At 61.4% G+C, this 57,671-nt stretch carries 49 protein-coding genes and 1 pseudogene (1 of these 50 cut by a window edge); 18 read left to right on the plus strand and 32 right to left on the minus strand.

Features of this window, described 5'->3' with window-relative positions:
* Positions 1-251 precede the first annotated feature (251 nt).
* Positions 252-623: a hypothetical protein gene (locus ADJ70_RS14585; protein ID WP_157051443.1), complete on the minus strand. Its 372-nt coding sequence runs from the start codon at positions 621-623 to the stop codon at positions 252-254.
* A gap of 835 nt (positions 624-1,458) precedes the next feature.
* Between ADJ70_RS14585 and ADJ70_RS07555 the strand changes: the two genes are divergently transcribed.
* The 9 genes and pseudogenes from ADJ70_RS07555 (at position 1,459) to ADJ70_RS07590 (ending at position 9,227) form a co-directional block, all read left to right on the plus strand.
* Positions 1,459-2,892 (plus strand): RNA-binding domain-containing protein, encoded by a 1,434-nt coding sequence (locus ADJ70_RS07555; RefSeq protein WP_050340572.1) that lies wholly within the window; start codon positions 1,459-1,461, stop codon positions 2,890-2,892.
* Between the two features lie 391 nt (positions 2,893-3,283).
* Positions 3,284-3,523, plus strand: coding sequence for a hypothetical protein (locus ADJ70_RS07560; RefSeq protein ID WP_050340573.1), 240 nt, complete (start codon positions 3,284-3,286; stop codon positions 3,521-3,523).
* Positions 3,524-3,927: 404 nt separating this feature from the next.
* Entirely contained in the window at positions 3,928-4,260 is a 333-nt protein-coding gene (locus ADJ70_RS15670; RefSeq protein ID WP_371256200.1) for a hypothetical protein, read from the plus strand.
* Positions 4,170-4,391 (plus strand): annotated as a pseudogene (locus ADJ70_RS15675) (ISAzo13 family transposase); the annotation flags it as partial. The gene ADJ70_RS15670 and the pseudogene ADJ70_RS15675, both read left to right, overlap by 91 nt.
* A gap of 268 nt (positions 4,392-4,659) precedes the next feature.
* The gene (locus ADJ70_RS07570; RefSeq protein ID WP_253273136.1) at positions 4,660-5,793 is read left to right on the plus strand and encodes a YhcG family protein; all 1,134 of its coding nucleotides are present in this window, start codon (positions 4,660-4,662) and stop codon (positions 5,791-5,793) included.
* The gene (locus tag ADJ70_RS14590) at positions 5,771-6,439 is read left to right on the plus strand and encodes a hypothetical protein (protein WP_157051444.1); all 669 of its coding nucleotides are present in this window, start codon (positions 5,771-5,773) and stop codon (positions 6,437-6,439) included. Before ADJ70_RS07570 ends, ADJ70_RS14590 begins: the two co-directional genes overlap by 23 nt.
* 42 nt (positions 6,440-6,481) lie before the next feature.
* Positions 6,482-7,480 (plus strand): hypothetical protein, encoded by a 999-nt coding sequence (locus ADJ70_RS07580; protein WP_050340576.1) that lies wholly within the window; start codon positions 6,482-6,484, stop codon positions 7,478-7,480.
* Positions 7,480-8,547 (plus strand): hypothetical protein, encoded by a 1,068-nt coding sequence (locus ADJ70_RS07585; protein WP_050340577.1) that lies wholly within the window; start codon positions 7,480-7,482, stop codon positions 8,545-8,547. Before ADJ70_RS07580 ends, ADJ70_RS07585 begins: the two co-directional genes overlap by 1 nt.
* Before the next feature lie 5 nt (positions 8,548-8,552).
* The gene (locus ADJ70_RS07590) at positions 8,553-9,227 is read left to right on the plus strand and encodes an ABC transporter ATP-binding protein (protein ID WP_050344495.1); all 675 of its coding nucleotides are present in this window, start codon (positions 8,553-8,555) and stop codon (positions 9,225-9,227) included.
* 203 nt (positions 9,228-9,430) lie between these two features.
* Here the strand turns inward: ADJ70_RS07590 and ADJ70_RS07595 are convergent, their stop codons facing one another.
* The 5 genes from ADJ70_RS07595 to ADJ70_RS07615 all read right to left on the minus strand — a co-directional run bounded on the left by ADJ70_RS07595 (position 9,431) and on the right by ADJ70_RS07615 (position 15,593).
* A complete protein-coding gene (locus ADJ70_RS07595) occupies positions 9,431-10,354 on the minus strand; it encodes a helix-turn-helix transcriptional regulator (protein ID WP_050340578.1) in 924 nt (307 codons plus the stop codon).
* A 279-nt stretch (positions 10,355-10,633) separates the two neighbouring features.
* Entirely contained in the window at positions 10,634-12,289 is a 1,656-nt protein-coding gene (locus ADJ70_RS07600; protein WP_216597243.1) for a PAS domain-containing protein, read from the minus strand.
* 303 nt (positions 12,290-12,592) lie between these two features.
* Entirely contained in the window at positions 12,593-13,354 is a 762-nt protein-coding gene (locus ADJ70_RS14120) for a TM2 domain-containing protein (protein ID WP_253273137.1), read from the minus strand.
* Positions 13,355-13,930: 576 nt separating this feature from the next.
* The gene (locus tag ADJ70_RS07610) at positions 13,931-14,680 is read right to left on the minus strand and encodes a carboxymuconolactone decarboxylase family protein (protein WP_050340579.1); all 750 of its coding nucleotides are present in this window, start codon (positions 14,678-14,680) and stop codon (positions 13,931-13,933) included.
* A 46-nt stretch (positions 14,681-14,726) separates the two neighbouring features.
* The gene (locus ADJ70_RS07615; protein ID WP_172674464.1) at positions 14,727-15,593 is read right to left on the minus strand and encodes an aldo/keto reductase; all 867 of its coding nucleotides are present in this window, start codon (positions 15,591-15,593) and stop codon (positions 14,727-14,729) included.
* 344 nt (positions 15,594-15,937) lie between these two features.
* Between ADJ70_RS07615 and ADJ70_RS07620 the strand changes: the two genes are divergently transcribed.
* Positions 15,938-16,831, plus strand: a complete 894-nt coding sequence (locus ADJ70_RS07620) for a LysR family transcriptional regulator (RefSeq protein ID WP_050340580.1) — start codon at positions 15,938-15,940, stop codon at positions 16,829-16,831.
* 76 nt (positions 16,832-16,907) lie between these two features.
* On the opposite strand, the gene ADJ70_RS07625 is transcribed toward ADJ70_RS07620, so the two are convergent.
* A complete protein-coding gene (locus tag ADJ70_RS07625; protein WP_050340581.1) occupies positions 16,908-17,456 on the minus strand; it encodes an HdeD family acid-resistance protein in 549 nt (182 codons plus the stop codon).
* 272 nt (positions 17,457-17,728) lie between these two features.
* On the opposite strand from ADJ70_RS07625, the gene ADJ70_RS07630 reads away from it, so the two are divergent.
* A complete protein-coding gene (locus tag ADJ70_RS07630; protein WP_050340582.1) occupies positions 17,729-18,211 on the plus strand; it encodes a GNAT family N-acetyltransferase in 483 nt (160 codons plus the stop codon).
* A gap of 620 nt (positions 18,212-18,831) precedes the next feature.
* Here ADJ70_RS07630 and ADJ70_RS07635 read toward each other — a convergent pair.
* Positions 18,832-20,448 (minus strand): transposase, encoded by a 1,617-nt coding sequence (locus tag ADJ70_RS07635; protein ID WP_050340583.1) that lies wholly within the window; start codon positions 20,446-20,448, stop codon positions 18,832-18,834.
* 238 nt (positions 20,449-20,686) lie between these two features.
* On the opposite strand from ADJ70_RS07635, the gene ADJ70_RS07640 reads away from it, so the two are divergent.
* On the plus strand, positions 20,687-21,226 hold the full coding sequence (locus tag ADJ70_RS07640) for a hypothetical protein (protein WP_157051445.1): 540 nt from the start codon (positions 20,687-20,689) through the stop codon (positions 21,224-21,226).
* A 20-nt stretch (positions 21,227-21,246) separates the two neighbouring features.
* On the opposite strand, the gene ADJ70_RS07645 is transcribed toward ADJ70_RS07640, so the two are convergent.
* The 4 genes from ADJ70_RS07645 to ADJ70_RS07660 form a co-directional block, all read right to left on the minus strand.
* Positions 21,247-21,648, minus strand: coding sequence for a rhodanese-like domain-containing protein (locus tag ADJ70_RS07645; protein WP_253273138.1), 402 nt, complete (start codon positions 21,646-21,648; stop codon positions 21,247-21,249).
* Positions 21,649-21,705: 57 nt separating this feature from the next.
* On the minus strand, positions 21,706-23,115 hold the full coding sequence (locus ADJ70_RS07650) for a TrpB-like pyridoxal phosphate-dependent enzyme (RefSeq protein WP_050340585.1): 1,410 nt from the start codon (positions 23,113-23,115) through the stop codon (positions 21,706-21,708).
* Positions 23,116-23,302: 187 nt separating this feature from the next.
* Positions 23,303-24,040: a hypothetical protein gene (locus ADJ70_RS07655; RefSeq protein WP_050340586.1), complete on the minus strand. Its 738-nt coding sequence runs from the start codon at positions 24,038-24,040 to the stop codon at positions 23,303-23,305.
* Positions 24,041-24,395: 355 nt separating this feature from the next.
* A complete protein-coding gene (locus tag ADJ70_RS07660) occupies positions 24,396-24,749 on the minus strand; it encodes a transposase (RefSeq protein WP_062393114.1) in 354 nt (117 codons plus the stop codon).
* Positions 24,750-24,851: 102 nt separating this feature from the next.
* On the opposite strand from ADJ70_RS07660, the gene ADJ70_RS07665 reads away from it, so the two are divergent.
* Complete coding sequence (locus ADJ70_RS07665) at positions 24,852-25,655, plus strand: Cof-type HAD-IIB family hydrolase (RefSeq protein ID WP_050340587.1); 804 nt, start codon at positions 24,852-24,854, stop codon at positions 25,653-25,655.
* 677 nt (positions 25,656-26,332) lie between these two features.
* Here the strand turns inward: ADJ70_RS07665 and ADJ70_RS07670 are convergent.
* The 8 genes from ADJ70_RS07670 to ADJ70_RS14945 all read right to left on the minus strand — a co-directional run bounded on the left by ADJ70_RS07670 (position 26,333) and on the right by ADJ70_RS14945 (position 36,360).
* On the minus strand, positions 26,333-27,247 hold the full coding sequence (locus ADJ70_RS07670) for an Abi family protein (RefSeq protein WP_050340588.1): 915 nt from the start codon (positions 27,245-27,247) through the stop codon (positions 26,333-26,335).
* A gap of 707 nt (positions 27,248-27,954) precedes the next feature.
* Positions 27,955-29,157 carry an ATP-binding protein gene (locus ADJ70_RS07675; protein ID WP_050340589.1) on the minus strand — a complete coding sequence of 401 codons (1,203 nt, stop codon included), beginning with the start codon at positions 29,155-29,157 and terminating at the stop codon, positions 27,955-27,957.
* Positions 29,158-29,353: 196 nt separating this feature from the next.
* Positions 29,354-31,096 carry an ABC transporter ATP-binding protein gene (locus ADJ70_RS07680; RefSeq protein ID WP_050340590.1) on the minus strand — a complete coding sequence of 581 codons (1,743 nt, stop codon included), beginning with the start codon at positions 31,094-31,096 and terminating at the stop codon, positions 29,354-29,356.
* Positions 31,097-32,896 (minus strand): ABC transporter ATP-binding protein, encoded by a 1,800-nt coding sequence (locus tag ADJ70_RS07685; protein WP_050340591.1) that lies wholly within the window; start codon positions 32,894-32,896, stop codon positions 31,097-31,099.
* A 199-nt stretch (positions 32,897-33,095) separates the two neighbouring features.
* Complete coding sequence (locus tag ADJ70_RS07690; protein WP_050340592.1) at positions 33,096-34,199, minus strand: cell wall metabolism sensor histidine kinase WalK; 1,104 nt, start codon at positions 34,197-34,199, stop codon at positions 33,096-33,098.
* A gap of 226 nt (positions 34,200-34,425) precedes the next feature.
* Entirely contained in the window at positions 34,426-35,085 is a 660-nt protein-coding gene (locus tag ADJ70_RS07695; RefSeq protein WP_050340593.1) for a TlpA disulfide reductase family protein, read from the minus strand.
* Positions 35,086-35,238: 153 nt separating this feature from the next.
* The gene (locus tag ADJ70_RS07700; RefSeq protein WP_050340594.1) at positions 35,239-36,180 is read right to left on the minus strand and encodes a 4Fe-4S binding protein; all 942 of its coding nucleotides are present in this window, start codon (positions 36,178-36,180) and stop codon (positions 35,239-35,241) included.
* Between the two features lie 9 nt (positions 36,181-36,189).
* A complete protein-coding gene (locus ADJ70_RS14945) occupies positions 36,190-36,360 on the minus strand; it encodes a CD1871A family CXXC motif-containing protein (RefSeq protein ID WP_172674465.1) in 171 nt (56 codons plus the stop codon).
* Positions 36,361-36,538: 178 nt separating this feature from the next.
* On the opposite strand from ADJ70_RS14945, the gene ADJ70_RS07705 reads away from it, so the two are divergent.
* A complete protein-coding gene (locus ADJ70_RS07705; protein WP_050340595.1) occupies positions 36,539-37,219 on the plus strand; it encodes a response regulator transcription factor in 681 nt (226 codons plus the stop codon).
* Positions 37,220-38,134: 915 nt separating this feature from the next.
* On the opposite strand, the gene ADJ70_RS07710 is transcribed toward ADJ70_RS07705, so the two are convergent.
* The 7 genes from ADJ70_RS07710 to ADJ70_RS07740 all read right to left on the minus strand — a co-directional run bounded on the left by ADJ70_RS07710 (position 38,135) and on the right by ADJ70_RS07740 (position 46,030).
* On the minus strand, positions 38,135-38,752 hold the full coding sequence (locus ADJ70_RS07710) for a PH domain-containing protein (protein ID WP_172674466.1): 618 nt from the start codon (positions 38,750-38,752) through the stop codon (positions 38,135-38,137).
* A gap of 160 nt (positions 38,753-38,912) precedes the next feature.
* Positions 38,913-39,926 carry a GTP-binding protein gene (locus ADJ70_RS07715; protein WP_050340597.1) on the minus strand — a complete coding sequence of 338 codons (1,014 nt, stop codon included), beginning with the start codon at positions 39,924-39,926 and terminating at the stop codon, positions 38,913-38,915.
* A gap of 69 nt (positions 39,927-39,995) precedes the next feature.
* A complete protein-coding gene (locus ADJ70_RS07720; protein ID WP_050340598.1) occupies positions 39,996-41,054 on the minus strand; it encodes an NAD(P)-dependent alcohol dehydrogenase in 1,059 nt (352 codons plus the stop codon).
* 393 nt (positions 41,055-41,447) lie between these two features.
* A complete protein-coding gene (locus tag ADJ70_RS07725) occupies positions 41,448-42,761 on the minus strand; it encodes an ATP-binding protein (RefSeq protein WP_050340599.1) in 1,314 nt (437 codons plus the stop codon).
* A 346-nt stretch (positions 42,762-43,107) separates the two neighbouring features.
* The gene (locus ADJ70_RS07730) at positions 43,108-43,494 is read right to left on the minus strand and encodes an SMI1/KNR4 family protein (protein ID WP_050340600.1); all 387 of its coding nucleotides are present in this window, start codon (positions 43,492-43,494) and stop codon (positions 43,108-43,110) included.
* A 14-nt stretch (positions 43,495-43,508) separates the two neighbouring features.
* The gene (locus tag ADJ70_RS07735) at positions 43,509-44,738 is read right to left on the minus strand and encodes an HNH/ENDO VII family nuclease (RefSeq protein ID WP_050340601.1); all 1,230 of its coding nucleotides are present in this window, start codon (positions 44,736-44,738) and stop codon (positions 43,509-43,511) included.
* Positions 44,735-46,030, minus strand: coding sequence for a hypothetical protein (locus tag ADJ70_RS07740; RefSeq protein ID WP_157051447.1), 1,296 nt, complete (start codon positions 46,028-46,030; stop codon positions 44,735-44,737). The genes ADJ70_RS07735 and ADJ70_RS07740 overlap by 4 nt, the downstream gene beginning before the upstream one ends.
* A 756-nt stretch (positions 46,031-46,786) precedes the next feature.
* On the opposite strand from ADJ70_RS07740, the gene ADJ70_RS07745 reads away from it, so the two are divergent.
* A complete protein-coding gene (locus ADJ70_RS07745; protein WP_050340603.1) occupies positions 46,787-48,280 on the plus strand; it encodes an ATP-binding cassette domain-containing protein in 1,494 nt (497 codons plus the stop codon).
* Positions 48,281-48,304: 24 nt separating this feature from the next.
* Here ADJ70_RS07745 and ADJ70_RS07750 read toward each other — a convergent pair whose 3' ends face one another.
* The 5 genes from ADJ70_RS07750 to ADJ70_RS07770 all read right to left on the minus strand — a co-directional run bounded on the left by ADJ70_RS07750 (position 48,305) and on the right by ADJ70_RS07770 (position 54,836).
* Positions 48,305-50,050 carry an ABC transporter ATP-binding protein gene (locus tag ADJ70_RS07750; protein ID WP_050340604.1) on the minus strand — a complete coding sequence of 582 codons (1,746 nt, stop codon included), beginning with the start codon at positions 50,048-50,050 and terminating at the stop codon, positions 48,305-48,307.
* 2 nt (positions 50,051-50,052) lie between these two features.
* On the minus strand, positions 50,053-51,798 hold the full coding sequence (locus ADJ70_RS07755) for an ABC transporter ATP-binding protein (RefSeq protein WP_050340605.1): 1,746 nt from the start codon (positions 51,796-51,798) through the stop codon (positions 50,053-50,055).
* Positions 51,799-51,899: 101 nt separating this feature from the next.
* Positions 51,900-53,459 (minus strand): ABC transporter ATP-binding protein, encoded by a 1,560-nt coding sequence (locus ADJ70_RS07760; protein ID WP_253273140.1) that lies wholly within the window; start codon positions 53,457-53,459, stop codon positions 51,900-51,902.
* Positions 53,456-54,157 (minus strand): energy-coupling factor transporter transmembrane protein EcfT, encoded by a 702-nt coding sequence (locus ADJ70_RS07765; protein WP_050340606.1) that lies wholly within the window; start codon positions 54,155-54,157, stop codon positions 53,456-53,458. Before ADJ70_RS07765 ends, ADJ70_RS07760 begins: the two co-directional genes overlap by 4 nt.
* Positions 54,158-54,164: 7 nt before the next feature.
* Positions 54,165-54,836, minus strand: coding sequence for an MptD family putative ECF transporter S component (locus ADJ70_RS07770; protein ID WP_050340607.1), 672 nt, complete (start codon positions 54,834-54,836; stop codon positions 54,165-54,167).
* A gap of 167 nt (positions 54,837-55,003) precedes the next feature.
* Here ADJ70_RS07770 and ADJ70_RS07775 point away from each other — a divergent pair, with 167 nt between their 5' ends.
* The 3 genes from ADJ70_RS07775 to ADJ70_RS07785 form a co-directional block, all read left to right on the plus strand.
* Complete coding sequence (locus tag ADJ70_RS07775; protein WP_216597244.1) at positions 55,004-55,987, plus strand: helix-turn-helix domain-containing protein; 984 nt, start codon at positions 55,004-55,006, stop codon at positions 55,985-55,987.
* A gap of 230 nt (positions 55,988-56,217) precedes the next feature.
* Entirely contained in the window at positions 56,218-56,826 is a 609-nt protein-coding gene (locus ADJ70_RS07780) for a TetR/AcrR family transcriptional regulator (protein WP_050340608.1), read from the plus strand.
* A gap of 135 nt (positions 56,827-56,961) precedes the next feature.
* On the plus strand, positions 56,962-57,671 hold the 5' end (the start) of the coding sequence (locus ADJ70_RS07785) for an ABC-ATPase domain-containing protein (RefSeq protein ID WP_050340609.1). It continues 991 nt past the right edge of the window; the window shows 710 of its 1,701 coding nt (coding positions 1-710); it begins with the start codon at positions 56,962-56,964; its stop codon lies beyond the right edge, outside the window.

A 57,671-nucleotide genomic window follows, 5' to 3' on the forward strand; every position in this document is an offset into this window, starting at 1 on the left:
ATGACCGTCCGTGCGCTTCCTGTCTCATACTGTCATATAGTGTATGCGTACAAGCCTAGCACGCAAGGTGACTGCGCGAAGTGCGCCGCCCGCCCTCGTGTAAGGAATGTGCGCAGGTGCAACGGGAGACGAACGGAAGACGGCTTTTCCAGAGTGCCCATTGACTTAGACCATGGCATAAGGTCGACAATGTCCCTCATATGACCCGAACACTGTCAATAGGCAATGACCGGCTTCTTGAAAGTTCCTTGTCAACCTTCGATGGCAGATCCGCACCTGCGTCCCAAAGGACTGCTGCGAGACCGACGTGCCGGCGCGCAGTCCCATGTCCGCGGATACCGCAGCTCGTGCGGCCCGCACCTCGCCTCTTCCGGCGCGGCGGCCGCCAGCGCGTCCCTGCCGACGCGAAGCGGCATGCGCGCCATCTCGGCGGCCGTGGCGGTGTTGGCCTCGCGGGGTACCGGGCCTCGGGAGACCAGCTCCCTGCGACGTCCGAGGAGCCTTCCCGAGCAGGCCCGCGCGTGCCCTGAGATCGCGAGGGACACCGGCGTTCCGCCCTCCTTGCGGCACGCCGGGTTGTCCCGCGCGAGGACCCAGGCACCCTCGATGAGAGGCTTGCGCACGAGCGCGCAGCCGTTCCCCGGGATGCGGCCCAGCCCCCGGCTCTCGGCGCCCGGGCCCCCCGAGGGCGTGAGACCGAGGTGGGACGCGGCCCCTCGCGCGCACGGGCGTGTCAACGGGCGGCCCCGGGTCGGAGGCCCTGGCGACCCCCTCGGCCTTGGCCCCCGGCCCGTCGCAGGCGACCTCGGCCGACTCGGCGGCCGAGAGAGCCGCGAGGCAGTCCCCGCAACCCAGCATCGCCCAGTCCGACGGGGCGCGGCCGGTCCCGGAGGTGCCGGCACCGGCGCCTCTCGGGCCCGCCGGTCGGCGTGCGCCCGTCCCGCGACATGCCGTGTCGGCACAGGGTCGCACCCGCGCGCTGGCGCGCCGCCTCGCGGACGCAGGCCAGGTCGCCCGTCGCCCGGTCCGGCTCGCGCAGCCCCCGGCCCGCTCGGGGACGCCCTGGCCGGGCCGGCCTCCCCGGCCAGGGCGAGTCGCGCACGGCCCCCCGCGTCGCGCCCGTCGTCCCCCCCCGGGGGGGCGTGAATCGGCCGGGCCGGAGAGGCCTCGGGGAGGCCACGAACCCCGCCGACGCGCATATCGTCGTGGCTCACGGGTGGCCGCCGATCCCGAGGCATGCACGATGGATGGCCATGGGGACCCTCCCGTCGGTCGTGGCGCCTCGGCGCCGCCCTGCCGCGACGGAACCATCCCGGCTCACGGGAGGTCCCCTTGGGACCCCGACCCAGAGATAAGTTCCACTCCCTCAGTTCGGGTCATATCGTCTAGCATAGCGCCCACATCGCCTATAATCATCGACATACCACCGGTCCGGCTGGCGAGGGGAGGCTGGCATCGTTGAACCTTGGAAGGGAGACCGAGACCGTCGAGTTCAAAAAGACGACGTCTGAGCTGCGCGAGGGTATAGAGTCCATCGCCTCGATACTCAACAAGCATGGAGCGGGTGAGCTCTACTTTGGTGTTCGTGACGACGGCGAGGTAACTGGACAGGACGTTGCAGGATCCACATTGAGGCGTGTCAGCCAAGCCGTCGCCAGCTCAATATCTCCAACGATCCATCCTTCCGTCGAAAGACTCGACGACGGTGAGGGGCGAAGCTACATTCGCGTGTCGTTTGTTGGTAGAGAACCTCCGTATTCTTGCCACGGTCGCTTTCGGACTCGCGTTGCCGATGAGGACGTCCCCATGTCTCAGGAGGAAATCGGCAGGATGTTCCTCTACGCCCGCACCCATGAGTTGCCTTGGGACGAGTGGGAGTCAGATCGTCCGATTCTCGATATCGACGAGGAGGAGCTCAGAGCGTTCGTCAGTCGTGGAAATGCCTGTGGTCGCATTGAGGAGCCGTTCGCATCAGTAGAGGCAACGCTTGAAGGACTCGGACTATTACGAGGTGACCATCTAACCAACGCTGCCGAAGTCCTGTTCTGCACCTCTCGCGACGTCGAGCTCAAGATGGGCATCCTCGCGACACACGCACGTACCGAGATTCTGGACCTGCACCAAGAGTCCGGTACCCTATTCGAACTCGTGCGTAAGGCACAGACATATATCCTCAACAACACACGGAGGCGCTTCGTCATCAAGGGGATGGGGCCACGTGAGGAGATTCCCGAGATACCCACCGATGCGGTACGCGAGATCCTGATCAATGCCTACACGCATCGTGACTGGCTCTCCTCAGGTTGTGTACAGATAGATATCTACAATGACAGCGTCGAGGTGTTTAACCCCGGATGGTTCATAGAGGGCCAGGATCCCGAGGCCCATTTGTCTGGAAAGAGCAGATCGTCGCTCACTCGAAACGAGCTCATAGCGAGGACCCTCTACAGATCGAAGGACATCGAGTCATACGCATCGGGCATCCCACGCGTAAGAGACCTCTGCACAAATGCCAACATCTGTATCGAGTACCAGCGTATGGCCGATGGCACCAACTTTGTGTTTCACCGCAACGACGCGTTCGCCGACAACCCGCCGACAAACCGCCAACAAACCGCCGACAAACCGCCGACAAACCGCCGACAAACCGCCGAACCCTTAGAATCGCAACACCCCGCTTGGAGGGATATGCCCGAGAACGATAGGCTCGTGTACCAGTACCTACTGGAAAATGGCAGCTCACGCACCTCTGACATTGCACGCACCCTTAAGGTCTCACCCCGCACGCTACGCGATGTCATGCGTCGCCTGAGCGAGCGGGGCGTCGTGGTTGCCCACGGTGCCAACAGGAACCGGACATACGACCTGGCACCGAGGGCGAGGGGTACCTGAGAACTGCGCCGTAGCGCAGCCGCAGGCCCTCGCATCGAAGCTTGTGACAGGGCTCAGCTCGCCACGGATGTCCTCTCGTGACATCGGGAAGGCCATCCTTTCGGCGCCAACCCCGGTCACAGTCTCGCGAAAATGGAGCTGGCCCTGATGCGCTCGAGTCCGCGTGGGGGCATGCGTCACGCAGCGACGGCCACCACGTGCTCGCCAATCTTTGCAACAGGGCTGGACACCGCCATCACGAGGCGACGACGAGCGCCCGCCACGTGAGATCGACAACCGCCCCCAGCCCCACAGCCCGGACCTTGACGCGGACCACAACCGCTCTTACAATTCCTTCAGTAGGATTTCTCACCACAAAGCAGGCAACACCGACATCCTGGGGGAGACACCCATGGGCACCGTGAGGGAGTACGACGTCCGCGTGGACGGCAAGCACCGCGTCACGCTGCATGGAGTCCGCTACGACTACTATAACGCGAAGGAGCTTGCCAAAGGCTGCTACATCTTGGAGTCCCGTGAGCTCGCTGCCCCGGAGGGCATATCGTCCGCGACCCTCGCCGACATGGACGCCACCATCGCCAACGTGCGCACAGGGGTAGTCTTTGCCCCCATCGGCCTCTCTGATTCCTAGGGAGGGTCCGTGCTGTTCGACATCCGCATGGGTATTCCGGAGATGGAGCGTCTCTGGAACAATCTGCAAACCAAGCACCGCACGAATAAGGCCAGCAAGCAGGAGGACCAGCTCTACGAGAGGCGGGGCAAGCCCCGTCGAGGGGTTGATCGCCATCGTTGGCCTAGAGTCCCACCCCGAGGGCGGCAAGCGGGGTGCCTATGACCGCATTAGCTTCTTTGACCCTGCGGGGCTGGCGTCGGGCGCTCCGGTAGTCTCGGTCGACCGCGAGAAGAAGGAGGCCGTGGGCAGGTTCGCCAACGGCGGTCGCGAGTGGCGGCCCGCAGGCGAGCCCACCGAGGTCCTCGGCCACGACCTCTCCCTGCCGGGGCTCGGGAAGGTCGCCCCCCTACGGAGCCCGCGACGTGGGCGCCGACGAGGGCTGGGTGAGCGTAGGCATGTCCCGCGACACGGCGCACCTCGCCGTCGCCTCCCCACGGTCATGGTGGGACCAGATGGGGAGCGAGAGGTGCGCCGGGACGGCCAGACTCCTCCCGGCCTGCGACGGCGGCGGGTCCAACGGCAGCCGCGACAGGCTCCGGGAGCGCGAGCTGCAGCTCTTCTGCGACCGCAACCGCATGGAGGCGGGGCCCGCCACCTGCCTCCCGGCACCTCAAAGTGGAACAAGGTCGAGCACCGCATCTTCACCCAGGTCACCCGCAACTGGCGCGGCGGGCCTCCGGGGTCGCTTGAGGTGATCGCCGGCCCCGTCGCCTCGACGACGACCTCGAGGGGCCTCAGGGTCATGCGCGAGGTCGACCCCCGCTCGTACGAGGCCGGGATCAGGATCACCGACGAGGAGACGGGCACCCTCGACATCTCCAGGTAGGACTTCCACGGCGAGTGGAACTACGTCATAAGGGAGGCTTCGTGAGTTCGTGTGAGTGGGTGGTTGCGTTACCGCTAGGGCGGCGTGGGCGTCACCGCCGGGCAACGACGCAGGAGTGTACACAAATCGATGGAAATGGCCTCTCGGCGACGTTTCGGGGCGTTTGTGTACACTGTTGCGACTCGCGAGGATCGTGCGAACAGCCGTAGTGACGCAGAGTGTACACAGATCGGCGGAAATGGCCTCTCGGCGCCACTTTGGGGCATTTGTGTACACTGTTGCGACGCGAGTTGCAATCGACGCTGCCGAGGAGCATGCCCTCTCAGTCGCGCGCGCGGCGATTGATACCGCGCGCGGCGAGATGACGCACGCGGTCAACTCCGCTATGGTCGAGGCTTATTGGACCATCGGCAGGGAGATCGCCGAGACAGTGGGAGACAGGGCCGAATATGGGAGTCACCTCATCACGTACCTCGCGCGCAATCTGATCACCGAATACGGCAAAGGCTTCAGCGAGCCTAACTTGCGTAACATGCGGCAGTTCTACCGTGCTTTCCCAATTCGCTACACACTGTCTAGCGAATTGAGCTGGTCCCACTATCAGCGCATCATGCGCGTTGACTCTCCCGCAGCGCGTGAGTTCTACGTTCGCGAAGCGGTCACCGCAAATTGGGGAGTGCGAGAGCTCAAGCGCCAGATCGATACACACCTCTACGAGCGCTTGCTGCGCACCCAGGAGGCCGAGGTCCTAGACGGCGTGGCCGACACAGAGCGGGCCTTGACGGTTCTGCACGACCTAGGCGGCATAAAGGACGCCGAGACCAACACAGCCATGAGCCCGTTCAAGGACCCGTACGTCTTCGAGTTCGCCGACATCCCCAGGAACCAGCACGTGCTCGAGACCGACCTCGAGTCTGTCCTCATCGACAGCCTGGAGGAATTCCTTCTGGAGCTGGGGCGCGGCTTCTCATTCGTAAAACGCCAACGGAGGCTCTCGGACGACGGAGAGAACTGGTGTGTCGACCTCGTCTTCTACAACTACTACCTCAGGCGCTTTGTACTCTTCGACCTTAAGACCGGTAAGCTCGACCCGCGCGACGTGGGTCAGATGGACTTCTACCTGAGCTTCTTCGACGACAAGTACAAGCTGCCAGAAGACGAGCCTTCCATCGGCATCCTCCTCTGCTCGGAGAAAGATAAGGTCGTGGCCAAGTACTCCGCACTTGCGCGCAACGAGAACCTGCGAGCGGCTCAGTACTTCACCTACCTCCCCACGGAGGAGGAGCTTGCCAAGGTGCTCAGGCGCAACCGCGCAGAGTTCGAGGAGCGCGTATCGCGGGAGCTGCAGGGGGCGGACGCGAACCTGTCCGTGCTACCAGATGCCAGACTCGAGGAAGAGTAGGGAGCTAACATGGACTCCAGCAGGATCAGTAGCCTCGCGACGCGCTGCGCGCAAAGGCATCGGCACGAACTACGCAGCGCTTGCCGAGGGCAGCAGCAAGAGACTCGAGACACCACAGCAGGTTCACACCATCGAGGCGGGTGTCCGCAACCACGGGCGAGACGAGGTTGTGGACCGCGCTTCCTACACGTGGCTCAACCACCTCTGCGCCGCAGTCGTGCTCGTCGTGCTGTGGGACAGGTATGAGGCGTACTCCACAGACACAGGGACCACCCGGCGAGCAAAGATAAGAGGCACCCTTATCGCCATAGGCTTGTATTCCATGCTCGTCCTTACGGTGATCGAGTCGATCTCGGTCATTCGAGGACGGGACCCCTTGGAATCGGAGCTCATCATCGAGCTCAACAAATGGCTTTCCCTCGTCGAGTTCGCATGCTTTGTCCTCTCTGCCCTGGAATGGGTGCTCGCCTCCGATGATGCGAACCATGAGGACCCCCTGTCCCGGTCGCACAGACCAACGCCTCTCTGCATGGGCGCAATCCTGCCGAATGCTCCTGCGAGACACAGGCTTGACAAGCTAAATTCAAATTGCATCCCGTTAGATGACAGACAACGACGCCCGCATCTGGGACACTACAGCCAATAAGTTGGCCTTCCTGTAAGGGATTATACGAAGGGATGAGCTCTCATGGGCCGCAAAGCGTTGGTTTCCAGCCTTCTCGTGAGTGTTCTCGCCTCGTTCATGGCGTGGGCCGTCATCTGGACGCTTCAAGATAGCGCGGAGACAGTCCGTGGGGTCGGCGATGAAGCCGTCGCGCTCAGCATCCTCAACGTGGGCACAGGCGAGAGGGCAGATGCCACTTCCAACGGTAGCGTGGGGCGCCTCGCGGACCTGCTCTCAAGATACGGGGTGGCCGCCATCATAAACGGTCGCGGAGACGGTCACCCCGTCCTGTGGGCGCTGGACTCAGAGGGCATCATCCCCTGGCTCTCGCAGTACGCAGGAAGGCTGGTGCCAAGCGACAGGCCACAGGTCATCCTGTTCAAGGGCAGCTACTCGGAGGGTAGGTGGGAGGCCGGGCTGCCGCTCACGCTCCTTCCGGAGGGCTCCAGCGTTATCGACACCATCAACCCGACGCACGACAACAACGGGACCCTGCAGGGCGTCTGCGTGCCGTCGAGGCAAAGTCGGCTCATCCCCGGGACCTACGTGCTTTCCTCCATGCCAAAGGGGCTGCTCGACGAGCTGCGACCCCTGCTGCTCTCAACGGACCTTGAGCTGGGAGGCCTGGAGGAACGGCCGCTGTGGCTTGACCTGGTGAGTAGCCCAATGTTCGTGATAGCCTCCTTTCTGCTCGTCTTTGGGCTCATGTCCACTGGCGTCTTTTGGAGGGTCTCTGCGACAGGCAGGCGCGACGACATCAGGCTCGTCTACCTGGCAGGCGGGACCGCCCGCACGATGGTCAGGAGTAACTTTGTCGGTTGCGTGGCTCCCATCCTGGTCGGCGTGCTTGGAGGCGCAGCAGCATCGGCCGTCCTCACGGGGGCAGTGAGCCAGGCCCCACCTCCCGAGGGACTCCTCGAATGCCTCTGCCTCACGACGGGCCTCTCGGCTTTGGTCCTTCTTGTCCTCATGTACCTGGTGCTTCGCTGGGCAATAGTAAGCGCGCTAAGGGGGTGCGACTGATGGAGGAGGTCACGGGCGGGATGCGGCTGGCGCTGCGCCATTGGCGCGAGCTTGCGGGAACGACCCTCATCTTTGCGCTCGTCTGTTTTGCGTTGTCCTTCATCTTGGGGGATGTCATCGTGGAAGTGGGAGTGTTGAGGGGTGGGGCCACCGTGAGGAGAGAGGGGGCGACCACCTTCGCCTGCTTCTATCCTCCCCTCAGGCCAGTAAGCGACACGAACCCCCGCCTGCTCGATATGCTTGCAGAGAAGATCGAGGAGGGTAGGGCCTACTCATCGGTGATCGGAAACCTCGAGGCTGACAGCCCGGAGGACTTTGACGTAAGAACTATCCTGGTGGTTGGCGGAAGGGCCCGGAGCCTGTTTTCCGACCTGGGCCTCACGCCTACCGCCCCCGGAGCCTTCCTTGGAACCAAGGTCGAGCAAACCTCCCCATTTGTGAGACTAAGGGGCAAGGAGATCCCCGTCGCAGGCAGGCTCAGGGGTGGCGCCGTGTGGTTTGACCCCTCTTCTGCCGGCATGGACCTCGACAGCTGCCAGGTACTGCAGGTGACTCCGGCAGAGTTCTCTGGGCTTGGCACGATCGCCCAGGAGGAGCTCGTGCTGCGTGCGGTGTTCTTTGACGTGTCGGACGACTTCATCGAAGAATACATTGCTGAGGCGGCAAAGGGCGAGCTCTACCTTGTGCCACAACACATAGCCGTCGTGCAGCCCCGGGGGTTCGCGGCACTGATGGTACGGGCGAGCCTCTACCTTATCTCGACGGTTGCCTTCTTCGCCCTTGCACTCTTCTCGTTCTGCGCCTCCACGAACGAGATCCTAAGGCAAGAGAGGAGGGCCTTCGCCATCAGGCGCATGTGTGGGGCCACAAAAGTTGCGCTTGCCGTCAGGCTGGCGTCGTTTCTCGCTGTGGGCGTTCTGGCGCTTCCCGTGCCCTCGTGCCTCGCGCTGACGCTCCTTGGGCCGCCGGTGGGCACCGGGGCGCTCGCGGCGCTCCTCAGCATCCTGTTAGTCTATGTTGCGCTCCTCTGCGTCTTCATGCGCAGGGTGTTCCCAGGAAGGGAGTGATCAAGGTGAGTTGTCTTCTCAGGCTGGAGGGCGTCACGAAGTCCTTCCGAGCCAAGCCCGACCCCGTCAAAGCCCTTCGCGGGGTCACGCTTGAGATCAAGGCAGCAGAGATGGTGGCGCTCATGGGGCCGTCGGGCTCCGGGAAGTCCACGGCCCTCTCCCTCGCGGGACTCATGCTGCGCCCAACGGGCGGGACCGTCTTTCTTTCGGGCGAGGCCGCACCGGATGACGAGAGGGGTCGGGCAAGGCTGCGCAACTCCTTCGTGGGGACCGTCCACCAGAGCTACGCTGTGATAGGCGATATCAGCGGCATCGCCAACGTCGAGATCCCCCTGGAGTACGCCTCGCCGCGACTGCCAAGAGGACGAAGGCGCGAGCTGGCACGAGAGGCACTGGGCAAGGTGGGGCTGGGCGAGGACATCTACTCCAGAAGGGCCTCGAGCATGTCCGGAGGCCAGCAGCAGCGCGTCGCCATCGCGCGGGCACTCGTCGTCAGCCCAAGACTGATCCTTGCCGACGAGCCCACGGCCGCCCTCGACGGGAAGTTGATAGCTGTCATCATGGGCCTGCTGAGGGACGCCTGCAAAGCTGGGGCCGGAGCCCTCATCGCAACACACGACGAGCGCGTGGCGTCATGCTGCGACCGAAGCCTCACGCTCGTGGACGGCGCCATCGTCTGAGGGCGAGAGTCCCAGTCTTGTCAGACCCCGAACCCCGCCAGCCCTGTCAGGATCCGAACCCCCCCTCAGATTGAGGGGTACCGAGTTTTGGCTGCCAACTGGGCAAACACCCACGGGATAGTGCCCGGCAGATTCCGGGGCACGCAGCGCCGTCCCCCAGCGGCGCCCAATGTCACAAGCGATTGTCGCCTGCCACGCGCCCCTCAGGCGCCGACAATGGTAAGCTCGCTCGCAAAGCCGTTGAGCTCGATGACGTGACATGCGTCCTCGTCCTCCTCGACGCCCTCGAGAACGATCCTGTTGCGGATGCCTCGCGTGCGCGTGGAAAACTCGGCTCCCCTTGGGACTACGATCCTGGATGCTGCCCCATGCTGGTTGAGGTCGAGTTTGTCGGGCAGTGAGGCGCAGCTGACGTCCACGTCTCCGTTAGCGTCCAGCTCCACGTGGCCGACAAGCCCATCGATGACGACGGTGCTCACCCTACCGCCAAACTCCACGTGTGGGCAGTCAAGACCCCGAAGGACGAGCTCAGTCGTGTTGCCCGTAAACTCAACGCCGCGATCGGTCTGTGGCAGGCGCACGATGACGTCGAGGCCCTCCCGGCACTCTGCATCCGTCACGCCCTCCAGGCGAGTCACGTCCACATCGAAGTTGCGACCCTGGTCCAGATACACCCTCAGTTTGTCAATAAGGCCAATGGTGTCGCTGCCCAGAAGCACGCAGACGCGACCGTCAGGGCTCGGCTCCGCCACGATGCGGCGCGACCCGCAGACGTTGATGTCAAAGCTCCTCGCGTCCTTCACGTCGCACTGCGTAAGGCTCGTGAAAAGGTAGCCTTTCTCGCCCGCCCTGGCAAGCGGCGTGTTTTCGAGTAGCTCGTCGACCGAGACCTCGAAGAGGTGCGCAAGCGCCGTCAAATTGCTGATATCAGGCAGACCAGCGTTCGTCTCCCACTTCGTGACGGCTTGCCGAGAGACGCCGATCCTCTCGGCAAGCGCGTCCTGGGAAAGCCCAGCCCTCTTACGAAGTTCTCTGATTCTGTCGGAAAGCATGTCGCTCCTCGCCGCATCGGTGGTTGTTGGGCCCGCCTGTGGGTCCGTCTGAAACGTGTGCTCGACTGCGTCCATTCCTTGTCCTCTCGTTGGTTGTGACCGAACGAGCACAAGGTATCGGCTAGGGACGGGGCTGGCCAGCAACAAGGGCTTGCACGGGGCATATTGACTGCTACGCTTCGTGGCATATGGCCCTGAGCTGGCAAGACACTGCGCCCTCGCACCCTACAGGCTTTGGGGTGCGAGGGCATCCGACCTATGTGGCGCCACATGGCGAGCAGGCCGGCGCGAGCGAGACAGATATTCCGCCAAGACGGACGGGACGAGCGGCAGCAGACGGGACACCTACAACGACTACTCGCCGTGCGCACTGATGAGCTCGGAGATCTTCCTCGAGAGTTCGTCTAGGTTCATGCCAGAGCGCTCCGCCATCATGCGGACGGTGGCCTTGGGAATCATCACCCGCGCGAGCGGGGAGTGGAGCAGCGCAAACTTCTCATTCACCTGCGGCAACGCGTCTTTGAGCCAAGGATGAGCCGCAAGGAGGTCGCGCAGGCGCGTGTCGCCATTGATCGGGCTCGTCGCCTGGGCGGATGAGACGGGTGCCGTATCTCCTTCAGGTGACGACTCCTTGGTGGAAGACGACTCCTCGGCGGGCGCCGCAGCCTGCTTGTCCGGACGAGCGGCAGATCCCTCCGCTTTCGAGTCCTGCGCCTGCTCACCATCGCCGTCTGCAGGCTCACCACCGTGCTCCTTCGCGCTCCACGTGAGTAGCGTCTGGGAGCCCTCAAGGCTGCGGATGTGGGTGCAGTCCTGCATCATCTCGAGGATGCCCCTAAAGGTGCCGTCCTCGTCGCGCACTGCCAGGTAGGTGATGTAGATGAACAGATCTGGCTTGTTGATCCAGAACTCGGCAGATTCCTGCTCGCCGCTGCGGAACTTGTCGATGATCTCGCGCACGATGTGGGCAGACTTGCGCGGGTGGCAGTTCATGATGTCGCGGCCGATCACATTCTTGCTTCTGGGGAAGACGCGATGCTTGGTGTCACTGTAGAAGCACACAAGCTCGTTCTCGTCCACATAGGAGAGATCGACCGGCAGATGCTTGTAGATGAGGTTGATCTGCTCCAGCGTGAGCGAGCCTTCGGCAACATGAAGCTTGGAGGAGGCGCTCACACCGCCCAGACCATGCTTGCCGAGCAGCTCCAGAAGGTCCTGCGAGAGATCGGACGTGGTGCCCTTCCCCTTGGCGCCATCGTCTTTCGCGGGCTTCTCTCCCGCATCAATCCACGCGAAGCCTATCTCGTGGTCGCCTGCAGCCATGTCTCGAAACTCGTCAGGTGTAAGCAGGATGAGCGAGGTGGGGTACAGGACGTTCTGCTCCTTCGAGATGAGGTCGCGAATGTCGGCGACGAGCGTCGGCTGCATGTCGATGAACCTCTCCTCGTCCGTATCGAGGAGCTTACGAGCCGTGCCGATCTCCTCCCAGATAAAGTCATCCAGGGTCCACATCGTCGTGGTGGGCCGGTCGAAGCCCTTCTTCTCGAGCATGGAATAGAGCTGATTCTGCTTCCTGGACAGGTGCTTTTTGTACTCCTTCAGCCTATCGTATATGCTGAGCCACTGGTTCTTGATGGGAGGATACTGGACGAGGTCCTCGATGGACAGGCAGATCTTCTCTAGCTCGTCGTTCTCTGCGTAGTAGCGCGCGATGGGGTGGTCAGCCGGAAGCTCTGGGCGCGAGCGATCGATGAGGCCCTCGAAGAGGGCGAGCATGCTTTGGATGTCCTCCTTCTGGCACTGCCCCTCCTCGAACTCCTCGAGCTCCTGCTCCGCCAAGGCGACCTCATACGGCTTGATGGAGTCCACCCGCTCGCGTAGGCGCCTTCGGCCCTCCTCGAGGGTGATCGAGCCGCTATTGTAGGCATCCTTCACCTCAAGGATGAACTTGAGCTTATCCATGTCATGCTCGGGAACGTGATCCATCATGCTCTCGGTCTTGCGCTTCATCTGCGACTCCTTCTCTTGAGGCAAACCTGTCCCTCGGGATATGTTGCCACATCAACAATTGTCAAGGCGTACTGTAACAGAGATGCTGCACCCCCATCAGAGGGTGCAGTTAATCCCTACTAATTATATAGCAATTACGCGCCAGAGATCTTCCCAAAAAGTCGGTAAGCCCACAAGGCTCTGCACCCCAAGGCCTCATGCCGCCTACCTGCCATACTCCTCCTCGACACGTAGTTACGCGTCGGACTCAGGATGACGCTCTTCTCACTGCCGAGAAAGACCTAAAGAACCGGGCTCTATGTATCAGAACCAATCTTTTTGAGATTGCACGTAGATTCGCTGGAACTCTTCATCGCTTTTCGTGAGATACATAACGCCTTCAATGATGCTCACGAGAAACATGGCGAGAGGCACCACAATGGTCCACCAAAGAAAGAAGGTCAGCAAAAACATGATGATACCCGCACTTATGTATCCTAAATAAAACTTGTGAAAACCGAGTATCCCGCAGAATATCGCTAGCAATCCTGCCGCCACTCTGCTCTTGCGAGATACTGGCCGAGTGGGATATGGGGGCTGCGTGAACACCTGCACCTGCGTATATGATGTTGGTTGCTGCGGGTATGCCTGCGTAGCCGACGCTCCGGGCTGATTATATGTCTGCCCCTGCGGCTGGGCGTAGGTGGCGTAGGGTCCCTGCTGCGCGTCCTGCCCCCGAGGATGTGGTCCCTGTGACTGTGGATTTGACTGTGCCTGGTAGTCATCCTCCTGAGATTGGGAAAAGGCCACCTCATGTGTCGTGTTGAAACGCGTTTCCTGAGTAACCGCCTCTGAGAGCGGTGGCCCCTCATCCTCCTGCCCCTCACCCAAGCTCTCGTTCGTCCCTTTGCCTATGGACTTAGAGTCATCGGGCACAAAGAACGACGTACCACGCGAATCTGCCCGATCCGTGGGCGACTCCACCTCCCTGGCAACTCCCTCATCCACTGAGCTGATGACATCGCCTGTCGTAACGTCCTGGACGCCCCCCTCTTCTGTATCCCCCTGTGGGTCTTGCGTCACCACGGTAGCCGTCTCTGTGAGTGCGGGCGTGGTGTCTGTTGCGGAGGATGTGTTCGTAGGTGTCGCGATCCCCACAGCAGGCTGTGCAGTAGGGATGGGGCTGCCGCATTCTGGGCAGATTCGCACCGCATTCGGAACAGAACCTCCATCGTGTGTATGGGTTGACATACTTCCCTCCTTGTCTCGACTTTTATGGTTGAACTGGTTGTAGCCATATGGAGAACAGATAATGGAGACCCGTGTAGAACTATCTTGAGGCAGTGTACCCACCCAGAAAGAGATCAAAGCTCTGAATCGCAGTCCCGAAAGACAGCGATGAAGTCCTCAACGAGCGACTCATGAGCAGACGACTACAAGCCCACATACCAGATGTCGAGAAACCCGGTAAGGGCACAGGAGAGACATCTAAGGGGGCACGCCGTCATGACTGACCATACAACCACGGCCGCATCACCGACAAGGAAGGGCAAGGGACTATGATGAGCCGAGCCACAGGCCGCGCAAACGACGAGGCCATAGACCCTAGATAAGCTGCAGCAAGGCGGCACGACACCCCTGTCCGCCTGCCCCGATCCCGGGCTACAGCGCCGTGTACGTCTTGTCACTCACCGGCTCGCACCACTCGTTCGAGAGGCCCTCTCCGGGAATCCCAAACGCAAGATGACTGAACCAGCTGTCAACCTTCGCTCCGTGCCAGTGCTTGACCTCGGCAGGAATCTCGATGACGTCACCCGGCCTCAGGCCCTGGGCGGGCTTGCCCCACTCCTGGTACCAACCCTCGCCGTCAACGCAGATGAGCACCTGCCCGCCCCCTGTGGTGGCGTGGTGGATGTGCCAGTTGTTGCGGCAACCCGGTTCGAAGGTCACGTTGTGGATGGCAATGGGATCATCTGGCGTCGTGAGCGCCTTTAGGTAGGAGTTCCCTATGAAGTACTGCGCGTAGGCGTCGTTTGGCTCGCCCAGACCAAAGAAGCCTCCATGTCCCTCGACGCCCCCTCCCCCAAGTACCGCGTCGGTGTAGACCTCCTTCGCTAGCTTGAACACCGCCCAGGCGTTTGGCCAGCCCGCATAGAAGGCCACATGCGTCAGGAGCTCGGCCATCTCCGTCTTGCTGACCCCGTTTTCGCGCGCCGACTGTAGGTGATACCTGAGCGAATCGTCGACGATCCCCTTTCCTATGAGCGCACTGACCGTGACGATGGAGCGGAGTTTGAGGGGAAGCTCACTCTCTCGCGACCACACCTGCCCAAAGAGCACGTCATCGTTGAGCTCTGCGAACTTTGGGGCAAAGTCTCCGAGCGCGTCGTGTCCTGCCGTCTGCGTAACCATGCCTGGCTTCCTTCCCACGGTACCATCCCTGCCTGGCATGATATCGCTACAGCCTACCCCCATACACCGGGAAGAGAGAACTGGCCCCGTAGTCCTTGATGCGCTCCATGGACTTCAGGCTCTGCATGTCGCCATCAGAGATGGTGAAATCGACGTCCGCGTTATCCCTCAGATGCTCCACGCTCGTCGTCTTGGGAAGGGCCACCAGGCCCAGTTGGATGTCATAGCGCACGCAGAGCTGTGCGACTGACACGTGATACTTCTTGGCCACCTTCGCTATCTGTGGGTTCTTGAGCACCATGCCGTGGGCGATCGGTGAGTATGCCTCGACCTGGATGCCATGGTCCTGGCAGAAGCGGATGAGCTCGAAGGGTGTGTTGCTCACGTGCGCCAGCACCTGGTTGACCTGGGGTGTGGCATCAGAGTTATCGAGGATGTTTCTAAGGTCATGCTCGTTGAAGTTCGAGACACCGATGACGCGTACCTTGCCCGCCTGCCTCGCGTCGACCAGCGCTCTCCACACCTCCAGGTTTTCCGCCTCGTAGCGGTTGTCAGACTGGTTCACCTCGATCCAGGGCTGGGGACTGTGAATGATCATCTGGTCGAGATAGTCGAGCCCCATCATGGTCAAGGAGCGGTCTATGGACCTCAGTACGGTGTCATAGTCCTTTCGCTCCGCCGCAACCTTGGACGCGACGAAGAGCTCCTCACGTGTGATCCCGCAGTTGCGCACACCCTCGCCCACGCCCCTCTCGTTCCCATAGGACTGGGCCGTGTCGATCATGCGGTAGCCCACCCCCGTCGCGTTCACGACGGCCTGGTACGCCTTGTCATCGCCCAGCAGCCACGTCCCCAGCCCAAGCTTGGGAATAGCCGTCCCGTCGGCGAGCGTGTACCTCTCACTCAGCAACATGCTTCTCCTCATCACCTTGCCAAACGATGCGGGCGCGATGCCAGCTCAGGAGGCCACGCCCGTCACGACCCCTCTGCACCCGGCACCCGCCGGAAGCTCCTAGATGGCACGCTGACCGTGGCATGACGTCCCCTGTCTGACCTCGCGTCTTTTGACATGGTCCCCCATCGTTATCCGTTTGTCAGAACTATCCTAATGGGTGTACGCCTAGAAATGAGCCGAAATGTAAAATGTCTATATTAGATATATAGAAATAGCTGATTGCAATACCAACGGAGAGATACACTTTTACTGGTTGTCTTGGTTGTATCGAAGACAGAAGGCTCGAACGAGGAAGGCGCAGTATGGAACTCAGGGCCCTCAGGTACTTTCTGGCCGTAGCCAGAAAGAGGAACATGACCGAGGCGGCGATCGCCCTGCATGTCACGCAGCCGACCCTCTCCAGGCAAATCTCCGAGCTAGAAGAGGAGCTTGGCACGAGGCTCTTCACGCGCACGAACCGAAGTACCATCCCAACCGAGGTGGGCCTGCGCCTGCGCCAGCGGGCAGAGGAGATCCTCTCCCTCGTGACTCGGATGGAGGACGAGGCGAAGGGCGGTGAGGCCGAGCTCTCTGGCTGCATTCGCATCGGTACCGTCGAGACCTGTGCCACGGGAATGATCGCCGAGGCCTTCGCATCGCTGCTACAGAGCCATCCCAAGGTGACCTGCGAACTCCTCAGTAGAAATGCTGACACGGTTGAGGAGAGACTCGAGCACGGCCTGCTTGATTTCGGGCTCTTACTCGGACCCGTCAAGTTCGAGCGCTACGAGTGCCTGCGCCTGCCCACGACAGAGCTGGTCGGGATTATCACCCGAAGCGACAGCGACTGGGCAGAAAGGTCGTGCGTCACCCCTCGAGACCTGCAGGACATGCCACTGCTACGCTCGTCTCACATCAGCAGGCAGCTTCTTGACCTCACAACGTGGTCGGGTGGAACCCTAGACGTTGGGAGGATGAGGCTCGTAGGTCACTTTGACCTCATCGCAAACGCGACGCCCATCGTGAAAAGCGGCGTAGCAAATGCGCTTTGCATAGACAGCCTGCCGTCCCTCACCTCGGAAGACCTTGCGTTTGTGCCCTTGGAGCCCACAGTGCGCGTCGGCGCCTCCGTCATCTGGAAGCGGCATCGCAGCCTCTCGCGAGCCTCTGCGGCCCTTCTCGAGAAGCTGCGATCAATGGTGGCGCAGGATACGTGAGACACTCATGGCACTCACGGCAGTCGGATCATAGCGGCACCCAGACGTGCCGTTGAGGACACGCCCAGTGCCGGATCTAGACGATACATGCCGTTGCGAGCAGATTGACACCAGCGAAGAAGATACCGACGCCGACCATGGTACCGATCGCGACAGCTGCGATGGCGGGATTCATGAAGCTCATGACGCCGACGATGACCATCAGTATGCCTGTGAGCATAACGACCCACCAATTCCTCGCCATCACCCGCGTATCGAACTCCTTATGGATGCGATGCAGGTGTGAGGAGCGCACGATGCGGAAAAGGCCGATCAAGAGAAGCCACAGGGCAGCCGTGTATGCGACGAAGAGCTCGATTGTGAGCTGCATCGTCTCGCTGACGATAAGGATGATGCCAAAGCACAGCGAGGCAATGGCACCTGCCAAGGTCCAGCCATCCGCGAGTCCAAGCTCCCGACGGCCACCCCATGTGCAGATGTTACCGACTGCATCCAAGATCATGTTGAACCCGATGACCCACCCAAGGGCACGGAACGTCAGCCCTGGGACTGCGATACAGTACACACCCGAGGCAACCATCAGGACGCCCATCACTATCACTATGACCTTACTTGACGTCTTCATCACCACATCACCTTCCAAAACGGGCCGCATCATCAATCGGCTGGTGCCAAAGGCCGCAAACCCAAGAGCTAAGACGTCACGTGAGTATCTAGGACTATACCCCATCCGCACACGACATAGACGAGCTCTTTGATGCGACTGACCACTTCTGCTATCAGCACCAAGGCAGATACGTTACCTATAGGAGACATGGGCTTCATTGGATGATGTACTATAGTCCACCAGGAACGGAACCTATGGCAGTAACAAAATTTGTTGATGAGATGTGAGTCATGCTTCATCTAGAGAAGATAACCGCAAAGAACGTCTGGGACATCCTCAAATTGAAAGTATCGGAGTCACAAAGAGACTTTGTCGCAGCGAATGACGTCAGCATCATCGAGGCATACATCGCCATTACGGCAAACGGGCATGCGTTTTCATTTGGCATATATGACGGAGAGACCCCAGTAGGTTTCTTGATGATTGGTTTTGATGTTGACGATTGCTGGGACGGTACACCGAGGATAGCCAAAGGAAACTATAGCCTTTGGCGCTTAATGATCGATCAAAAGTATCAGAAAAGGGGTTTCGGTAAGAAGGCTATCGCCCTTGGTTTGGATTTTGTTAGATCGTTCCCCTGTGGCAAAGCGAAGTACTGTTGGCTGTCCTATGAGCCAGAAAATGTTGTCGCCCGTCACTTGTATAGCTCATTTCGCTTTACTGAAACTGGTGATATGGATGGGGACGAAATCATTGCCGTATTAGAGCTTTGAGATAACTTAATGTGAAACGTTCGAATGTTCGCTTGGCATACCAGTCCGTCCTTTGGAAGTCTCGCCCTCACGGAAAAGCGCATTCTGTGCCGGCGATGTGACGGAAAAGCGCATTCTGCCTGCGCACCTCACCAAAAGGCGCACTCTGCATGTGGGCGGTCACGCACACTGCGCCTTTCCGTGACGTCTCGGCCGCAGAGTGCGTCTTTCCGTGAGGGTCCGCAACTAGAATGCGCCTTTCCGTAGAATGCGCCTTTCCTCACCTGCGCAAACGTCGAGCCACCTCACGGAAAAGCGCACTCTGGCTCCGGCACCTCACGGAAAAGCGCATTTTGGACAGGGATAGGTCCGCGAGTCTACGTCGAGCTCCCTCGCAGAGGATACCGGCCTTCCTCCTCTCTGGCGCCGCCTGCCACCCGAGCGAGGTTCTGCAGGTTTCAGGCTCACGCGGCTGGACCCATAGCGCACGCCGGCGTCTCCAGACGCGAGGACCGCATGCCTCTTTTCAGTCGTTATCGATCGTACAGCCACAGGTAGGATCGTCACCACAGAGACCAGCAGACCTATCCCCTAGACATGAGACTTCTCAGGATAATCCCTAGATGACGCTAATTGTAGAACTACAGCTCCAGGCCGAGGACGTCACGGTCGAATTCCCTGACGTCGATTGACGAGGGCACCTTCACCCCGAGCGCCTTGTAGTACTCGCGGACCTGCCTCGACGGCGTCTCGACCACGACCCTGCCGTCGGCGTTGGTGTAGCAGGACAGCGACCTGGCCTTGCCCCATACCTCGGTGAGGGAGACGTCGGCCCCGGCGAGCGCCTTGCGCATCCTGAGCACCACGATGGTGCCGATGATGTCGGCGAGGATCTTGCCGCGCACGGTGAGGTCGCTCCACTTGCGCAGCGGCAGCAGGCCCAGGTAGTCCTTGCTGGTCTTGAAGACGCCCTCGATCTCGGTGCGGCAGAAGTACTCGTCCAGGATCTCGCGGGGCGTCGCGACCTTGGTGGACATCAGCACGAAGTAGCCCTGCCGCACGGTCTCCCAGTCCTTCTCGGCGAGCGACATCCCGTCGAACCTCTCCTGGTTCTTGTCCAGCCACCTGGCGAAGCGCGGCGTGGCGTTGGTCTGGTCCACGTAGACGTAGCAGTGCAGCCTCACGCCCTGCACCTCGACGTCGCGCCTCCTGGCGAAGTAGAGGTGGCCGGAGCGCGTGATCGCGTACTTGCCCTTGCCGATCAGAGAGCGGACGCCCCGCCAGAGCTCGCGGTACGGGTACCCCCTCCTCGCCGGCATCCTGACCAGCACGTCCCTCTCGCCCTCGGAGAAGGCCTCGAGCAGCTCGCGCGACGCGTAGCCCGCGTCGAGGACCGCGGTTACGACCTCGATGCCGAGCGTGGCGAGGACGTCGCCCATCACGGTCTTTATGGTCGAGAGGTCAAGTACGTTGCCGGGCACGACCTCGTACCAGACGGGCAGCCCCGTCGTCTCGTCGAGCACGAGCGCGAGGCGCATCTGGACCGCCGCGCCCCTCAGCCCGTGGCTGCAGAGGGCGTTGAGCGGGTTGTCGACCGCGTCGTTCGGGAGCGGGGTGGAGTCCACGTAGCATGCGCGGCCGAAGCCGGGCTTCGTCCTCCTCATGAGCCTGGCGAACGCCCTGAAGAACGCGACCTTCGCCCCGTCGGCGCCCATCGCCGAGAAGAACGCCGTGTCCGATCTCAGCGACGCGGGCGGCACGCCCGGCAGCGCCAGAGCCGCGAAGGACCTGGCCACCATGTTGTCGCAGGTCTCGCGGCTCCCGTCCCGCACCACGCCGTGCGTGACGTGGGCGAGGGCGCGCTGGTAGGACCGGTCGTCGGGGAGCGCCTCCCTGAGGCACCCCGCGACCCCATCGGCGCCCAGGAACGACAGCAGCAGGTGCTCGGGGCCGAGCTCCAGGTGCCGCGGCGGCTCGGGGAACGCGCCCGTGTTCGCCAGCCGCTCGTCGCCCTTGGCCACCGGCGCGAATCCGTCGGCGTCCGCGTCGTACTCCACCAGGCCGCGCGTCGGTGACGCGAACACGCCCGAGCGCCTGTCGTCCGCGAGCCAGACGACCTTGCCCAGCCTCTCGCGCACCGCCTGCGCCGAGTGGTACTTGGCGCCGCGCACGTACGACGTGTCGACCACGGCGGCGGACCCGCTCCTGATTGCGCCGGACTCGTCCCTGACCAGCTTCTGCACCTTTATGAACGGCATCCCGGTCGCCTCCCGTGCCACACAGGAAGTAGTAAGTAGCACTACATATAATATAGCACAAGAGAGGCCCCTTGGGGCCTCGACCTGCGATTTTCTTTGGTTTGATCAGGCGGTAGTTCTACAATCAGAAAGAACTAGGGATAATTAAGCTCTAAGAGGGAATACAATGACATGGTTTACGGGATAATGTATAGTATATCGGTTTCGTAGGTTATGGGGCACCTCAGAAGGAGTGTTCTTGAGCTATTCTGCTAATGCTGACAAGGGTGAGATGACTGCTGCCCAGAAGGGTCTCATGATCATCGCGATCGTCTACCTGATGGCAGGGATCCTTCTGCTTCTGGCATCTCTGTTTCTCCTTAACCCTTCCTCGCAGCCTGGGGTCATAAGCCAGCAAATTACGGCACTCACGCTCCTTGACCTCCCCCCTGAGCCGGATGCGAGCGTATACCAGTCTGGCATACATCAAACATCTCAGGTGACGTCAACCTTTGTGCTCTGCCTTGACCTCGGTCTGTTCACACTACTTGCAGGCATCTGTGGCATCCGGGCCTCGACTGATGTCGAGAGGATCGTTCCGTACCTGGTGCTCTCAAGCACCCTGTTCCTGTGCAAGGCGGTAATAACGGTGACTTTGCTCCTCAGGGGCAACTTTGTTCCCAGTACATCGGACCTGGTTATCTTGATCTTAACGGCAGCTGCGGTCCTGCTCGGCATATCCGTCAACCAACAGAGAGAGAAGCCTGACTCGTCCGACCCTCACTCACTTGGAAGCTGAGGGAAGGGCCCCGCAAGACCCTACTCGAGCGGACCCGTGTAGTCCTTGATACCTCCTATGTCGCGCACGTTCGTGTACCCCCTGCGCCTGAGTCTGTCCGCTGCGCGGGCGGACCTCACGCCGCTCGCGCAATAGAGGAAGATGGGTGCCGACCTGTCCTCGACGAGCTCGCCAACACGTTCCAGTTCGGAGAGGGGCAGGCTGGTGGCACCCGCGACGTGACCCGACGCGAACTCGTTAGGCTCGCGCACGTCAATGAGAAAGGCCCCCTCGGTGCTGCGTGCCTCAGCCACGCCATCATCCATGCCCTTGGCCTTGCCAAAGAGAGAGAGAACAGACCCACAAAGACACACCTCCATCGCCTGCGGACACCCAAGACACGAGCCGTAGCCGTACGCGCGCGGACGCCACTGACTGTTCACGAACGCCTCCTTACGTGCCGCACGCAGACCCGCGCACGAGCGCGACCGCACGAAAGATCACGCCAAGGGCGCTCCGCCCGCGCCCTGGATGCCTGGAACAGCGGGAATGGTGGCAAACCCCCGCTCGAGGTCCTCGTCGGTGGGGACGGAGTCGACCATCGTCTTGTTGTTGTAGGACTCGTACGCGGTCATGTCAAAGTACCCGGTACCAGTAAGGCCAAAGAGGATGACCTCCTCCTTGCCGGTCTTCTTGCACCTGAGCGCCTCGTCGATGGCGACGCGAATGGCATGGCCGCTCTCGGGCGCGGGAAGGATGGTCTCGAGGGTTGCAAACTGCGTGGCCGCCGCAAAGACGTCCGTCTGCCTAACGGCTACGGCGTCGAGCAGGCCATCATGGCGCAGCCTCGAGACGATGGGGCTCATCCCGTGGTAGCGAAGCCCCCCTGCGTGGTCGGGGCTGGGTATGAAGCCGTTGCCAAGGGTGTACATCTTCACGAGTGGGCAGGTCTGGCCCGTATCCGCGAAGTCATAGGCGTAGCGCCCCCGCGTAAGCGAGGGACAGCTCACAGGCTCGACGGCAACGAAGCGCGTATTGGGGTGCGTGCCTTGGATCTTGTCACGCATGAAGGGGGCGATGAGGCCACCAAGATTTGACCCGCCACCCGCGCAACCGATGACGACGTCGGGATAGTCACCCAGCTCTGCGAGGGCATCGTAGCTCTCGAGGCCGATGACGGACTGGTGGAGCACCACCTGGTTGAGGACGGAGCCGAGCTGGTAGCGACCGCGATTCTCGGGCACGTGGAGCGCGCGCTCGACGGCCTCCGAGATGGCAGTGCCCAAAGAACCCGAACGGTTAGCCTCGTCAGCATACATCCGCCTTCCCACCTCGGTCGTCTCGGAGGGGGAAGGCGTCACGTTGGCGCCAAAGGTCTGCATCACGCTGCGGCGGAAGGGCTTCTGCTCGAAGGACGCCCTCACCATGAACACGTCGCAGTCAAGGCCAAAGTGCGCGGCTGCCTCAGAGAGCGCGGTTCCCCACTGACCGGCGCCCGTCTCGGTGGTGATAGTCGAAAGACCCTGCTCACAGGCGTAGTACGCCTGGGCAAGAGCCGAGTTGAGCTTGTGGGAACCGGAGGTGTTGTTACCCTCGAACTTGAAGTATATTCTCGCGGGCGTGTCGAGGGCCCTCTCGAGGTTGTAGGCCCGACATAAAGGAGAGGGCCGATATACCCTATACATCTCCCGCACGCCTTCTGGGATGTCGAAATACGTCGTGGTGTCGTCGAGCTCCTGGCGACAGAGCTCGTCGGCAAAGACAGGGCGTATGTCATCGAACGTGACGGCCTTGCCGTCAGGCAGACGCATGGGATCGAGCCTTTCGTGCATGTCGGCACGCAGGTTGTACCACTGGGTGGGGATCCTGTCCTCAGGGAGGTAGAGACGGTAGGGATTGTCTGCTGCCATCGGCATTCCTTTCTGTCGGCAGCGCTCTGTCGCGCAAAGGTCTCTTATTATGGCACCCAAGCCCGCCCCTGTAGGGCTGCGCAATGTGCGATGTCACAGTAACGCAACAGCCGCCGAGCGCAAGGTACTCGAGGCGCGTTCGAGACCCCACCTGCCGCTGCCGGACAGAGCGCGTCACCTTTATGCCTCAGGCAGGATCCTTGGACGCAGAGGAAAGATCCAAGGACTCGTCCCACGTATGCCTTCCCGTGTCGTACTCGCTCCCAAAGTAGACGCTCGCCACGGGCGTGGGACCATCCGCGTTCTCCTCACCCTCGAAGTAGTAGACCGTGACATTGGGATGGTCCTTCCACCTCTCGAGGATGAAGGGCCACGAATACCGCTCGTGGACGCATCGAAACCAGCGTGTCACGTCATCGGACTCGCCCTCCGAGCGCCCCTCGAGGGCAAACGTCCTGTCCTGCTCGTTGACGCTCACCAGCACGCCGCTGAACTTGGGAGCAAAAGGAAGGTCCAAGACCTCCTCCAACGTATGCATCCCTGAGTCGTGCTCGCCCTCAAAATAGACGCTCATGACGAGCGTAATGCCCTCGGGCTTGTCCTCGCTCTCGAAGTAGCTGACCGTGACGTTGGGGTGACTCTCCCACCTCTTGAGGATGAGGGGCCAAGACTGCCGCTCGTGGATACACTGGAACCATCGTGTCACCTTGATGGGCCCATCCCCCGCGCTCCCCTCAAGGGCGAACGTCTTTTCCTGCTCGTTGACGCTCACCAGTACGCCGCTGAACTCAGGCGGTGGCTTCGCATCGCTCACGCCACCAGAGAGGTCCGCTGTGGTGGGAGACCCCCCCTCCTCACGGCCACAGGCCACAAGGCATACCCCCACGCCGATCAGCAGCGCAAGCACGACGACGCACCTTCTCATTGGAAATCACTTCCAAAAGAATATCCCATGGGTGTCAGTAAACTTCGTGAAGTCGAAGTTCACGAACGCAGCACCACTATTCCAGCCATCATAGACGAGCAGCGTACGCAACACCTTGCCGCTTGATTTTTCTCTTATACTAGTAGAAATAAGGGTAACGCTATCGGATATAGAAAAAACATATGCTTTATCGCTTTGTTAGTGTACTTCACGATAATCCCCTCACTATACAGACAAACTCCCAATACCTTTATATTATTTGATAACACATGTTAGCTCAGATATTAGAGTATATCTATGAGGTCTATGGACCTATCTATTCGGCCAATGGTATGACACAGCCTCGGTTATGTCGTCACAAGATACGGAGCCAGAGTGAAGTGCAGCGGATCTGGACTGCCACGACGAGGGACGAGAGCCGCTCGCGGTAGCGCGTGGCGAGGCCGCGCCACCTCCTGACCCTCTCGAAGGCGTTCTCCACCAGATGCCTCTGCTCGTATGGGTGCGGGCCGATCGCCCTCTTCTCCCTCCTGTCGGACTTCGGCGGACGTGCGCCCCCGTGCCGCGCCCGCTCGCCTCGGCCAGGGCCTCGTCGGTGTCGCAGACGCGCCTCGGCGAGCAGCGCGTCGGCGTCGAACCCCCTGATCAGCTCGACAGCAGACCCGCGATCCGCCGAAGTACCAGGCGTGACAAGGAATCCGGCTGGCATACCAGGCGCACGAATATCATGTTACAGTACAATAAACTGAAAGTTAATAAACACTATCCAGAAAGCGGGCCGCAAGGGCCGGGCAAAGGGACGAGGAGTAGCATGTCGGACATCAAGGTCGTGGCCGTGGACATGGACGGCACGCTCTGTCGAAGTGACACCACGATCAACGAGGAACGCCTCAGGCCCATCCTCGCTCGCCTGCGGGCAGCGGGCTGCCACTTCGTAGTGGCGAGCGGCAACCAGTACTGGCAGCTGCGGGACTTCTTCCCCAGCTACGACGAGCAGCTGGCCTTTGTGGCGGAGAACGGCTCCTTCGTCAAGGACGGTCCCGAGGTCGTCTTCGTGGGACAGGCACAGCCCAAGGCAGTTAAGGTGACCATCGGTTGGATACACGGCCATAGCGAGGTCAGGGGAGTCATGTGCGGCGTCGAGAGCGCCTACGTGGAGCGCGGTACCGTGACGCAGGCATGGTGCGACCGCATCCGGACGTGGTACCACCGCCTGAGGTGGGTCGATGACTTTAGCGACGCGGACGACGCCATCATCAAGTTCTTCGTCGAGGTACCCCGCGAGAGGACCAGTGGCTACCTTGGTCAGCTCAGCGAGGGACTTGCGGGCCTGATGGTACCCACCACCTCTGGCCACGGCTCCATCGACATCATCATTCCCGGCTGTCATAAGGCCTCGGGCATAGAGCGCCTCGCCAAGCGCTGGGATGTCTCTGCCGACCAGGTCATCGCCTTCGGTGACGGCAGTAACGACGTGGAGATGCTTCGCTACGCAGGGGTGGGCTATGCCATGGAGAACGCCTCCGGCGACGCGAAGGCCGCAGCCGATGCCATCTGCCCCTCGAACGACGACGAGGGCGTGCTGCAGGTGCTCGAGAGGCTCTTCCCCGCATAAAGGCGCGTGGCACGGCGGCGCTCGACGGACGTTGCGGGGGGCGATCGGCGATCGGGGGCGCCTGGCGGCGCCGCGGCACTGCCACGTTGCGCTGAACGTGCGGGGAGGTACGTTCACGCCCGAGTGGCAGTGCGCCGTACACTGCCACTCGGTGTCGATCGTACCGCAGCGGTACGCTCGGGGCCGAGTGGCAGTGCGATCGGTACGCTCAGGGCCGAGTGGCAGTGCAGCACACACTGCCACTCGGTGGCGAACGTGCGGGGAGGTACGTCTCACACTGCCACTCGGTGGTGAACGTGCGGGGCGGTACGTTCACGCACGGGTGGCAGTGCGCGTCGGACCGGCCCGCCAAGAGCGGCGAGGCGTCTCCTCGCGGGCGGGGCGCGGGCCCAACGCGGGCCGGCGTGCGGCCCGGCCCGAAGCGCCGACGCGCCGCCCGCAGGTCCCCCGGTGGATGAAATCAACCCATCGGCCTATATAATCAGTGCTTCCTTAGCCCTATTCTGATACGGTTGCCTCTTTTGACTTACGTCGGTGCACGAAGCCTGCCGCTCCGACGACCCGATCGAGCCGCTCGCCAAGCTGCCCCCATGTTCCCCGTATTGGTTGACGTGGGAATAAAGTGTTGCCGCGCCGTGTCAGAATAGGGTTAACCACAGCCTTAGCCCGTTATATCCCTACGGCATCCATCTCGCCCACATGGGGCACGTCTCCCAACCCTTACAGAAGCCCATGCGGCAAAGATCCTCCTCGCTCCTGGTCTGGATCAGGCGCACCGCCTTGTCATGCCACGACGAAACCGGCGCAATGCGCTCGAGCAGGTAGCCAAGTATGGTCAGCAGCGCGAACGTACTTCTGTTGTTGACCTTGTGAGGGCGATGCCACTCGGGACACCTGTGGCTACGAGGTATCTTCGTCTTGTTGCCGAGGCGCTTGTTCCACAAGCGGTCGTGGTGCGCGCAGGCATTGCGGACGGTGTTCAAGGTGAGCAGCCACGATTCGAGCACCTCAGCCGGCACCCCCATCTCGTCTGCGATACCCTTCCTCACGTCGTCAAGAGAGCCCTTGAAAAGCGTGAGCATCATACCGAAGTCCATAATGTTGACGAGCATCCAGTAGGACGGGAGTCTGTGCAAGTCTCCGTACTTCTGCTTGAAGTGCTCTATAAAGAGCGCTTTGGACCGGCCGTAAGCAGCGGAGCACCTAGACATGAAATGCCCATAGGCACTCTGCTCCATGTTTGGCAGCGTTGACCGGTCCAGGTATCCGAACGGACCGGCCGTCTTTGCTAGCCTATAGGCGAGCTGGGTCCGCATATAGACCTCCACCCGCTCAATGGCGTCGAGCGTAACGAGCCTGAGCTGGCGGTCGAAGGTATACAAATCCCAGATCTTCTCGAAGCTCGTTCCCTCGACGAATGACTCGTCTCCGCTTCCCGGGTTCTGCTTGTAGATGTACCAGTATCCGCTCAGGCGGTAGTAGCCGACGTCGGCGAGATGGGAGATCAGATCGTTCCTGTCGAACTCGAGTCCGCGTTCCTCCAGCCGGTCCGCTTGCTCCTCATATGAAAGCCACGGCTTCTGGTACCTCATGTATCCCCTGGATAAGAAAACACCCGCCAAAGTTTGCATCATCTCGACTGACGCCGAGAGATAGGCATGGCGGGTCCTCCTATGCGCATTTTACCACACGTGGCGGTACCTTAGTCGACTTTACACGGGAAAGCGTGATGATGGGGTTTAGGCGACATGACCCGAGCCGAGGGAACGAAGACTCGTTTCCGACCGGGACCCTGGGGACCTCCCAGGAGCTGGGATGGTTCCGTCGCCGCAGGATGGCGCCAAGGGCGTGCTGCAGGTGCTCGAGAGGCTCTTCCCCGCATAAAGGCGCGTGGCACGGCGGCGCTCGACGGACGTTGCGGGGGGCGATCGGGGGCGCCTGGCGGCGCCGCGGCACTGCCACGTTGCGCTGAACGTGCGGGGAGGTACGTTCACGCCCGAGTGGCAGTGCGCCGTACACTGCCACTCGGTGTCGATCGTACCGCAGCGGTACGCTCAGGGCCGAGTGGCAGTGCGATCGGTACGCTCAGGGCCGAGTGACAGTGCAGCACACACTGCCACTCGGTGGCGAACGTGCGGGGCGGTACGTCTCACACTGCCACTCGGTGGTGAACGTGCGAGGCGGTACGTTCACGCACGGGTGGCAGTGCGCGTCGGACCGACCCGCCAAGAGCGGCGAGGCGTCTCCTCGCGGGCGGGAGGATTTCTCGGCCGATCAAGCTGGCTTGTTCCGTACCCCACTAAGGCTTGGCGCCTGGCCTCGCCGTCCACCAGCCGTCCGCTGCGGCGGCAACGTCCTTGTATGAGATGAGCTGCCCCTGTCTCGTGCCCAGGCTGAGATCCCCACCGTATACGACCGCCTGAGACTCTATCGGCAGGCCAAGCTCATCTGCGGCGACCTGGTTCAAGACCGTGAAGAGGCGGGGTGCATACGTCGCCGAAGACTTGATCTCTATGGCATAACAGGGCCTAAGCCCACGTTGCACCACAAGGTCGACCTCGTGTTGCGCGACATCGCGCCAAAAGGAGAGGTGTGGGACACGCGCCTTGGCATAGCCGCTCTTCAGTATCTCCGAGATGATGGCTGACTCGAATATCGGCCCCCTGTGCTCGCTCACGAGCAGCTCTTGCGGGGACTGGATCCCGATGAGGCTGCACGCCAGCCCCGCGTCGAGAAAATGCAGCTTCTTGGTCTTCACCAAGCTCTTACCGCGATTCGAGAAGTATGGCTCGAGAAAGCAGATGATGTGACTGGCCTCCAAGACCGAGAGCCAACTCTTTGCCGTATTGAGCGCCACTCCGCTGTCCGAGGCCAAGCTGCTGACATTGAGCCGCTGGCCCGTACGCAGCGCGCATAGCTGTATAAATATCGAAAACTCTCTAAGCCTCCTGACGCCCAGCTCCCGGCGGACGTCCCGCTCAAGGTACGTCTGCACGTAGCTTGGGAAGAAGGTCTCAGGATCAATGTCGGCATCGTACAGCCGTGGATAGCCACCTTGAAAGAGCCACTGTTCCATGGACTGTGGGGCAATCCCTGCCTGGCTCAGCTCCTCATAAGACAGCGGGAGAAGCGTCAGGAGCGCGACGCGACCAGCCAAGGATTGGCTCACCGCATCCATAAGGAGGAAGTTCTGGGAGCCGGTCAGGATAAAGCGACCAGCCGCCCCACTCTCGTCCACAACACCCTGCAGGTACGAGAAGAGGTCAGGAACACGTTGCGCCTCGTCGAAGATCACCTGGGAGTCATAGCGTAAAAGGAAGCTTTTGGGATCTTCGTCAAAGCTTCTGTGCACATCTGGGTTCTCGAAGCTCAGATACTCGTAGTCAGGAAACGCATCCCTCACGAGAGTGGTCTTGCCGCTCTGGCGCGGACCGGTAACGGACACGATGGGATACTTCCCCGCCAGCTCGAGCAGCCTCCCCTTGATCAGGCGCTCTATCATGGGCTTGGCATCCTTCTCTCCTAATCTACTGATTGGATTCTAACATCTCTACTGATAAAATTAACATAGCCCTACTGATAGAATTCTGCGATCCACCTATCCACGACCCCAGCAAGAGCCTGTGACACAGGCTACCCGGCACAGGCACCCCCCTCGCGCGGCGATCCGGGCCCCGACCGTCCACGCGTCACTACCCCTAGATCGCCCAGCCGGCTGAGTGCTGCTGCAGCTCGGCCATGTGACGGAAGATACCACCCTCCCTCGCGCGCAGCTCGTCGGGCATACCCTCCTCGACCACCCTGCCGTCCTTGAGCACCACGATCTTATCGGCGTTCTCGACCGTGCGCATGCGGTGGGCAATGACCAGGACCGTCTTGCCCGCAAGCAGGCGCGTGAGGGCCTCCTGCACCTTGGTCTCGCTCTCCACGTCGAGCGAGGCCGTCGCCTCGTCCATGAGGACGATGGGGGCGTCCTTGAGCAGCGCCCGTGCAATCGAGATGCGCTGGCGCTCCCCTCCCGAGAGCCTGCTGCCGTTCTCGCCTATCATGGTCTGGTAGCCATCGGCGAGCTTGTCCACGAACTCGTCACAGTTGGCTGCCTTGGCCGCAGCGAGCACCTCCTCGTCGGTGGCGTCCTTACGGCCAAGGCGGATGTTGGCCAAGACACTGTCATCGAAGAGGGTCACGTCCTGAAACACCATCGCGTAGTCGGCAAGAAGCCGCTCGGGATCAACGCTCGTGACGTCCACGCCACCCACGCGGATGGTCCCGAAGGAGGCGTCCCACAGGCGCGCCGCCAGCCGCGCGCAGGTCGACTTGCCCGAGCCAGACGGCCCGACCAAGGCTGTGACCTCTCCCTCCTTTGCCGTGAAACTCACGTTTTCGAGCACGGGCTCATCTTTGTAGGAGAAGCTGACGTTATCGAACACGATATCGTGGCCGACGGGGTCGAAGCTGTCCGCACCTGTGGCGACAGGCTCGTCGTAGATCACCTGCAGGCGACCGGCAGAGAGCTCAGAGAGGAACAGCTCAGCTATGAGGGCCAGCGCCTGGTCAAAGGGGGCGTAGATGCGGCTCACGGTGAGAAGGTACATGAAGAAGACCATGAAGTCTACCTGTCCCGCCAGCAGGAGGCTGACACCTATGACAACCGTCGTCGCCACGCCCAGGCGCATGATGACGGACGCCGCGTTCACCACAAGACCAACCCGAAGCTCGGAGGCAGCCATGCTCCTCTCCGCCGCGTCGATCTTGTCCTCAAGCTCGCCAAGATGGCGCTCGACTTGGTTGGTGGCACGGATCTCGCGAGCGTTGTCCAACATCTCCTGGATGCCGTCGGACACCACCAAGGCATCGGCGCGTGCCCTCGCCATACTTTTGGTATTGTACCTGCGCAGGCCAAAGAGCAGACCAAACGCAACGGGCACACCCCACATGACGGCAATCCCCAATCTCCAGTCGAAGGCGATGAGGGCAACGGCCACCACGGCGGTCGAGATGTACGACCCGTACAGGTAGCCAAGCACATGGGACCACACATGCTCCAGGCGGTCGGCATCGCTCATGATGGTCTCGGAGAGGTCAGCCAGGTCACGACCACCGAAGAAGGAGAGCGGTAGCTTGCGCAGGCGCTCGGCCAAGCTCACGCGAAGCCTGCCCACCTCGCCGTACACGGTACCGTAGGTGTTCTTGTACTGCATCTTGTGGGCGGCAAACGACACGATCAGAAACACGATCACAGCGCCGACACCATAGCCAAGGGTCGGTGCGGGTGCGCCATCAAGCAGCATCGCCATGAGCTGTCTTGTGAGCACGAACAGAAGACCTATGCCCGCGAAGTCAACGAAGTTGACGATAACCGTCCAGAACGTACCTTTCTTGACGTTTGCGACACCCCGGTCGGTGAGGGCGAACCTGCGCTTGAAAGCCTTGCCGAACATCTAGGCCACCTCCTTCGAGATCCTCCACGAGACGGCCTTCTGGTAGTCGGCCCACATGCGTGCGTACAGCCCGCCTGCGGCCGCAAGCTCTGCGTGCGTCCCCTGCTCGACCACCCTGCCCTCGTCGAGCACCACGATATTATCGGCGTTAACGACGGTAGAGAGCCTGTGCGCGATCATCACGACCGTACGCCCCTGCGCGAGGCGGGCGAACGCCTTCTGGATGAGGACCTCGTTCTCTGGGTCGGCAAACGCCGTCGCCTCGTCCAAGACGACGATAGGGGCGTCCTTGAGGATGGCACGAGCGAGGGCGATGCGCTGCTGCTCGCCGCCCGAGAGATACGTACCGTGCGTTCCGATGACGGTGTCTGCGCCCTCGGGCAGCTTCTCGATGATGTCGCTGCATTGGGCTGCAAAGAGGGCCTCCATAGCCTCCTCGCGCGTGGCCTCAGGACGCGCGGCGCGAACGTTTTCCAGGATGGTAGTCTTGAACAGGCGGTTGTTCTGGAAGACGAACGCGACCTGGTCCATGAGGAGCCTCGGATCGACCTTGCGCACGTCGACACCGCCGACGAGCACGGATCCCACGTCAGCATCCCAGAAGCGCGGAATAAGGCTCGCGGCGGTCGTCTTGCCACCGCCCGAAGGTCCCACCAAGGCGACGGTCGAGCCTGCGGGAACCGTGAACGACACCTGGTCGAGTGCGTCTCGTATCGCGCCTTCATAGGCAAAGCCAACGTTCCTGAACTCGATGCTGTTGTCTGCGGGGACCTGGGGATCTTGCGGAACGCTGATCTGCGGAGCGGAGAGGATCTCGTCGATGCGTCCCATGGCATCTGAGGCCTGCATCATGCCACCTGCCGCGAACATGATCTTCGAGAGGGCGGTGGAGATGAGTGCCGAGAATATCGCGTAGAACGCAAAGTCGCTCACAAGGCCCGCGAGGTCACCCGAGGCGATCGCTCCGGGAACCAAAAGGATCGTCACCGGGATCAGAAAGACGAAGGCAGCCTTGATGAAGCTGAGGTTGACGCTCTGCGGGACCGCGCAGACCTCGCCCTGATACTGCTCGGCCCTCGCGCTATACTCGTCGATTGCCCTCTTGAGCGTCGTGAAGCTGTACACCGTCTGCTGGAATACCTTCACAACGGGAATGCCGCGCACGTATTCGGTGCTGGCCTTGCTCATCCTATCAAGCGCCGATTGGTATTCGGCCATGAACTTTTTGCCCTTGCCGGACATCATCTGCATGATGCAGACCACCGAGATGATCACCGTCGCGAAGCACGCAAGGCCCATACGCCAATCGAACACGAAGAGCAGGATCACCAGCGAGACGAACATGGCGACGGTGCCCGAGATGTCAGCGAGGTTATGAGCGAAGAGCTGCTCGATGTTGAGGGTGGCCGCATCCATGCGACGGCGCAAGATGCCCGACGCATGGATGTCGTAGTAGCCAAGAGGCGCCGCTATGAGGCGCTTCGCGCAGGCCTTGCGCATATTCGACTCGATGCGAAAGGCCGCGAGATGAGTGCACATAAGCCCAAGGAAGTAGACCACGATGCCCGCGACGGCAAAGCCGAACGCCGCCCATCCGTAACCGACGACGCTGGCCGCCTCCCCCCACCTGGGGGCGACAGCGATGAGCTCGCGGACGACAAGCCAGATGAACACGTAGGGCATCATGGTGAGCACCATCGAGATTGCCACGAGCGCACAGCCGACGGCGGTGAGCGGCCGCCTTGTTCCAGCGAAGTCCATGATGCGCGCTATCGTCGCGCGCCCCTTCTTCTCTGCCATAAGCGCTTCCCTTCCACTCGACCCAAAGTCACCACGACACGTAGGACAAACGACACGTAGGACAAACGGCGCCCTGCGGAGCTTTGTTATGAAAGGATAACTTTAGAGGGCAGACAAGGCAAGTGTGGGGGATGAGGACGACACTGGTGGAAGACATGAGAGACGCAGCAAGAAGACAGGGCGACAAAAACGGCAGGTCCTAGCCTGCGGGAAACGTCACCGTGAACACGGAGCCATGGGGCTGGTTCTCGCCCACCTCTATGCCCGCACCATGACGAGCAAGAATGGTTTTGACAAGGGAGAGACCTATGCCTGCCCCACCAAACTCACGCGAGCGAGACTTGTTGACGCGGAAGAAGGGCTCAAACACCAGCTCCCTCGCATCCGGCTCGATGCCCATCCCCGTATCCGAGACGGTGACCACAATGTCTTCTCCTCGCGAGATGAGGCGGACCTCGACCCGACCGCCCTCGAAGTTGTATCGGATGGCGTTCTCGACAAGGTTGTAGATGGCGCGATAGAGCAGGTCGGTATTACCCCTGACCTCGAGAGGGGTCGCGTCGCACGAAAGCAACACCCCACCCTCGCGTGCCAGCGGCCCAAGGTCCGCGACCACACGCTCGAGGACCGAGCCAAGGGACACCTGACGCACATCGGGCAGCTCACCCGTGTCCGTAAGCTCCAAGAGGTCGGCGACGATGGAGGAGAGCCTGCCGACGTAGGTCTCCACCGTACCGAGAAGCTCATCGTACTCGACCTGCGACCTCTGCCTCTTTTTGAACACGTCAATCTTCGTGCGCAATACGGCAAGCGGCGTTCTCAGCTCGTGGGCCGCACTGGCCGAGAAGCGTCTCTGCATCGCGAACGCCTCGCTCAACTGACGGGTCATCTGATTGAACGACCTCACGAGCTCCTGGATCTCTCCCCCACCCCCCTCGACCTCGATGGGTTGTGAGAGGGTAGCCAGCTCCATCTCGCGCATCCTTGCAGAGAGTTGCTGTATGGGCTTGGTGTAGCGCCCTGCCACGAGGTATGCCGCACCACTGCCGACGATGACCACGAGGGCCAGGACGATGAGGGCGTCAGACAGTATCGTCCGCTTGATGCCGTCTGCGTCAAGCTGGATGGAAAGCCCCCCTTGCTGCGCGGGCTGCAGGGCGGCAACCTCGAGCACGACCGTAGTCGAGTGGTAGACGAGCAGGGTGAGCGCGACGCAGCAGCAGACGAGAAGGCCAACCATGAGGAGGGTGAGCCGCGCTCGCAGTGACCCTACGGCCCTCGACAGACCCTTAGGTATTGCCATGACCAGCACTCCCTCCTCTAGACAGCGGCCCCACGGCTCGGTGGGACACCCCAAATCAGAGGTCGTCCCACCAAGACAGAGGGGCCGCTTATGTCCTGCCTCTTGGTGTCGGCACCGCTCGAGCCACTCAAGCCCCAGATAGGGGTCGCACCAACACCCCCGCAGGTGCGGCCCCCAGGGGCGTGGCCCAAAACAACCCTAACCACTCAGCCCCAGGCCTTAGCTTTTAGCTCTTGGCCAACGCCTCATCGATACGCTTGACGAGATCGCTCCCATCGAGCTTGTCGCCGATGGCGCCCGTGGTCGGGTTACCGATGAGCTTGCCGTCCTGGTCGACGAGCATCGTCGTCGGGAAGGCGGTGATACCCTCGATCACCTGGCCGCCGTTCTTGGGATCCAGGGCGATGTTGTCGTACTTGACACCCTGCTTCGAGAGGATCTCCTGGGCATCCTTCTTCCCGTCGGTGGTGTAGGCGGCCTCCGCGTTGACCCCAATGACGCCGACCCCCTTGTCCTTGTACTTCTCGCTAAGCTCCTGGAGAAGCGGCATCTCACCCACACAGGCGGTGCAGCCGTTGAACCAGAACGACAGGACGGTGACCTTATTCTTCTTGAACACGTCGTTTGTGACGGTCTCATCGTTGGAGATGTTCGTGGCCTTGAAGGTCGGGAAGGTGTCACCGTCCTTGAGGTGCAGCTTGGACGCGGCCTCGGGCGGAACATTCGAGGTCTCGGCCATCTCCGACGACTGCTGGGAGGAGCCTCCGGTACTTGATGCCGTCCCCTGCGTGCCCTGGGTGTTTGTCGTACTCGCCCCACAGCCCGACAAGGCGAACACAACGAGGGCCGTTGCTACAGATGCCAGTGCGTTTTTCATAATCTTCATAGCTCTTTCCTTTCTGACTTTCTGACACTTCTTCCATCGTGCATATGACTGCCGACCCGCCTCTCCCTCTGGCCTTGCCAGTCGGCGCATAGCCAATCTCATCGCCGCAGGCCTGCGCCACCTGCTGCGCCCCCTTCCGTTCCCGCCGCCATCCTACCTCGTATCCCCACGTCCCGCGCACGACCTCGCCTTGGCACCTGCGGTGGCGGGAGCCGTCGCCGCGAGCTTTGCGTCAAGAAGGGACAGCTTCGTGCTGATCGCATGGACGGGGCACGCCTTCACGCACTCCCCACAGCGTATGCACTCGAGGTGGGAGGAGTTCTTGGTTATGTCCACGTCCATCTTGCAGACGCGAGCACATTTCCCACAGCTGATGCAGGTGTTCTTGTCAACACGGTACTGCAGGAAGGACACCTTGTTGAACAGCGAGTAGAAGGCCCCAAGGGGACAAATCCACTTGCAGAACGGCCGGTAGAACATGATGCTCAGAAGCACGACCGTCATCAGGACGCTGAGCTTCATGGCGAAGAGCTTCCCCAGCGCGGCCCTAATGCCCTCATCGGCGAGTGAGAGCGGGATGGCTCCCTCGAGTATGCCCTGGGGACACACGTACTTGCAAAAGTACGGATCTCCCATTCCTGCCGCATTGTTGATGAGGGCGGGGAGCACCCACACCATCACGATCAGGATGGCGTACTTGAGGTAACGCAGGGCCTTTAGCCTCTTGGTACTGAACTTCTTCGGAAACGGTATCTTGTGGAGAAGGTCCTGCACCCAACCAAAGGGACAAAGAAAACCGCAGACGAACCTACCCAAGAGCGTCCCTATGAGTATCAGTATCCCGGTGATGTAGTAGGAGAAACTGAACTTGGACGACCCGACGACGGCCTGGAACGCCCCGATGGGGCAGGCTCCCGTGGCAGCTGGGCAAGAATAGCAGTTAAGCCCCGGGACACAGACCCTCTTTGCCGGACCGGTGTAAAGCGTCCCCGTCAGGAAGTTGGGTATGTGTGGATTGGTCAGGAAGGCGGCAATCGCCTGCACCGTCCCCCGCCTTCGCAAGAAGGATCCAACCCGTGTAAGCGCCTTTTTCATCGCACTCACCTACCCGATACCCACACACTCAAGACAAAGCCGTACCGCCTTCGCGAAGACCGTGTTCGTCTCGCCCCTCCAAGCTCCGAAGGCAACAAACGCGGTGCCAAGACACAGCAGCAGAAGGGGGGCCGCCCGTATGCGGAGGCGAGTCAGACCCAAGCTCAAATCCGTTTTCATGCGTAGCTCCTTTCTCTTGCGCCGCTTGCTCTTGTGATAAGCAGTACACCATACGAGGTGTTAAGTCCTCGTTAAGAGCGACCGGGACTGCTATGCTTTCTCCATAAACGGGTGGACTAAAAGGGTGAGCGTCGAGGCCACATGCGCCAAGACCAGCGAAAAGGAGGTTATGCCGCCGATGAAGATCCTGGTCGTCGAAGACGAGCGCGAGCTGCTCGAGTCCATCGGGGAGGGACTCGAGCTTGATGGGTACTACGTGGATCTGTGCGACAACGGTCCCGAGGCGCTCGCGATGGCAGAGGTCGAGTCCTACGACCTCATCCTGCTCGACCTCAACCTCCCTGGCATGGACGGCCTCGATATCCTGCGCTCCCTGCGCGAGGGACGCTCAAAGAGCAGGGTGCTCATCCTCTCGGCGCGCTCGGGGGTACCGGACAGGGTGGTGGGCCTCGACGCGGGCGCGGACGACTACCTGATCAAGCCCTTCGCCTTCGAGGAGCTTGAGGCGCGCATCAGGGGGCTGTTCAGGCGAGAGTACACGCAGCAGAGCAGCGAGCTGAGCTATGGAGAGCTGAGCTTCGACACCGTGTCACGCACCATGTACGCCAAGGGCGCGGCCGTGAGCCTCACAAAGAAGGAGACCGCCATCGCCGAATACCTGCTACGTCACAGCGGGAGACCTGTCAGCAGCGAGGAGCTGCTCGCCCACGCCTGGGACAGCAACGTAGATCTGTTCAGCAATGCGGTGCGGGTGCACATCCATACGTTGAGAAAGAAGCTTGGTTCCAAACTTGGCTACGACCCCATAGGCAACAGAGTCGGAGAAGGATACTACCTGCGCAACGGCACAGACGCCTGATCCGTGATGTGGCGGGTCCGCTGGGGTGGGGGGCGGGCCGGGGCGGGCCGCAGAATGCGCTTTTCCGTGAGGCGCTGGGGGCAGAGTGCGCTTTTCCGTGAGGTGGCTCGACGTTTGCCCAGGTAAGGAAAAGCGCATTCTACGGAAAGGCGCATTCTGTGCCGGTACCCTCACGGAAAAGCGCATTCTGCGGTCGCGTCGTGACGGAAAAGCGCATTCTGGGAGGTTGGGGTCACGGAAAAGCGCATTCTGAACCCCACCGGTTGGCAGAATGCGCTTTTCCGTGAGGTCAAACTCAAACCGAGATTTGCGGACCCTCGCGCAAGCCGCCCCGCAGGCTGGCGGGGGGTTGCTCGAGCGCATTTGCCCAGTTGAGCCATTTTCCATAGTGCCCCGCAGGCTGGCGGGGGGTTGCTCCACGCTTCCCGGGCGCCGCAACGTAACGGAAAGGCGCAGTCTGCGCGATCCACATCACCGGCACAGAGTGCGGTTTTCCGTGAGGCGCTGGGGCCAGAATGCGGTTTTCCGTGAGGTGGCTCGACGTTTGCGCAGGTGAGGAAAAGCGCATTCTACGGAAAGGCGCATTCTAGCTGCGGACCCTCACGGAAAGACGCACTCTGCGTGCGTGCCCTCACGGAAAGACGCAGTGTGCGTGACCGCCCGCATGCAGAGTGCGCCTTTTGGTGAGGCGCGGTACCGAGAGCCAGTCTTGGTCAATCCCAACGATGGCAGCTCAAACGCACGCCCCACTCCCATATCCGTCCGGGCGCCCCTCGGCACGTCCTGCCGAGCGCCCACTGCGGACGCTTCCGCCGCAGGGAGAGGATACACGCTCCCCTTGGGCTCTGAAGTATGCTGGGGCATGGCACTGGGGCATGGCGACCGGACGCGTCCGAACACAGGCCCGACCTGCCGTCACTTCAGGCGCGTGTCATAGCCGGGATTCTCGCTTGGCCTGTACGCATTGGGAAACTGCTGGTCTGTGGATACATCCAGCGAGACCCGCTTTATGAGGTTGTACGTGTTGTATGGATCCTTGATATGCCTGAGCCGATAGCCCGAGACGGTCCGGGCGTTGTCACCCGAGCCCACGCTCACGTCTGGCGTCAGACGGATGGTCCCCAGACCCAGAGCGTTCTCGATGGGGTTGACGTTGACGCTTAGATGGCTTACCTCCCTCAACTCCAGCGTACTGACATCGGTTCCCAAGAGACCCGAGCTTTGGTATATTCGCCTGTCGGTCAGAATGTACTGGATCTTGTGCCACGCACACGCCCGGTAAATAAGGCCACCTATCGCTAACCACACTGGCGCGAGGTGAAGGAGAAAGAACGGCGTGAGCATCGAGGCCATGGAACCGGATCCCGACATATCAGTACGATGAAAGGACCCGAAAAGCCTGAGATCAAAGAGGAGCCACAGCGCTGCAAACACATAGAAGAGGGGGTTTCCTATGATATAGAGCGCCGCGTTTGGCCTGCCAGACCAGAGCTCGCGCTCGTTGTCATCCAACAGCTGCATTTGTCGTGCCATCGTATTGCCCCTTATCCTTGCCCTCGTTCCTCTCGTATCCTTCGTATGTATTCTACTATACGGGCGAGAGGCTCGTGCTAAGTGCATTCGTCATGCGACGCCGAGCGTGGGGAGCCATCGCGCCAAGACCCTTGGCAGAGCCGTCGGCTGACTATCGACACTACCGGTCGTGGGCATCGTGCGCGTTGTCATGACCATCACGCGGATGGTCATGGACGATCTCCGCACGATCGCGCCAGAGGGCGGGAACGAAGGCCTCCCTCAGCCACAGGCGCCTTAGCTGCGTGCCTATGAACACGCAGGCGGGATTCTCGATCTCGTCGCAGCCCGTCATGGCCCACGCCCGCTCGACCATGTCAAAGCGCACCCACTGCCCACCACACGCAAGGGTACCCTTGGCCCGCGCGATGTGACCGAAGACACCCGAGCTCAGGGCATCAAGCAGCCAGATGAGCTGAGAGGGCGAGGGTAGCCTGGCGTGGGCGAGCGATAGGGTCTCGAACTCGGTAGCAGGGCCGTCCCCCTCGCTCACGATCCCACCGACGTCCCGTACGCGACCGGCATCGGCAGCCTTGGGATCCTCCAAAAGGGCATCCCACCACGCGCGCGGAATCTGAGCGTAGGGCCTGCGCTCGATGGTGGCCGTGGGGTTGAGCCTGGCGACAAGTGAGAGAAGCGCTGCCGCCTCGGTGTCCCTCTCATCCAAGCCTCGCTCCCCCACCTTGGAGATCACGACCGTCGCGGCACAGGACAGCTGGTCATCGAAGACGTCTCTGGCAGAGGCGCGCTGGGCCCGCCACGACAGGGCATCCACGATGCAGACGGGAGGAAGGAGTCCTATGCGTTCGTAGCCTATGCTCCCAACGTTTCCCTGCACGTTTGAGAGCCTCGCCACCCCGGTGGGCTCCACGATGAGGTAGTTGGGGTCGAGGGTATTCGAGATGGTGAGGACGGAGCTTGCGAAGTCCTGCCTGCCCGAGCAGCAGATGCACCTCTCCACAGACTCCCACACCTTGAGGTCGGGAGCGTCCGCGCGCAGAGCCTGGGCGTCGACGTCCGCCTCACCGTACTCGTTCTCGTAGATCACGACGTCCTTGCCCGTGCGCCGGACGAGTTCCTGGATGAAGGTGGTCTTGCCAGCGCCAAGAAACCCCGATATGACCAAAACCCGCATGGGAGCCTCCGCAAGAGAGAGGGGCCACCGCCCAAGCGATGGCCCCGAGAAGTCAGGCTGCAGGAGAGCCTAGTCGATGACGACAACCGGCTTGATGAGGTCCCTCGGCTTGTCCCTCATGAGGAAGAGGGCCTCCTCGATGTGATCCCAACCATGGAAGATGTGAGTGCATTCAGGATGCAAGTCGAGCTTGCCCGCCGTGACGAGACTCGAGAGCTTCTCCATGCGCAGGCGCCCGCCTGGCATGAGACCACCACGGATGTCCTTGTGACCCATGCCAACACCCCATTCGACACGCGGGATGTTGACGTAGTCGCCCGAGCCCAGGTAGTTGACGTTGCCAATCTTGCCACCAGGTTTGAGGCACTTGACGGCGGGCTCGAAGGTCTTGACGGTACCACCAGCGATGCAAATGCGGTCGACACCCTTGTCACCCACGAGCTTGAGGACCTGCTCGTCAATGGGGCCATCCTTATAGGAGACAAAATCGGTGGCACCGTAGCCCTTGGCAGCCTCGACGCAGACGGGACGAGTTCCCACGGCAATGATGCGGGAGGCACCGCGCAGGGCCGCGCCCGCGACGCACATCAGACCGACGGGCCCGATGCCGATAACAAGGACCGTGTCGCCGAACTGCACGTCTGCGAGCTCAACGGCGTGGAAGCCCGTTGGGACCATGTCGGACAGGATGCAGGCATCGGCCGGATCGATGCTGTCGGGCAACTTGGCAAGATTGCCGTCGGCGTCGTTGACGTGGAAGTACTCGGAGAAGACGCCGTCCTTGAAGTTGGAGAACTTCCAGCCCGCGAGCATGCCGCCAGAGTGCATCGAGTAGCCGGCCTGGGCCTCAAGCGAGTTCCAATCGGGCGTGATGGCGGGGATGAGGACGCGGTCTCCTGGCTTGAAGTCTTTGACCTCGGGACCAACCTCCACGATCTCGCCCGATGCCTCGTGGCCGAGGATCATGTTGTGGCGGTCACCGATGGCACCCTCCCACAGCGTGTGGACGTCCGACGTGCATATGGCAACCGCAAGCGGCTTGACGATGGCATCGAGCGGGCCGCACGTAGGCTTCTCCTTCTCGATCCAGCCAGACTCGCCAATTTTGAGCATTGCGTAGCCCTTCATGGAACCACCCTCTTCCTCTCTCTCGCGTATCACTTCGCATGGTCTGCCCCTGGCCAGGCCGTCTCGGAAACGCCGTAACGTCCGAGCCTCAGTGCCCGACAGGGACTCTTCTTGCTAGTGTAGCATCTAGCTCACGGCCACAACAAGCTGAGCGAGAATGTTTTGCGACTATCTCCCTCACAAAAGCACGTCCGCGCGCCAGCCCGCCACACCCCGACTGTCGCCCTCGCACACCCCGGCTGTCGCCCTCAAAAACGGCCCAACCGCACGGAGACTATGCCGTCTGCCTCCACGCTGACCCTTGCCATCGGTCATCCCATGGGATCTTGCGCCCTCAATACTCCCTCAAAGGATCACAGGTCGCAGGTCTAGTGTCATGGAAACCCAGCCGCATCATGCGCCCAGGGCTCGAATGGGGATGACGTAGATGCCGTCGCCGCGACGATAGGCTGCCTCACCCGTCCCGGTGATGACAGCCATGAACACGGGTTCGGGCGCTCTTGCCCTCTTGTTGGCGCATACCTTATCACGCATACGCATGAGGTTAGCAACACCCTCATCAACCTTGTCCAAACCCACCTTAACCTCGATGGCCGCCCAGCTACCATCGACGCGCTCGATGATGGCGTCAACCTCAAGACCAGAGTCGTCATGGTAGTAGCGTATGGGACTCGCCACCACAAGGTCCAGCGCGCGAGCGTACACATCCAGGTCGCGCATGACCAGGTTCTCGAACACCAGACCGAAGGTTTGCCAGTCCTGCAGCAGCGCGGCGGGCGAGAGGCCCAACAACGCCACGGGAAGCGACGGGTCGGCAAAGTAGCGCTTGGGCTTCACGCGCATGCGTTTGGGAGAGCGTGATGCGGGCACCCACCCAGGCACCTCATCCACGAGAAAGATGCGACGAAGGATGTCAAGGTGCGCCGAGATCCCCTTGCGCTGCGCCTCAAGAACCTTCTCATCGGACCTGCGCACGTAGACATCACGGGCAAGGGTGTCGACCTTGACAGACTGGCCGAGGTTTCGCGCAAGAGAAAGAGAGAGTCTGCGTGCGATGAGCTCGTTGCCACCGAGAAGAGGCACGCTCTGCACGAACACGGACTCCAGGTAGTCTCGTACCACGATCTGCGCATCGGCTGCCGTCTGCAAGCGCTCCTCCGGCCATCCGCCACGAACGGCCATATGGGCTAGTCCATCGATACCATAAGGACACTGGCAGGGAGCAAACTCACCGCAAAAGAGTCCCGCTAGGCTCACCTTGGAGACTGACTCCCCCGTTTCGGCGAGCGTCATGGGATGCATGCGGATGCGCCCTATGCGGCCGGCACCGCTGTGGGCAACCTCGGTCTTGTTGGGTGTGGACGAGCCAGTGAGTATCCACGCGCCCTTCTCACCCGCAAGCTCGTCAACGGCGTGACGAACCGCATCCCAAATGGCGGGCACGCGCTGCCACTCGTCGATAACGTGCGGACGCATACCTGCGAGCGGATAGCCTGGATCGGCAATAGATATCTGAAGATTGGAGCCACGGTCCACGTAGGTGACCGACGCAGCGTGAGCAAGCGATGACCATGTCTTGCCGCACCATTTTGTGCCTGACACCTCGATCGCGCCAAACAGCGTGAGGTACTTGTCAATCTGTGCGTCCACGATGCGAGGCACGTATGCAGCGGGCTTGGCCCCAAGACCCTGTACGTCATCAGTCATGAGACCTGCTTTCGATCGACTCCATGATCCTGTCACTATTCCGAGCTACGAGCAGGTGTAATACCAAAATCCTACCATCCATACTACCAAAATCCGAATTGGGCACATCCCAGAATACGAGTCTTGCTCCTTCGCCAAGACACAGGGCCATCGGCTGCCACAGGGGCAGGGGCAGCCTCCCCACGCATGGAGAAACGTGTCATATCGACACGGGACATGACATGCCCGTTGGTTATGCGTCGGGGAGCTGGGAGCTGCCGCTCAGGCCACCTCGGCACGATCAAGGTGCGAGCCTTATGGCTCCACGATCCTGCCATCCGCTCCTGCCGTCCGCATCTTTGCTGGCTCAGCGATTCAGGTACTCGAGAATAGATCGGGCGATAAGTGAGGGTGGTGCCCCAGGGAGCGACTGGTAAACCTTCCCGCTCCCATCCTGCCACACTATCAGCCCATCTATTCCGACGTTCTCGAGCACGTACAGCTCAGTCGGGACCTGTCGGTTGCAGGTCCTCTCCTGTGCAGTCATGCGAACCACATCCACGTGCTTGGCAGCAGAGATGCCGCTCAGCTCATGGCTCCCGACAATAGCGCTACCAAACGACCTGAGGTACGCACGGTACTCGTCAGCAAAGGTCACACCCAGCTCGCTCTCGGCAGTGGCTATCTGCCCATCCGTCGCGTGCTTTCCGTGAACCACATCCGATTGGGAGGCAAGCCAATCAACGAACTCCAACGCGGTACCACCTCCTACTTCTCCAGAGTCTCAGCGAGGCTTTTCCAGAACCCCTCACGCTCTTTCGCCCATTCAGAGCCGTGATCGACATCTGAGCCACGCATGAGATCGTGCAGCTTCGAGAAGGACCCCTCTCCACGGTGCTCTGCCTTGGTAAGAATAGCGAGGATGCCATCTTTCTCCTGGGCAACGTGATGAAGCTCGTATGGGTTCCCCTCCACATCAAGCGCAGCAAGGCCTCTCTTCATGCGCTCGATGTTTGTCAGTCCATTCCCATCCCTGATTGTAGGATCTATGGGTCTTACGAGCGCACTTTTCCCGTTAACGAGCTTTGCCTCGAGCCCCGCCTCCTTATATATGTTGTACTCGTCCATATTCTTGAATCGTCTGATGATCTCCAGAGGGTACTTCGCGTCTCTCTGTATGGTCGCCGCCTCGTTTATCGTCAGGCCATTTCTTGTGGCGCCACGAAGCGCAGAGAACTCTCCGACCCCACCCGTGACAGCACCGGCAATGGCTCCCCATTTGAAGCCCTCGCTCCCTCCAAGTGCCGCGGCGTCGATGGCCTTGCTCACATCACCCGTACGTATGGCCGTAGATATCCCAGCCATGGAGCCGCCGATGGCACCTCCCGACACGGCCAACTCCGCCGCAGTCTTGGCGGATACCGCGAAGACCATGCTTACCGTTGGTGCTACGCCACCGGTTACCGCCGAGACGGTGATGCATACGAGGATCACCCCCGTACCTATAGCGACATTTTGAACTACCCGGTCATACGTATCGTCGTAGTCCTCGAAGGCGTGGACGATCGTATGCCCGTCATCTCCCACCGTAAAGACGTACTTGGTGCCTTGGAATTGCTGCTCGAGCGCCGACAGGGTGTACCCAAAGTAGATGTTCTCCTTTGAGTTCGCAGCCAATTCCTTTAGATACTCCTTTGAGATGTATTTCGTGTCGACGTTCTCGACATAGTACTGATCGCTGTCCAGATCCTCAACGAGGGCGGTGTAGAGGGTGTCCCGTAGGTAGCGCTGAAGATTCTCGTCATCTAAGCCACTGAACTCGACGTCGGGTGCAGATGTCGTCCCTTTCGAGGCTTTTGAAGATGTGTCCTTTGCGCCAGGAGCCTCGGACTCCGTGGGTGCAGGATCAGAGCTGGTAGAACCCGGTTGGATGCCACCACATCCCTGAAGCGCCATGGCAAGCGTAAGCAGCAGCACAAGAGGAAGCTTCCTGCTCATAGGGCATCATCGCCCTCCGACTGGCTCTTCACACCGTCACGGGCAGCTCCGGCTCCGGCTCCGACAGCCAAGATGTTCGCCTGTTTCCGACGCACGATCACGAAGATCACAACGATCGCAAAAGCCATGAGACCACCTGCGATCAGTCCTACTGGAACCTGAGCGTCTGCTGCGTCAGTGCTCTGCTGAGAGCCACCGGTATCCGCAGGGGCTTCTGCGGACGCATCTTCTGAAGCCTGTGAGGTAGCCGGCCACACGATACTGCCGTCATCAGATACAGACGCCCCCTGGGCAATCTGATCCTTGATCTGGTCAATGGAGTAGCCCGTCGAGACATAGGCTTTCAGTACACCGTTATTGCCTACGTAGATCTTCTTTGAGGTTGTCTGGCCGGTCGTCGGATTAGCCGCCGTGATCGTATAGACGCCCTCATCCGTATACTGTTGGCCGTCTCGCGCCACCTCATTGGAGCGGGTATCCCACTCCCCACTGTCAGTGAGCACCTCTCGCTTGACGTACACATCAAGGTAGCGAGATTTTGCGAGATCGATATAGAATCCCTTGTCCGTGGTCGAGCTGTTAGTGAGCTCCGCGCCCGTCGAGATGTCAAAGGGGAAGATCATGGCATTACCGTTTCGGACAGAAAAGCTGAACCGAATGGTGTAGTTGTGGTACTCAGGAAAGATTGAGAGCCCCAACAGGTTACGAGGGTCTTTCTTTATCTCGTAGTCAAGGGCAACCTCATAGTCCCCCTCTTCAAAGAGCTGAACCTGCGTGTCTGCCCCACGCTCTATTCCCACAAGATAGTTTGTATAGTGCAGAGGTTTTCCCTGATCGTTCTCGTAGTTCGTCTGGCGAACAAAGAGGGCGCCACGACCGAACCCCTTCTTCTCCCTCTGCTGCTGCATTCGCTCGTCATAGCCGTTCTCGTCGTCGAAGATGGTGAGAATGGGATCTCCGTTCAGGGCATTGATATCTTGCTCAAGATTAAACCAGAGAGTTATCTGGTCGCCAGACGTCTTGAGAAATGTGGGATGATCGGCAGAGTCACGCTGGACGCTCGTAAAGCCCGTTACCGAGAAACGTCCCAGCCTCCACCCAAAGTGAGGGTCGCCATCCTTGATCGTGTTGTTTTCGGCATAGCCCGTATCAAGACCTGCATTGACGGCCTCACCCAAGCTATAACGCTGACTGCTCGAGTCGGCGCCCTCGGCACGTGCCGGATAGGCCACCCAACATGCGAGTAGCAGCAACAAAATGCCAGTAAGTAAGCTAGGTACTTTCAGTTTCATAAGACACCCCATCACTATCACGCATGCCAGATGGAACGGAGAAGGGAGCGCAGTGCGCTCGACCCACACCAACATTATATTCTCACAGCCTAAAACCTAAAGGTCAACTATAAATTATTAAGATTAATTGAATATAGCCTTTATCTTACGAGATCTGGATGTGTGGGTCCGTGTTTCGCGCGAGCTATTTGAGCCGACCAAAACGAACCCATGCTGCCGCTTTTCGGATGTGAGTGATCTACTCACTTCGCGATTACGATGTGAGTGATTTTTCTCGTGAAAATGACTCACTAAAATAGGCTGAAATTATATACACGCAGGTAGATCGCTTACTGATAGAAATCTCGATGTGAGTGAATCACTCACTTCGCGATTGTGATGTGAGTGAATCACTCACTTCGCGATTGTGACGTCTGCGGACCCGGTCACGCCGCCCACAATCATCCGACATCGCCTATAATCGATGCATCGAACAACACCCGAAGCCTTTGGCAAGCGGCGGGACGAGAAGGGACAGGTGCATGAGAGGCTAGCGATGCCCGTAACGGGCGCCCAAAGCAAGCAGACCGAAACCGGCTGCGCTCCAGGCGCCGCATCGCTGGCTGATCCGCATCGCTGGCTGGTCCATATAGCCCACGCAGACTGACCTTTCGACCTCCATACCGCTGTTTCACGGCTCACGTCGACAGCGGCACGCAGCCTAACGCCTACTCGGAGCGCGGCCTTCCAAGACGAGAGACTCACGGGAGACCGCTCATGCAGCTCATCCTGAACGGAATCGAATACACCTATCCCGGCGCCGCAGACCCCGCAGTCTTAGGCGTCTCTGCCACCCTGCCGCAGGGATGGACGGGGCTTGTCGGGGACAACGGATGCGGAAAGACGACGCTCGCCCGCATCGCCTGCGGCCTCATCAAGCCCGACGCGGGAAGCGTGTCCCCGAGGCTCCTCTCGGCGTACTGTCCCCAGAGTGTCATGGTCAGGCCGGAGGGACTGGAGGACTTTGCCGCCGCCTACGATCGAGACGCGCTGCGCCTCAGGCAGAACCTCGGCATCGACGATGGGTGGCCCTGGCGCTACGGAGAGCTGTCTGGAGGACAGCGAAAGCTCGTGCAGCTTGCCTGCACGCTATGGGCGCGTCCCGACCTACTCGTGATCGACGAGCCGACCAACCACGTGGATGCACCGACACGCGAGGCCATACGGAAGGCCCTCTCCTCCTTCAGGGGCGTGGGCATCCTCATATCGCACGACCGCGCGCTGCTCGACGCCCTCTGCTCCCAGTGTCTCTTCATGCGCCCGAGGGAGACAATCCTAAGACCCGGGAGCTACTCGGAGGGAGCCAGCCAGGAGGCGCTCGAGCGCGAGACCAGCTCCCGCAAGCGCGACAGGGCGGTGCGCGATCGCAAGCGACTGGCGACGGAGGCCCAGCGCCTCCGTCAGAGGGCCGCACTCGCCGATTCCCGCAGAAGTGCGCGTAAGTTGGGAAAACACGACAGCGATGCCCGTGCGAAGATACATCGTGCGATCCTCACCGGGCAGGACGGCAAGGTTCCGGCACTGAGCGCTCGGATGGAGGGCAGGCTCGCGAGGGCCGAGGCGATCGTCGGATCGATCGTTGTCGAGAAGACCTACGAGGGAGACGTCTGGGCGGATGCGATGCCCTGCAAAAGGAGGGTGCTCATGCACCTGGCCGCCCAGGCGCTTCCCCTCAAGGACGGGCGTCTCCTGAGAATCCCCAAGCTCTACCTGGGGAACACCGACCACATCGCACTCGTCGGGCGCAACGGGACGGGCAAGACCACGCTCGTAGGCGCCCTGCTCGAATCGTTTCCCAGAGACATTGGCCTGACCTACATCCCGCAGGAGCTGGACCGATGTCAGGAGGACGAGCTGCTCACGCGTGTCGCGTCACGTTCGCCTGCGGATCGGGGCTTCGTGTTGTCAATCGTCGCCCGACTCAACTCAGATCCGTCCAGAGCGCTGGAGGGAGGCGCCTCGAGCCCCGGCGAACTGCGAAAGCTGATGCTGGCACTCGGCATCCTCGACCGCACGCCCGTAATCGTCATGGACGAGCCGACCAACCACCTCGACCTGCGCTCGGCCGAGGCGCTGGGCAAGATGCTCAAGGGATTCCCCGGGGCCCTGCTGCTCGTCTCCCATGACGAGAGGCTAGTCGCATCAACGACGACCACGCGCTGGGAGATCATGGAAGGCGACGAGGGAGAGCTGCGACTGAGGATTCGGTGATGGGTCCCGGCGCGGGCCACGCACCTACCCACCAATCGTCCAGCCGGCCGCCGCCCGTCTGAGCTCGATGAAGCTGCGGTACAACCCCTCCTCTTCCATCAGCTGCCCGTGGCGGCCCCGCTGCACGATGCGGCCAGCGTCCAAGACGAGTATCTGGTCGGCCGTCGCCACGGTGTTCAGGCGATGCGCGATGGAGATGACCGTCTTGCCGGCGGTCAGCCGTGACAGGGCGGCGATGAGGTCGTGCTCGTTCTCGGGATCGACCGAGCTCGTTGCCTCGTCGAGGATGACGATGGGCGCGTCCTTGAGGATCGCCCGGGCGATGGAGATCCTCTGACGCTCACCGCCCGAGAGGCTCGCCCCGCCCTCCTCCAGAACCGTGTCGTACCCCTGCGGCAGGGCGCTGATGAAGCCGTGGCAGCGCGCCGCCTCTGCCGCGGCGACCACCTGCTCGTGGGTGGCCTCGGGCACGCCGAAGCGTATGTTGCTCTCGATCGTGTCGTTGAACAGGTAGACGTCCTGAAAGACCATGGAGATCCGCGCCAGCAGGCTCTCGGCGGTGCCACCTCGCACGTCAGCGCCGCCGATCGATATCCGCCCCGCATCGACGTCCCAGAACCGGGCGATGAGGTTCACCAGCGTCGTCTTGCCCGAGCCGCTCGGCCCCACGATCGCGCACGAGCTGCCCTCAGGGATACGCAGACTCACGTCGCGGATCACCTCGCGGCCGTCCCCATAGCCAAAACTCACGTGGTCGAACTCGACGCCGTAGCCCACCATCGCAAGGGGCTCGTCCGTGCTGTCCTGTTTGGGGATGTCACACACCTCGTCGACGCGGTCCAGCTCGTTGCCGATCTTCTTGGAGAGAAACGCCCCGTTATTCGCGGCGATCAGCTCGCCGTAGATCATGAAGGAGGCCACGAGGAGCGTGAGGGCCCACGGCAGGGACAAGGCACTGGTCAGGCACAGGGCGCAGGCGGCAAAGAGCACGCCGCAGCTGGCCAGGTTGAACACAAGCGCATAGAGCTTCAGCAGTCCCTGTGCGGCAGCCTCCTGAGCGTAGTCCGCCGCGCGTTTCTCCTCGAAGCTCCTCTCTGCTGCCGCCAAGGCATCGGCTGGCGTACCAAACGAGCGCAGCACCGCCATGCCGCGCGCATACTCCATCACCGCGTCGCTCATCGCCTCCTGGGCCTTGAGCACCCGCTTCGTCACCGCACCCGAGCGCCTCAGCAGCACGCGCAGAACGAACAGGCCCGCCACGATGCCCATAAACGTAATCGCGGCGACAGGCGGCGCCATGAGCAAGAACCCGATGCCCATGATGGCAGCTGTCGCAAGACCACCCGAGAGCCCAGTAAGGCAGATGGTCATGAACTCCTCGAGCTGATGGAGCGTGGTGGTGAGCGTCGTGGCGATCGCACCAAGGCGCTGCTCGCTGAAGTAGCCCATCGCCGCGCCCTTCAGGCGGTCGCCCACGCGCAGACGCAGATCCCTGAAGATGTCGAAGCCACGGGCGTCCATGGTGATGTCGATCGCGTACTGCATCGCGTACTGCCCCGCCACGCTCACCAGCAGCAGGGCAAGGCACTGCCAGATGACATCTGGCCCAAGGGCGTCGCGATGCTCCAGGGCCCAGAACACCGCGACGATGGTCGGTGCCATGAAGAGCGCCTTGAGCACGTTGCAGACCATACCGACGATGAGGCTGCGCCGCGCTGCCACAGAGAAGCTGCCGGCCAGGTCGAGTACCCGCCTTGCCAATGCATACACAGTTATACCTCCTCGATCGTGCTCATGTGCTGGCTCCACATGCGCGCGTACAGCCCACCTGTCGCCAACAGCTCCCCGTGCGTACCGCGTGCGACGATTCTTCCGCCGTCAACCACGAGGATCTGCTGCGCATGACGGATGGTGGAGAGGCGGTGGGCGATCACCACGAGCGTCTTGCCCTCGACCAGGCGGCCGACCGCCCGCTCGACGAGGGTCTCGTTCTCTGGGTCGGCATAGGCGGTCGCCTCGTCTAGGACCACGATGGGGGCATCCTTCAGGATCGCGCGGGCGATGGTCACCCGCTGTCGCTCCCCACCCGAAAGCCTGCCGCCCGCCGCACCGGCCAGCGTCTCGTAGCCCTGCGGCAGCGCCTCGATGAAGTCGTGGCAACCCGCCGCCCTCGCGGCGGCCATCACCTCCTCGTCACTCGCATCCTTTCTCCCCATGCGGATGTTGTCGGCAAGCGAGCGGTCGAAGAGGAAGGTGTCCTGCGCGACATAGGAGACGTTTTCCATGAGCTGCGCGAACGGGATGTCTCGCACGTCCACGCCACCGAAGCGTATCGCGCCCTCGGTGACGTCCCAGAAGCCGGCCATCAGCTTGGCGATGGTGCTCTTTCCCGACCCGGAGGGTCCGACGATCGCGGTGATCGTACCCGGGACGACGGTGAAGCTCAAATCATGCAGCACCCTCGTCCCCTCGTGGTAGGAGAAGGATACCCTATCGAACTCGAGCGACCGGCCGTTCAACTTTACCCGCTTTTGCGGGCGTACCAGCTCCGGCTCGCCGAGAAAGTCCCAGATCGTATTCAAGCATACGTCCATGCGCGATACCATTCCGGCGGCCTGGGCGAATTTCATCAGGGGCCCAATGAAGCCGAGCGGGATGGCGATGCAGCACATGAACGCCGGGAGCGCGAGCTCTCCTGTCGACATGAGCCAGATACCGACGGGGAGCGAGGCCAGAAGCGTGCAGGGCACCACCGACTTGATCGCCGCCATCCATACCCAGCTCTGCCTGAACCAGTCAAGCGTCGAGTCGTGATAGGCGGCCACGGCCTTCGAGAACGCCCCATACGAGGAGGCCGACCGCCCGAACGCCTTGATGACCTTGATGCCGTTCACATACTCGACAAGCGTCGAGTTCATGTGGTTCTCCGTAGCGATGTAGCGCGCCATCTTCTCCTGGTAACCGCGCATCATGAGCAGGAAGAACAGCGCGCCAAGGGGAAGCGTCGCGAGTCCCGCAAGTCCCATGCGCCAGTCAATGGAAAAGACGATCGCCATCGCCAGCAGGGGGCCGAACACGTTGGAGGGAAGCTCGGGCATGAAGTGGGCGATCGCGTCCTCGAGCATGTTGACGTTATCGACGAAGCGATTACGAAAGACGCCCGTCGGCGTGTCGACGATCGTGCCCAAGGGAACGCGCGACATCTTGGCCGCCATCTGCTCGCGCATGCTGCGCAGGGCCTTGAAGGCGATCCTGTGAGATATCATCGAGCTGCGCCAGGTGAGGACAAAGCGCACGACATGGGCGAGGGCGGCCGCCAGGGCGAGAAGCCCGGCATGCCCAAGCGTGAGGGTATTGTCGATGAGGCCGGCGGCGAGCAGGGCCACGACCAAGTACGGCACCATGCCGCAGACCTCGCCGAGACAGGCGAGGGCAAGAGAGGCCAGCATGAGGGCGCGGTCGGGCCTCATGAAGTAGTACAGCTTCGCGAAGGCACTCGGCCGCGCGCCACGATCCATCGGCGACGGTGCCAACCGCGCGCCACGGTCCGGCGGCGACGGCGTGCTTCGACTCGTTGACGCCGATGGCGGCTGTGCGCCTGCAACTCTCCCTTTCATGCTCACGCCCTCCCCAACTCGATTGCCACATCGGCCGCAAGGTCCACGAGCAGCCGGTCATGGGTGATGATGACGACGCTTTTCCCGGCGTCAGCCAACGTCCGGCACCAGTCACAAACCTGCCTGAGGCCCGTGCCGTCAAGTCCGCTCGTGGGCTCGTCGAGAACCACGAGATTCGCGTCAGAGCAGTAGGCGGCGGCAAGGATCACCCGCTGCTTCTGCCCGCCCGAAAGGGCAAGGGGATGGCAGGAGGCCAGGTCGCGCAGGCCAAAGGCATCGAGCGCCGCCCAGGCACGGGACCTCAGCGCGTCGTCGACCCGCCTCCCCAAGACCAGCTCGTCGGCGACGCTTCCCGCATACAGCTGGTAGTCAACATCTTGCATGACAAAGCAGCTGGAACGGCGGCGGTCCCTGCACGAGACGGGCCGCCCGTCGCGCAGCACGTGGCCCGCCCGCTCGCGCAACGCCCCGCAGAGCACGCGAGCGAGCGTCGTCTTGCCGACTCCGTTCGGACCGCAGAGTGCCGTCACGGCTCCCGCCGCAAAGTGGGCACTCGCCCCGTGCACGCCCCTTCCCGTCGACGGATACTCGTAGCTCAGGTCCACGACCGTCCACCCCCTCTCCCCTGTCGTGACGTCCTGTGTCGGGCAGGCGTGACGACGGGTCATGCCGGGGTGGCGCAGCCCCAAGGCGGCTGCCTCAGAGGCACTCAGACTCCTGAACTCCTTCGAACTCCACCGGGCTACAACACGCCCGCCGCGAAGGCAGACGTAAGAGTCGGCTATCTGCACGAACGGCTGCAGGCGGTGCTCCGACACGACCAAGGCAATGCCTTTCTGCTTCAAGTCGGTGAGGATGTCCACGAGGACGCGCGCGCCCTCCTCGTCCAAATTCGACGTCGGCTCGTCGAGCACCAGCAGCCTCGGGACCTTGGCGATCGCGGCCGCCAGCGCAACCCGCTGCTTCTGCCCGCTCGAGAGTTGGGTAAGCTCCTCGCCCAGCAGGGCGTCCACCCGACAGAGGGCTGCCGCGCCCCTCACCCGCTCGACCGTCTTGTCAGGAGAAACGCCGAGGTTCTCTGAGGTGAACGCGATCTCGTCGAAGACCGTTCCCATGAAGAACTGGCTTCGAGGATCCTGCATCACCACGCCCATGCTCTCGGCGCGCGCACGAGCGTCCCAGCTCTGGACGTCGCATCCGCAGGCCATGACCCGACCGGAAAGCGCTCCGGGAAAGAAGGAGCCCGCAAGTCCCTCTATCATACGCAGCACGGTCGACTTGCCGCTTCCGGAGGCACCGCAAAGAACCAGGCACGATCCCAGCTCCACGTGCAGGGAGACGCCATCGACCGCCCTTTGGGCCACATCGCCAGCAGGGCTCTCCTTGCCGCCGAGCTCGTCTCTCTCCTCGTCCAGGCCATACGAAAAGGAGGCGTCGAGCATCTGAACGGTAGCATCTAGGCCACACACTCCCACCGCGCCCTGTGTCGTTCCCGTCACGCCTTGGGCCATCCTCACCGCACCTTGGGTCGTCCCTGTCGCGCCTTGGGCCGCCCCCATCATGGCAGCGCCCTCGGAACAAGCATAAGCGAGGCGCACAGGGCGCCCAGACAGAGCAGCGTCACGCCGTCGCGCCAACAAAAGCCCACGTGATGCACGGATGACCGGACTCCCCGCACCTGTATGCCACGCAGTTCGGCAGCGGCGGCCAGCTCTGACGAGAGGCGCAGGCAACGCATCACCAGAGGGGCATAGAGGCACTCGTAGGCCAAGGCTGGATGAAAGATGACGTCTGTCCACCGGGCGAACACACCCCGCATGCGTATGCCGCGCAGCACCTGTTCTCCCTCGAAACCAAGAAGGGACACGAAGCGGACCATCATGCATACCCCCACCTGCACAAACAAGGGTACGTGCCAGCGGGAGAGGGCGCACATCACGGCCGAGGGCGAAAGGGTGAACAGCGCGCAGGCGACCGTGAACGGAGGTGTCAGGTGGATGAGGCTCACGAAGAGGACGCCGTAGAGCCCGGGAAGCGGCACGAGACACAGCAACGCGGAGGCAGAAAAACTCAGACAACAGCTCACCGCAAGCTTGATGCGGCCGTTAAGGGCCAGGTAGACGGCTGCGATCAGCTGAAGGAGGATCAGGGGCAGGATCGCCACGAGGGCGATCGACGCACATCCGACGATGACGATCGACGCCAGGTGCACTCGCGGATCCAGTCCCAGCACGCCCTCTCTGCAGTCGGGGGTGATCATGGGCCCCTCAGGCTATCTTGGCCTTGCGGACATGCTTTTTCAGGAGCCTCGTCCCTATGAGCCCTCCGACAGCCGTCCCCACCGCAAACTGGGCCAGCATGAGCGCTATCCAGGGAGGCTCGGTGTACTGGGCGACCATGGCGAGCACATCCTCCATGCGATACATACCGCTCAGCTGGGCGATGTAGGCATCCCGGAACAGGAGGTACGGGACGACCCCGTAGAAGCCAAACGTCACCCAATAGACGTAGAAGCCGAGAGTGGCCCGCACTGGCCTGCGATAGGAGCCGTCGCCCACCATGGACAGCTCGCCGACGGCCGCCCCAATGAGGGCGACGGGAAGACAGTAGAAACTCCCCATGAGGGTGTACAGCAAGCCAAACACCAGCGTGGTCGCGGCCAGCACGCCGCGCTTGCCAATGCGGTCTGCCATCACCAGGTAGAACGGGGTGGCAGCCAGCGGGAACAGCCACGACCCTATGAAGAACTCGACCTGCGGGGAGAAGAGCAGGTCCTCCCCCAGCTTGAGCACAAAGGTGACCGCGATGATGATCAGGTTGAACGCGACGAGGGTCACCACATCCCGCACGGTCCACCCTCGCGCCTGGCCATGTCCCTCTTGGCCCTCTCTACGCTCTGTCTTTGTTGACGCCTTTGACGCCCGTCCCAGCTCTGCCACCAGATACCTCCTCAAGGCAGTTAGGTATAACTAACCTCTTCTGCTACACTAGCGAAGAGGTACGGGGTCGGGGCAATCACGGCCAAATGTCGTCGCCTTGGGGTAGCGATTCGGCCGTTTTGGGTAGGAGGCATCCGATACAAGACATCAAACGAGACCTCTATGACATGGCGTTCAGACAGTGGGAGATGGTCCCGTCACGATCCGCCACCGGATATGGTCCTGCGGGGACTCTGTACCGCTTTCGAGGCGAGTGCGGCTCAGGCGAGTACTGGGCGTACTTTCACGGCAAGCTCTTTGCCATCAACGCCTTCGACCTCCGGTTTAGCGCACGCGGCGTTTTTCGCTACCGTCACGCCGAGCACCTCAGCATCGCGTACTACGACAGGACGGACCTGGACGTGCGCAGCTCCTTCTGCCCCACGGGCAGCCATGTCATCGGCACATACATCGCCGACGAGGGGGCAGAGTACGTCGCCCGCTGCGAGAGGGGCGCGGTGAGTCGCGCCACGAGCATCACCATCTCGCCCGACTACTACCGGCTCTACCTTCAAGAGCGCTTTGGTGACATTCCCAACGTCAGGAGGGCCTTCAAGCTCGTAAACGGCAGCAGGGACTTTCCTGCACTGGCAGCGCTGTTCAGGCAGATACGGGCCTACCGCGGGCGCGGCATCGGCGCAACCCTGTTCTACGAGGGGGCGGTCGCCGAGACGGTCGCCTTGGTCCTCGACCGCGCCGGGGAGATCGAAAGACGAGAGAAGCGAGGCACCCTTGGTGAGGACCTCGCGGGCACACGCCCACCCGGACTGCGCGTGCCCCCACGGAGGCTGGCCGCAGAGGATGCCCGCTCGCTCAACGAGGTCGAGACGTTCATCCGTCACAACCTCGACGCATGCCTCGACTGCCAGACCCTTTCGTGCCTAGCCTGCATGGGGAGAACCAAGTTCAAGACGCTGTTCAGGCAGCGGTACGGATGCACGCCCGCAGCCTTCGTCAAGCGCATCCGCATGGAGCGCGCGATGGAGCTACTCTCCGACACTGACCTCCCCATACGACAGATATCGAGACGTGTCGGCTACGCCAAGCCAAGCGCATTCACAAAGGCCTTCAGTGGGGTGACCGGGGTACTTCCGAGCGCGATGAGGGGCTGAGGCCTCGGGGTGGGAGCCGTGCGGAACTGCGCACGCTTGTCTAAACGACACGAGCGCAGCGATATCCCGTGGGCTTGACAAGCGCTGTACCTCGATTCTTCTTATTTTCATCATATACATTTAATCTTGGCCATATATATTAAAGTTCTTTTAAATAGTTGCCCATGCTTACCATCTCTGCAGTCCCGCAGCGCTACCATCTTAAGTCCCACAGGAAAGGAGATTAGCGCATGAGACGAACGGCCGAGGACGCAGCAAAGACCCGCATTGCGCTGCTTAAGGCAGCGTTGTTGTCATTTGAGGAGAAAGGATGGAGGGAGGCGACGCTCAAGCACATCGCCGAAAGGGCCGGCGTGACGCGAGGCGGCTTGCAGCATCACTTCCACGACAAGCAGACTCTGTTGGACGCAGCACTCCAATGGGGCTGGTCCGACTACGGGCGGCGCCTGTTTGAAGACCTCAATGCGGACCCCGACGGCAACGCCTCAAATCACCCACGCGAGGCCATCGAGGAGCTGCTGTCACGCTTCGTGCGACTGGTGACGGGTGATACGATGTTCAGGGCGTTGGCCTCGACGACAATGCAAGTTGCGCCACAGGCGCTCGAGCACTCCAAAAGAAACGGTATTCTCGATGATTGGCACCGACGCATCGAGGAAGTCATCGTAAACTCAACAGGACAGCTGTCACTGCTCACGCCCACAGAGGCCGCTGGTCTCGTCCTCACCCTGATCCAAGGGTTCACCGTCACCGCAGTGACCCGTCCCACCGACCTTCCGCAACCCGACAAGCTTGACACTGCCGTCAAGGCGCTGGTGAGGGGGCTGCTCGACAGCTAGATGATAGGAGCCAATCGGCGATGCAAGGCCGCATCCCATGTTCCGTAAGCATGAGGTTCGTAGGTAGGATCGCCAGGCCTCGACGCCGACCTCGCCCGCCTACCCGGCACGGACAGTCAAGTAAGGAGAACGCACATGCATGATGAAGCGGAGCTCAGGCGCATCCTCGCCCGTATGGACGGGAAGGGGTACGCCTCGTACAAACAGCTGAAAGGAAGCTACCGTCTTGGAGCCTTCGTACTCTCCGTCGACCACGTCCAGGTCGATCCCTATGCGCCACCCTCGCGGATACGTATCGGCGTCAATATGGACACAGCGTGCATCCCCGCCGATCTCATCTGCGACGCAGTGGGGAAGATAGCCGTGAGCGACTTTATGACACGCGGCTTCGATCGCGTCGCACACAGGCTCGTCCCAAAGCCTACGGGGACGGGTGGCAGTGGACTCGTGAGCATCGGGCATCCTGGTCAGGAGGTGCTCGAGCGCACGAGCGTCCTCATAACCGCAGACCTGGTCGAGGCGCGCATCGATGTGGGCCTTCCCGCCCGAGGCCGCAGGGTCCAAGGACGCCAGGCCGCCACGCTCCTCGCCGAGCTTTTGCCGCGCATTGCCGAGGCCTCCCTGCTCTTTGGGAGGATCGACCAGCAGGCCCTGCGCGATCAGGTCCTGTTCCTACGCGACCAGGAGCATCTCCGCGGCGCCTTGGCTGAGCGAGGACTGGTCGCATTTGTCGGCGACGGAGCGATCCTGCCCCGTCGCGCCGGTAACTCAGATCTTCCCCTTCAGGGAGATTCGGTCGTACCGTTCGTGAGCCCGCAGAACCTTCGGGTCTCCTTCGATCTGCC

Origin of the sequence: Olsenella sp. oral taxon 807 (assembly GCF_001189515.2) — a bacterium.
In the GTDB taxonomy this organism is placed as follows: domain Bacteria; phylum Actinomycetota; class Coriobacteriia; order Coriobacteriales; family Atopobiaceae; genus Olsenella_F.

Coding starts and splice junctions, on each gene's coding strand:
- ADJ70_RS07560 (WP_050340573.1), top strand. CDS start 3,284: ATGGGCACCGTGAGGGAGTACGACGTCCGCGTGGACGGCAAGCACCGC.
- ADJ70_RS14590 (WP_157051444.1), top strand. CDS start 5,771: ATGCCAGACTCGAGGAAGAGTAGGGAGCTAACATGGACTCCAGCAGGA.
- ADJ70_RS07580 (WP_050340576.1), top strand. CDS start 6,482: ATGGGCCGCAAAGCGTTGGTTTCCAGCCTTCTCGTGAGTGTTCTCGCC.
- ADJ70_RS07585 (WP_050340577.1), top strand. CDS start 7,480: ATGGAGGAGGTCACGGGCGGGATGCGGCTGGCGCTGCGCCATTGGCGC.
- ADJ70_RS07595 (WP_050340578.1), bottom strand. CDS start 10,354: ATGGACGCAGTCGAGCACACGTTTCAGACGGACCCACAGGCGGGCCCA.
- ADJ70_RS07600 (WP_216597243.1), bottom strand. CDS start 12,289: ATGAAGCGCAAGACCGAGAGCATGATGGATCACGTTCCCGAGCATGAC.
- ADJ70_RS07610 (WP_050340579.1), bottom strand. CDS start 14,680: ATGGTTACGCAGACGGCAGGACACGACGCGCTCGGAGACTTTGCCCCA.
- ADJ70_RS07615 (WP_172674464.1), bottom strand. CDS start 15,593: ATGTTGCTGAGTGAGAGGTACACGCTCGCCGACGGGACGGCTATTCCC.
- ADJ70_RS07620 (WP_050340580.1), top strand. CDS start 15,938: ATGGAACTCAGGGCCCTCAGGTACTTTCTGGCCGTAGCCAGAAAGAGG.
- ADJ70_RS07625 (WP_050340581.1), bottom strand. CDS start 17,456: ATGAAGACGTCAAGTAAGGTCATAGTGATAGTGATGGGCGTCCTGATG.
- ADJ70_RS07630 (WP_050340582.1), top strand. CDS start 17,729: ATGCTTCATCTAGAGAAGATAACCGCAAAGAACGTCTGGGACATCCTC.
- ADJ70_RS07635 (WP_050340583.1), bottom strand. CDS start 20,448: ATGCCGTTCATAAAGGTGCAGAAGCTGGTCAGGGACGAGTCCGGCGCA.
- ADJ70_RS07650 (WP_050340585.1), bottom strand. CDS start 23,115: ATGGCAGCAGACAATCCCTACCGTCTCTACCTCCCTGAGGACAGGATC.
- ADJ70_RS07655 (WP_050340586.1), bottom strand. CDS start 24,040: ATGAGAAGGTGCGTCGTCGTGCTTGCGCTGCTGATCGGCGTGGGGGTA.
- ADJ70_RS07660 (WP_062393114.1), bottom strand. CDS start 24,749: ATGCCAGCCGGATTCCTTGTCACGCCTGGTACTTCGGCGGATCGCGGG.
- ADJ70_RS07665 (WP_050340587.1), top strand. CDS start 24,852: ATGTCGGACATCAAGGTCGTGGCCGTGGACATGGACGGCACGCTCTGT.
- ADJ70_RS07670 (WP_050340588.1), bottom strand. CDS start 27,247: ATGAGGTACCAGAAGCCGTGGCTTTCATATGAGGAGCAAGCGGACCGG.
- ADJ70_RS07675 (WP_050340589.1), bottom strand. CDS start 29,157: ATGATAGAGCGCCTGATCAAGGGGAGGCTGCTCGAGCTGGCGGGGAAG.
- ADJ70_RS07680 (WP_050340590.1), bottom strand. CDS start 31,096: ATGTTCGGCAAGGCTTTCAAGCGCAGGTTCGCCCTCACCGACCGGGGT.
- ADJ70_RS07685 (WP_050340591.1), bottom strand. CDS start 32,896: ATGGCAGAGAAGAAGGGGCGCGCGACGATAGCGCGCATCATGGACTTC.
- ADJ70_RS07690 (WP_050340592.1), bottom strand. CDS start 34,199: ATGGCAATACCTAAGGGTCTGTCGAGGGCCGTAGGGTCACTGCGAGCG.
- ADJ70_RS07695 (WP_050340593.1), bottom strand. CDS start 35,085: ATGAAGATTATGAAAAACGCACTGGCATCTGTAGCAACGGCCCTCGTT.
- ADJ70_RS07700 (WP_050340594.1), bottom strand. CDS start 36,180: ATGAAAAAGGCGCTTACACGGGTTGGATCCTTCTTGCGAAGGCGGGGG.
- ADJ70_RS14945 (WP_172674465.1), bottom strand. CDS start 36,360: ATGAAAACGGATTTGAGCTTGGGTCTGACTCGCCTCCGCATACGGGCG.
- ADJ70_RS07705 (WP_050340595.1), top strand. CDS start 36,539: ATGAAGATCCTGGTCGTCGAAGACGAGCGCGAGCTGCTCGAGTCCATC.
- ADJ70_RS07710 (WP_172674466.1), bottom strand. CDS start 38,752: ATGGCACGACAAATGCAGCTGTTGGATGACAACGAGCGCGAGCTCTGG.
- ADJ70_RS07715 (WP_050340597.1), bottom strand. CDS start 39,926: ATGCGGGTTTTGGTCATATCGGGGTTTCTTGGCGCTGGCAAGACCACC.
- ADJ70_RS07720 (WP_050340598.1), bottom strand. CDS start 41,054: ATGAAGGGCTACGCAATGCTCAAAATTGGCGAGTCTGGCTGGATCGAG.
- ADJ70_RS07725 (WP_050340599.1), bottom strand. CDS start 42,761: ATGACTGATGACGTACAGGGTCTTGGGGCCAAGCCCGCTGCATACGTG.
- ADJ70_RS07735 (WP_050340601.1), bottom strand. CDS start 44,738: ATGAGCAGGAAGCTTCCTCTTGTGCTGCTGCTTACGCTTGCCATGGCG.
- ADJ70_RS07740 (WP_157051447.1), bottom strand. CDS start 46,030: ATGAAACTGAAAGTACCTAGCTTACTTACTGGCATTTTGTTGCTGCTA.
- ADJ70_RS07745 (WP_050340603.1), top strand. CDS start 46,787: ATGCAGCTCATCCTGAACGGAATCGAATACACCTATCCCGGCGCCGCA.
- ADJ70_RS07755 (WP_050340605.1), bottom strand. CDS start 51,798: ATGGATCGTGGCGCGCGGCCGAGTGCCTTCGCGAAGCTGTACTACTTC.
- ADJ70_RS07760 (WP_253273140.1), bottom strand. CDS start 53,459: ATGATGGGGGCGGCCCAAGGCGCGACAGGGACGACCCAAGGTGCGGTG.
- ADJ70_RS07765 (WP_050340606.1), bottom strand. CDS start 54,157: ATGATCACCCCCGACTGCAGAGAGGGCGTGCTGGGACTGGATCCGCGA.
- ADJ70_RS07775 (WP_216597244.1), top strand. CDS start 55,004: ATGGCGTTCAGACAGTGGGAGATGGTCCCGTCACGATCCGCCACCGGA.
- ADJ70_RS07780 (WP_050340608.1), top strand. CDS start 56,218: ATGAGACGAACGGCCGAGGACGCAGCAAAGACCCGCATTGCGCTGCTT.